General features: G+C 69.3%; 54 protein-coding genes (2 of these 54 cut by a window edge). 35 read left to right on the top strand and 19 right to left on the bottom strand.

Translation table 11 applies throughout. The features are described 5' to 3' along the window. The 3 genes from ACZ5LB_RS17035 to htpG form a co-directional block, all read left to right on the top strand. Positions 1–222, top strand: partial view of a S9 family peptidase gene (locus ACZ5LB_RS17035; protein WP_464603399.1) — the 3' end only. The gene continues 1,827 nt to the left of window position 1, outside the view; 222 of the gene's 2,049 nt are visible here — the last part of the coding sequence; its start codon lies beyond the left edge, outside the window; it ends in the stop codon at positions 220–222. Positions 223–396: 174 nt separating this feature from the next. Beyond that, positions 397–786 (top strand): PilZ domain-containing protein, encoded by a 390-nt coding sequence (locus ACZ5LB_RS17030; RefSeq protein ID WP_464603398.1) that lies wholly within the window; start codon positions 397–399, stop codon positions 784–786. Positions 787–863: 77 nt separating this feature from the next. Beyond that, positions 864–2,729, top strand: a complete 1,866-nt coding sequence (htpG, locus tag ACZ5LB_RS17025; protein WP_464603397.1) for a molecular chaperone HtpG — start codon at positions 864–866, stop codon at positions 2,727–2,729. A gap of 12 nt (positions 2,730–2,741) precedes the next feature. Here htpG and ACZ5LB_RS17020 read toward each other — a convergent pair whose 3' ends face one another. Genes ACZ5LB_RS17020 through ACZ5LB_RS17000 form a run of 5 tightly spaced genes read right to left on the bottom strand, consistent with a single transcriptional unit; the run spans position 2,742 to position 8,075 of the window. Continuing rightward, on the bottom strand, positions 2,742–4,277 hold the full coding sequence (locus ACZ5LB_RS17020; protein ID WP_464603396.1) for a hybrid sensor histidine kinase/response regulator: 1,536 nt from the start codon (positions 4,275–4,277) through the stop codon (positions 2,742–2,744). Next, positions 4,274–4,705, bottom strand: coding sequence for a response regulator (locus ACZ5LB_RS17015; protein ID WP_464603395.1), 432 nt, complete (start codon positions 4,703–4,705; stop codon positions 4,274–4,276). The genes ACZ5LB_RS17020 and ACZ5LB_RS17015 overlap by 4 nt, the downstream gene beginning before the upstream one ends. A 4-nt stretch (positions 4,706–4,709) precedes the next feature. Further along, positions 4,710–6,671, bottom strand: a complete 1,962-nt coding sequence (locus ACZ5LB_RS17010) for a PAS domain S-box protein (RefSeq protein ID WP_464603394.1) — start codon at positions 6,669–6,671, stop codon at positions 4,710–4,712. 30 nt (positions 6,672–6,701) lie between these two features. Continuing rightward, on the bottom strand, positions 6,702–7,334 hold the full coding sequence (locus ACZ5LB_RS17005) for a CAP domain-containing protein (RefSeq protein WP_464603393.1): 633 nt from the start codon (positions 7,332–7,334) through the stop codon (positions 6,702–6,704). Between the two features lie 21 nt (positions 7,335–7,355). Beyond that, entirely contained in the window at positions 7,356–8,075 is a 720-nt protein-coding gene (locus tag ACZ5LB_RS17000) for a response regulator transcription factor (protein ID WP_464603392.1), read from the bottom strand. Positions 8,076–8,134: 59 nt separating this feature from the next. Here ACZ5LB_RS17000 and ACZ5LB_RS16995 point away from each other — a divergent pair, with 59 nt between their 5' ends. Together ACZ5LB_RS16995 and ACZ5LB_RS16990 are read left to right on the top strand one after the other, a co-directional pair. Beyond that, positions 8,135–9,097 (top strand): glycosyltransferase, encoded by a 963-nt coding sequence (locus tag ACZ5LB_RS16995; RefSeq protein ID WP_464603391.1) that lies wholly within the window; start codon positions 8,135–8,137, stop codon positions 9,095–9,097. A 40-nt stretch (positions 9,098–9,137) separates the two neighbouring features. Then, a complete protein-coding gene (locus ACZ5LB_RS16990; protein WP_464603390.1) occupies positions 9,138–10,361 on the top strand; it encodes a response regulator in 1,224 nt (407 codons plus the stop codon). Positions 10,362–10,366: 5 nt separating this feature from the next. On the opposite strand, the gene ACZ5LB_RS16985 is transcribed toward ACZ5LB_RS16990, so the two are convergent. Both ACZ5LB_RS16985 and ppk1 read right to left on the bottom strand, forming a co-directional pair. Continuing rightward, positions 10,367–11,398: an Mrp/NBP35 family ATP-binding protein gene (locus tag ACZ5LB_RS16985; protein ID WP_464603389.1), complete on the bottom strand. Its 1,032-nt coding sequence runs from the start codon at positions 11,396–11,398 to the stop codon at positions 10,367–10,369. Positions 11,399–11,449: 51 nt separating this feature from the next. Beyond that, positions 11,450–13,585: a polyphosphate kinase 1 gene (gene ppk1 / locus ACZ5LB_RS16980; RefSeq protein WP_464603388.1), complete on the bottom strand. Its 2,136-nt coding sequence runs from the start codon at positions 13,583–13,585 to the stop codon at positions 11,450–11,452. 188 nt (positions 13,586–13,773) lie between these two features. Between ppk1 and ACZ5LB_RS16975 the strand changes: the two genes are divergently transcribed. The 8 genes from ACZ5LB_RS16975 to ACZ5LB_RS16940 all read left to right on the top strand — a co-directional run bounded on the left by ACZ5LB_RS16975 (position 13,774) and on the right by ACZ5LB_RS16940 (position 20,041). Further along, positions 13,774–14,412: a 50S ribosomal protein L25 gene (locus tag ACZ5LB_RS16975; protein WP_464603387.1), complete on the top strand. Its 639-nt coding sequence runs from the start codon at positions 13,774–13,776 to the stop codon at positions 14,410–14,412. A 1-nt stretch (position 14,413) separates the two neighbouring features. Beyond that, on the top strand, positions 14,414–14,977 hold the full coding sequence (pth, locus tag ACZ5LB_RS16970) for an aminoacyl-tRNA hydrolase (RefSeq protein WP_464603386.1): 564 nt from the start codon (positions 14,414–14,416) through the stop codon (positions 14,975–14,977). A gap of 96 nt (positions 14,978–15,073) precedes the next feature. Next, positions 15,074–15,466 carry a 30S ribosomal protein S6 gene (gene rpsF / locus ACZ5LB_RS16965; RefSeq protein WP_464603385.1) on the top strand — a complete coding sequence of 131 codons (393 nt, stop codon included), beginning with the start codon at positions 15,074–15,076 and terminating at the stop codon, positions 15,464–15,466. After that, a complete protein-coding gene (rpsR, locus tag ACZ5LB_RS16960) occupies positions 15,463–15,726 on the top strand; it encodes a 30S ribosomal protein S18 (protein WP_243329043.1) in 264 nt (87 codons plus the stop codon). Before rpsF ends, rpsR begins: the two co-directional genes overlap by 4 nt. 83 nt (positions 15,727–15,809) lie before the next feature. Further along, positions 15,810–16,331: a DUF6677 family protein gene (locus ACZ5LB_RS16955; protein ID WP_464603384.1), complete on the top strand. Its 522-nt coding sequence runs from the start codon at positions 15,810–15,812 to the stop codon at positions 16,329–16,331. Then, positions 16,328–17,518, top strand: a complete 1,191-nt coding sequence (locus tag ACZ5LB_RS16950; RefSeq protein ID WP_464603383.1) for an MFS transporter — start codon at positions 16,328–16,330, stop codon at positions 17,516–17,518. Before ACZ5LB_RS16955 ends, ACZ5LB_RS16950 begins: the two co-directional genes overlap by 4 nt. Before the next feature lie 30 nt (positions 17,519–17,548). After that, positions 17,549–19,720 (top strand): LTA synthase family protein, encoded by a 2,172-nt coding sequence (locus tag ACZ5LB_RS16945; protein WP_464603382.1) that lies wholly within the window; start codon positions 17,549–17,551, stop codon positions 19,718–19,720. A gap of 90 nt (positions 19,721–19,810) precedes the next feature. After that, positions 19,811–20,041 carry a hypothetical protein gene (locus tag ACZ5LB_RS16940; RefSeq protein ID WP_464603381.1) on the top strand — a complete coding sequence of 77 codons (231 nt, stop codon included), beginning with the start codon at positions 19,811–19,813 and terminating at the stop codon, positions 20,039–20,041. Positions 20,042–20,047: 6 nt separating this feature from the next. On the opposite strand, the gene ACZ5LB_RS16935 is transcribed toward ACZ5LB_RS16940, so the two are convergent. Together ACZ5LB_RS16935 and ACZ5LB_RS16930 are read right to left on the bottom strand one after the other, a co-directional pair. Further along, on the bottom strand, positions 20,048–20,584 hold the full coding sequence (locus ACZ5LB_RS16935; RefSeq protein ID WP_464603380.1) for a hypothetical protein: 537 nt from the start codon (positions 20,582–20,584) through the stop codon (positions 20,048–20,050). Positions 20,585–20,722: 138 nt separating this feature from the next. Beyond that, positions 20,723–21,496, bottom strand: a complete 774-nt coding sequence (locus ACZ5LB_RS16930; protein WP_464603379.1) for an SDR family NAD(P)-dependent oxidoreductase — start codon at positions 21,494–21,496, stop codon at positions 20,723–20,725. 286 nt (positions 21,497–21,782) lie between these two features. Between ACZ5LB_RS16930 and ACZ5LB_RS16925 the strand changes: the two genes are divergently transcribed. The 6 genes from ACZ5LB_RS16925 (at position 21,783) to ACZ5LB_RS16900 (ending at position 26,176) form a co-directional block, all read left to right on the top strand. Next, the gene (locus tag ACZ5LB_RS16925) at positions 21,783–21,986 is read left to right on the top strand and encodes a cold-shock protein (RefSeq protein ID WP_306598769.1); all 204 of its coding nucleotides are present in this window, start codon (positions 21,783–21,785) and stop codon (positions 21,984–21,986) included. 218 nt (positions 21,987–22,204) lie between these two features. Beyond that, entirely contained in the window at positions 22,205–22,408 is a 204-nt protein-coding gene (locus tag ACZ5LB_RS16920; protein WP_306598768.1) for a cold-shock protein, read from the top strand. A 131-nt stretch (positions 22,409–22,539) separates the two neighbouring features. Continuing rightward, positions 22,540–22,743 carry a cold-shock protein gene (locus ACZ5LB_RS16915; RefSeq protein WP_464603378.1) on the top strand — a complete coding sequence of 68 codons (204 nt, stop codon included), beginning with the start codon at positions 22,540–22,542 and terminating at the stop codon, positions 22,741–22,743. Positions 22,744–22,834: 91 nt separating this feature from the next. Next, positions 22,835–24,424, top strand: coding sequence for an HD-GYP domain-containing protein (locus tag ACZ5LB_RS16910; protein WP_464603377.1), 1,590 nt, complete (start codon positions 22,835–22,837; stop codon positions 24,422–24,424). 67 nt (positions 24,425–24,491) lie between these two features. Beyond that, on the top strand, positions 24,492–25,052 hold the full coding sequence (locus ACZ5LB_RS16905; protein WP_464603376.1) for a type II secretion system protein: 561 nt from the start codon (positions 24,492–24,494) through the stop codon (positions 25,050–25,052). Continuing rightward, complete coding sequence (locus ACZ5LB_RS16900) at positions 25,049–26,176, top strand: D-alanyl-D-alanine carboxypeptidase/D-alanyl-D-alanine-endopeptidase (RefSeq protein WP_464603375.1); 1,128 nt, start codon at positions 25,049–25,051, stop codon at positions 26,174–26,176. Before ACZ5LB_RS16905 ends, ACZ5LB_RS16900 begins: the two co-directional genes overlap by 4 nt. A 3-nt stretch (positions 26,177–26,179) precedes the next feature. On the opposite strand, the gene ACZ5LB_RS16895 is transcribed toward ACZ5LB_RS16900, so the two are convergent. Next, positions 26,180–28,537, bottom strand: a complete 2,358-nt coding sequence (locus ACZ5LB_RS16895; RefSeq protein WP_464603374.1) for a PAS domain S-box protein — start codon at positions 28,535–28,537, stop codon at positions 26,180–26,182. A 251-nt stretch (positions 28,538–28,788) separates the two neighbouring features. Between ACZ5LB_RS16895 and uppS the strand changes: the two genes are divergently transcribed. The 4 genes from uppS to ACZ5LB_RS16875 are packed head-to-tail and all read left to right on the top strand — an operon-like array spanning position 28,789 to position 32,656. Beyond that, complete coding sequence (gene uppS / locus ACZ5LB_RS16890) at positions 28,789–29,445, top strand: polyprenyl diphosphate synthase (protein WP_464603373.1); 657 nt, start codon at positions 28,789–28,791, stop codon at positions 29,443–29,445. An 11-nt stretch (positions 29,446–29,456) separates the two neighbouring features. Beyond that, positions 29,457–30,362 carry a phosphatidate cytidylyltransferase gene (locus ACZ5LB_RS16885; RefSeq protein ID WP_464603372.1) on the top strand — a complete coding sequence of 302 codons (906 nt, stop codon included), beginning with the start codon at positions 29,457–29,459 and terminating at the stop codon, positions 30,360–30,362. Between the two features lie 3 nt (positions 30,363–30,365). After that, positions 30,366–31,535 carry a 1-deoxy-D-xylulose-5-phosphate reductoisomerase gene (gene dxr, locus ACZ5LB_RS16880; protein WP_464603371.1) on the top strand — a complete coding sequence of 390 codons (1,170 nt, stop codon included), beginning with the start codon at positions 30,366–30,368 and terminating at the stop codon, positions 31,533–31,535. Further along, positions 31,532–32,656, top strand: coding sequence for a M50 family metallopeptidase (locus tag ACZ5LB_RS16875; protein ID WP_464603370.1), 1,125 nt, complete (start codon positions 31,532–31,534; stop codon positions 32,654–32,656). Before dxr ends, ACZ5LB_RS16875 begins: the two co-directional genes overlap by 4 nt. A 25-nt stretch (positions 32,657–32,681) precedes the next feature. Here ACZ5LB_RS16875 and ACZ5LB_RS16870 read toward each other — a convergent pair whose 3' ends face one another. Continuing rightward, complete coding sequence (locus ACZ5LB_RS16870) at positions 32,682–32,999, bottom strand: putative signal transducing protein (RefSeq protein WP_464603369.1); 318 nt, start codon at positions 32,997–32,999, stop codon at positions 32,682–32,684. Beyond that, complete coding sequence (gene smpB, locus ACZ5LB_RS16865) at positions 32,996–33,451, bottom strand: SsrA-binding protein SmpB (RefSeq protein WP_464603368.1); 456 nt, start codon at positions 33,449–33,451, stop codon at positions 32,996–32,998. Before smpB ends, ACZ5LB_RS16870 begins: the two co-directional genes overlap by 4 nt. 45 nt (positions 33,452–33,496) lie before the next feature. Between smpB and ACZ5LB_RS16860 the strand changes: the two genes are divergently transcribed. From ACZ5LB_RS16860 to ACZ5LB_RS16820, 9 genes are all read left to right on the top strand, one after another. After that, the gene (locus tag ACZ5LB_RS16860) at positions 33,497–34,144 is read left to right on the top strand and encodes a DedA family protein (protein ID WP_464603367.1); all 648 of its coding nucleotides are present in this window, start codon (positions 33,497–33,499) and stop codon (positions 34,142–34,144) included. Positions 34,145–34,154: 10 nt separating this feature from the next. Then, positions 34,155–35,570 carry a cyclic nucleotide-binding domain-containing protein gene (locus ACZ5LB_RS16855; protein WP_464603366.1) on the top strand — a complete coding sequence of 472 codons (1,416 nt, stop codon included), beginning with the start codon at positions 34,155–34,157 and terminating at the stop codon, positions 35,568–35,570. A 43-nt stretch (positions 35,571–35,613) separates the two neighbouring features. Then, positions 35,614–35,901: a hypothetical protein gene (locus tag ACZ5LB_RS16850; RefSeq protein ID WP_464603365.1), complete on the top strand. Its 288-nt coding sequence runs from the start codon at positions 35,614–35,616 to the stop codon at positions 35,899–35,901. Then, positions 35,898–36,986, top strand: a complete 1,089-nt coding sequence (gene rlmN / locus ACZ5LB_RS16845; protein WP_464603364.1) for a dual-specificity RNA methyltransferase RlmN — start codon at positions 35,898–35,900, stop codon at positions 36,984–36,986. The genes ACZ5LB_RS16850 and rlmN overlap by 4 nt, the downstream gene beginning before the upstream one ends. A gap of 203 nt (positions 36,987–37,189) precedes the next feature. Continuing rightward, positions 37,190–37,945, top strand: a complete 756-nt coding sequence (locus ACZ5LB_RS16840; RefSeq protein WP_464603363.1) for a class I SAM-dependent methyltransferase — start codon at positions 37,190–37,192, stop codon at positions 37,943–37,945. A gap of 55 nt (positions 37,946–38,000) precedes the next feature. After that, positions 38,001–40,424: a leucine--tRNA ligase gene (gene leuS / locus ACZ5LB_RS16835; RefSeq protein ID WP_464603362.1), complete on the top strand. Its 2,424-nt coding sequence runs from the start codon at positions 38,001–38,003 to the stop codon at positions 40,422–40,424. 9 nt (positions 40,425–40,433) lie between these two features. Continuing rightward, a complete protein-coding gene (gene pyrE, locus ACZ5LB_RS16830) occupies positions 40,434–41,057 on the top strand; it encodes an orotate phosphoribosyltransferase (RefSeq protein ID WP_464603361.1) in 624 nt (207 codons plus the stop codon). 7 nt (positions 41,058–41,064) lie between these two features. After that, entirely contained in the window at positions 41,065–41,622 is a 558-nt protein-coding gene (locus ACZ5LB_RS16825) for a cob(I)yrinic acid a,c-diamide adenosyltransferase (RefSeq protein ID WP_464603360.1), read from the top strand. Between the two features lie 24 nt (positions 41,623–41,646). Next, on the top strand, positions 41,647–42,471 hold the full coding sequence (locus tag ACZ5LB_RS16820) for a transglycosylase SLT domain-containing protein (RefSeq protein ID WP_464603359.1): 825 nt from the start codon (positions 41,647–41,649) through the stop codon (positions 42,469–42,471). Here the strand turns inward: ACZ5LB_RS16820 and ACZ5LB_RS16815 are convergent. Further along, on the bottom strand, positions 42,468–43,313 hold the full coding sequence (locus tag ACZ5LB_RS16815; RefSeq protein ID WP_464603358.1) for a DinB family protein: 846 nt from the start codon (positions 43,311–43,313) through the stop codon (positions 42,468–42,470). The genes ACZ5LB_RS16820 and ACZ5LB_RS16815 overlap by 4 nt on opposite strands. Positions 43,314–43,330: 17 nt before the next feature. Continuing rightward, positions 43,331–43,738 (bottom strand): Hpt domain-containing protein, encoded by a 408-nt coding sequence (locus tag ACZ5LB_RS16810; protein WP_464603357.1) that lies wholly within the window; start codon positions 43,736–43,738, stop codon positions 43,331–43,333. 85 nt (positions 43,739–43,823) lie between these two features. Between ACZ5LB_RS16810 and gmhA the strand changes: the two genes are divergently transcribed. Further along, positions 43,824–44,390, top strand: coding sequence for a D-sedoheptulose 7-phosphate isomerase (gmhA, locus tag ACZ5LB_RS16805; protein ID WP_464603356.1), 567 nt, complete (start codon positions 43,824–43,826; stop codon positions 44,388–44,390). Beyond that, the gene (gene hemW / locus ACZ5LB_RS16800; RefSeq protein ID WP_464603355.1) at positions 44,371–45,537 is read left to right on the top strand and encodes a radical SAM family heme chaperone HemW; all 1,167 of its coding nucleotides are present in this window, start codon (positions 44,371–44,373) and stop codon (positions 45,535–45,537) included. The genes gmhA and hemW overlap by 20 nt, the downstream gene beginning before the upstream one ends. Positions 45,538–45,962: 425 nt before the next feature. Here hemW and ACZ5LB_RS16795 read toward each other — a convergent pair whose 3' ends face one another. Both ACZ5LB_RS16795 and ACZ5LB_RS16790 read right to left on the bottom strand, forming a co-directional pair. Continuing rightward, positions 45,963–47,843, bottom strand: coding sequence for a DUF3999 family protein (locus tag ACZ5LB_RS16795; RefSeq protein WP_464603354.1), 1,881 nt, complete (start codon positions 47,841–47,843; stop codon positions 45,963–45,965). Next, positions 47,840–51,442 carry a DUF2339 domain-containing protein gene (locus ACZ5LB_RS16790; RefSeq protein ID WP_464603353.1) on the bottom strand — a complete coding sequence of 1,201 codons (3,603 nt, stop codon included), beginning with the start codon at positions 51,440–51,442 and terminating at the stop codon, positions 47,840–47,842. The genes ACZ5LB_RS16795 and ACZ5LB_RS16790 overlap by 4 nt, the downstream gene beginning before the upstream one ends. A gap of 112 nt (positions 51,443–51,554) precedes the next feature. On the opposite strand from ACZ5LB_RS16790, the gene pip reads away from it, so the two are divergent. Next, positions 51,555–52,529 (top strand): prolyl aminopeptidase, encoded by a 975-nt coding sequence (pip, locus tag ACZ5LB_RS16785; protein ID WP_464603352.1) that lies wholly within the window; start codon positions 51,555–51,557, stop codon positions 52,527–52,529. Positions 52,530–52,703: 174 nt separating this feature from the next. Here the strand turns inward: pip and ACZ5LB_RS16780 are convergent, their stop codons facing one another. The 3 genes in view from ACZ5LB_RS16780 to ACZ5LB_RS16770 are tightly spaced (at most 37 nt apart) and all read right to left on the bottom strand, a layout consistent with a single transcriptional unit that may run on beyond the window. Further along, the gene (locus tag ACZ5LB_RS16780; protein ID WP_464603351.1) at positions 52,704–53,267 is read right to left on the bottom strand and encodes a thiamine phosphate synthase; all 564 of its coding nucleotides are present in this window, start codon (positions 53,265–53,267) and stop codon (positions 52,704–52,706) included. Between the two features lie 7 nt (positions 53,268–53,274). Beyond that, the gene (locus tag ACZ5LB_RS16775) at positions 53,275–54,252 is read right to left on the bottom strand and encodes an aldo/keto reductase (protein ID WP_464603350.1); all 978 of its coding nucleotides are present in this window, start codon (positions 54,250–54,252) and stop codon (positions 53,275–53,277) included. A 37-nt stretch (positions 54,253–54,289) separates the two neighbouring features. Further along, positions 54,290–54,694: the 3' end of a bifunctional metallophosphatase/5'-nucleotidase gene (locus ACZ5LB_RS16770; protein WP_464603349.1), read on the bottom strand. It continues 1,206 nt past the right edge of the window; only the last 405 of its 1,611 coding nucleotides appear in the window; its start codon lies off the right edge, out of view — the gene reads right to left on this strand; its stop codon occupies positions 54,290–54,292.

Genomic DNA, 54,694 nt, shown 5'->3' with positions numbered 1-54,694 from the left:
TTCGTGAAGAACTGGAAGACGCCCATGCTCGTCATCCACGGCATGAAGGACTACCGCATCCCCTACGCCCAGGGGCTGGCCACCTTCACCGCCCTGCAGCGCAAGGGGATCCCCTCCAAGCTGCTCATCTTCCCCGACGAGAACCACTGGGTGCTCAAGCCGGCCAACTCCCTGCAGTGGCACGAGAACGTGCTGGGGTGGCTGGACCGCTGGCTCAAGTAGGCGGATCCGGATCTCTACGGAAAGAGGGGGCCGCGGCCCCCTCTTTTTGTGTGCCCATGGGCCATTTATGGACGTTTCATCCCCAGGAACTATATTGATCCCGCAAGGATCCGCCCGCGCCGGGTACGGAGAACCGCCAGCGGGCCGGTGGCCCTGCGGCTCGCGGAGGCGACGATGGAAAAGAGGCTGCATCCCCGCATTTCCACTGAGAAAACGTGCACGGCCAAGTTCAGGGTGGGGGATCGGACCTGGACCGGCGAGGAGGTGCGGGACCTGGGCGCCCGGGGCTGCGGCATCCGGATCCCCCTGGCCGACCTGGGGTTCCTGACGCCGGGCGTGGTGACTGAATCCCTGCGCCTGAGCCACCCCGGCGTTCCGCAGGAGCCCGTGAAGGGCAAGGTCGTGTGGACCCACCGCACTCGGCACCACGGCAAGGAGTACGTGGACGCGGGCCTGGCGTTCACGGATCTGCCCGGAAGATTCGTCGTGGAACTTGAGGCCTACCTCAATCTCGCGGCCATCAACAGCACGCCGTTCATCGACATGTTCGGAATGCCCACCTGACCGGCTCGCGCGGCACGCCCTCTCGAAGATTTCGCCATACTCTGGTAAAAAGAAATTTTCACCAGGGAGCGCCACGCATGTCCGAAAAGCACGCATTCAAGAGTGAACTGCAGCAGGTCCTCAACCTCATCACCCACAGCCTCTATTCCCACAAGGAGATTTTCCTCCGGGAGCTCATCAGCAACGCCAGCGACGCCATCGACAAGATCCGCTTCAATTCCCTGCAGAACGATCCCCTCCTCGAGGGCGACCGGGACTGGAAGATCCGGCTGTCGGTGGACAAGGAGGCCCGCACCCTCACCGTCTCGGACAACGGCATCGGCATGGACCACGACGCGGTGGTGGAGAACCTGGGCACCATCGCCAAGTCCGGCACCAAGGCCTTCCTGGAAAATCTCCAGCACGCCGACGCCGCCGCCAAGCCGGGGCTCATCGGGCAGTTCGGCGTGGGGTTCTACTCCGCCTTCATGGTGGCCGACAAGGTGACCGTCGTTTCCCGCGCCGCCGGGGCAAGCTCCGCGGTGCGGTGGGAATCCGACGGCCTGGGCGAATTCACGGTGGACCCCGCCGAGCGCGCTGGACGGGGCACCGACGTGGTCCTGCACCTGAAGGAGGACGAGAAGGAGTTCCTGACCGAATACCGCCTGCGGGGCATCGTCAAGCAGTTCTCCGACTTCATCGAGCACCCGGTGGTCATGGACGTGGAGAAGGGCGAGGGGAAGGTGGAGGAGGAGACCCTCAACTCCCGCAAGGCGCTCTGGCTGCGCAGCAAGGTGGACGTGACCCCCGAGGAGCATGAGGCCTTCTACCGGCAGATCTCCGACGACTACGACGCCCCCGCGAAGGTGATCCACTACGCCGCCGAGGGCACCCTGGAGTTCAAGGCCCTGCTCTACATCCCCAAGCGCAAGTCCTGGGATCTGCAGTTCGCCGAACCCAAGGTCGGGCCCCGGCTCTACATCAACCGCGTGCAGATCATGGACCACTGCGAGGCGCTGCTGCCCCCCTACCTGCGCTTCGTGAAGGGCGTGGTGGACTGCTCCGACCTGCCCCTGAACGTGAGCCGCGAGCTCCTCCAGCACAACCCCCTGCTGGAGAAGATCCAGAAGAGCCTGGTGAAGAACGTCTTCCAGGCCCTCAACGACCTCAAGACGAACGAACCCGAGGTCTACGAAGGCGTCTTCAAGGAACTGGGCCCCTTCCTCAAGGAGGGCCTGGCCCGGGATTTCGCCAACCGTGAGCAGATCTGCGACCTGCTCCTGGTGGGCAGCCTGAAGACCGAGGCCGGCAAGACCACCACCCTGGCCCAGTACGTGGAGGCCAAACCCGAGGACCAGAAGGACATCTACTTCCTCACCGGCGAGGACAGGGCGGTGCTCGAGCACGCGCCGGCCCTGGAGGCCTACCGGCACCGCGGCTGGGACGTGCTGCTGCTCACCGACCCCATCGACGCCTTCGTGTTCCCCACCCTGCCCGACTACAAGGGCCTGGCCTTCAAGGCCGCGGACCGCCACCAGCCCGAGCTGGAGCCCGAGGAGAAGAAGAAGGAGGAGGAGGCCACGGAGGCCTTCAAGCCCCTGCTGGGCCTGCTCAAGGGCCTCATCGGCGGCCTGCGCGACGTGCGCCTCACCCGGCGCCTCAAGGAGAGCGCCTCCTGCCTCACTTCCGACGAGGACGCCATGGACCCCCACATGGAGCGCCTGCTCCAGAAGCTGGGCCAGGGCGCCGGCACCCAGGAGCGGATCCTGGAGCTCAACCCGGATCATCCGGTGGTCAAGGGCCTCCTGGAGATCCACGCCAAGGACATGACCGACCCCCGCATCGAGGCCTACGGCCGCCTCCTCCACGACCAGGCCCTGCTGGCCGAGGGTTCCCGCCTGGCGGACCCCACCGGCTTCGTGAAGCGGCTCAACGACCTGATGATGAAGGACGCCCTGCGGTAGCCAGGACTGCCCCTACCCCACCACCCGGGCGATGTGGTCCTGGAGCACCTTCAGGGAGAAGGGCTTCTTGAGGAACTCCAGGAACCCGAATTCCCGCGCGACCTTGGTCCCGGCCTCCTCCGAGAACCCGCTGCAGAGGATGGCCTGGGCCCCGGGGTCCTCCCCGCGGATGGCCCTGAAGGCGTCGGGACCGCTCATGCGGGGCATGGTCGCGTCCATGAGGATGAGTCCCACGGCATCCCGTTCCCGGCGGTGGAGTTCCACGGCCTCGATGCCGTCGCGGGCCTGGAAGACGGTGTAGCCCAGGGTGTCCCGCAGGTACTCGGCCAGGGTCTCCTGCAGGTCCTCGTCGTCGTCCACGAGGAGGATGGCCCGCCGGCCCCTGGGGACCGGGACGGGTTCGGGTGCGGGCTCCACGGCCCCGGCGGGGGGGAACAGGAGGCGGATGGTGGTGCCGCTGCCGGGGGCCGAACGCACCCAGAGGCCTGCGCCGTGGCCCTTGAGGATGCCCAGGGCGGTGGCGAGGCCCAGGCCGCGGCCGGGCCGGTACGTGGAGAAGAAGGGGTCGAAGGCGCGATCCAGGACCTCCCGGGTCATGCCGGAGCCGGCGTCCTCCACGGCCAGGCACACCAGGGGGCCCGCGCTGGCGGGGGGATGGATCCAGTGTCCGGAGGCGGGGTCGCCCTCGCCCAGGTGCTGGACCCGGGTCGTGATCCGGATGAGGCCCCCCGCCTCGCCCAGGGCTTCCCGGGCGTTGGCCACGAGGCCGTCGAGCACCTCGCACAGCTGGGCCGGGTCCCCTTCCACCCCGGGGAGGTCCTCGCCCGGATCGAAGCGGATGCCGGCGCCGCGGCGGCCTTCCAGGCATTCCTGGACCATGCGGTTGAGGTCCAGGGCCTCGGACCGGCGGAAGCCCTTGCCGGAAACGTCCAGCATGCGGTGGGCGAGGGCCGAGGCCTTGGCCAGCACCTTGAGGGCCCGGACCACGGCGACGCGGGCCGCCACGGGGGGGGTGGTCTCCAGCGAGGCCACCTCCAGGTTGCCCTGGATGGCCTGGAACAGGTTGTTGAAGTCGTGGGCGATGCCCCCGGCCATGCGGCCCAGGCTTTCCATCTTCTGGGTGTTGCGCAGGACGGCCTCCGCGGCCTTGAGCTGCTCCTGGGCCTCCCGCAGCCTGCGTTCCACCGCCACCGCGTGCAGGGCCCGCTCCACGGCGCCGGGCAATGCCCCCAGGAAATGGGCGTCCTTCACCAGGTAGTCCAGGGCGCCCTTCTTCATCATCTCCACGGCAATGCGCTCGTCGCCGCTGCCGGTGGTGACGATGAAGGGGGGCATCTCCACCCGTTCGATGATCTGGACCGCCGTCATGTCCGGCAGGGAGAAGTCCAGGATGGCCAGATCGGGGCGCCGTCCGGCCAGGATCTCCAGGGCCTCCCGGCCCGTGGCGGCATGGAGGAAGCCCCACTCCCGCTGGCCGATCTCCTCCCGCACCAGTTCCGCCAGGCCCAGGTCGTCTTCCACCAGCAGAATGAGCATCGGCTCGGTCATGGGTCAGCCACCTGGATCATTGGAAGGAACCGCCCCAGGAGCGTGAGGGCCGCCGAGAAGGCCTCGAAATTCCTGGGCTTGGTGATGTAGAAATTGCACCCGGCATCATAACAGACCGCCACCTCCCTGGGATCGTCCGTGGTGGTCAGCATGATGACCGGCGTCCGCCGGGTGCCAGGGTCGCCCTTCAGGCGGCGCAGGACCTCCACGCCCCCCACCCGCGGCATGTTGATGTCCAGGAGGAGCAAGTTCCGGCCCTCCCGCCCGGGGCCCTGGAAGTAGTCCAGGACCTCCTGCCCGTCCCGGAAGCGCAGGATGGGACCCGCCAGCCCCGCTTCCTGGAGGTGCTCCCGGATCAGGACGGCATGGCCCTCGTCGTCCTCGGCGATGAGGATGGTCACGGTCTCGAAGGGCTGGAGGAGCGGCATGGGATCACCCGCGGGGAAGTTCGAGGAAGAAACGGGAACCCAGGCCGGGCGTGGAGGCCACCCGCACCCGGCCGCCGTTGCGCTCGGCCATGCGGCGCACCAGGGTGAGGCCCAGGCCTTCGCCCGGGACGGGGCCCTGGGGGTCCAGGCGCTGGAAGATCTCCCAGATGCGGTCCTGGTGCTCGGTGCTGATGCCCACGCCGTTGTCCTCCACGCAGTATTCGCTCACGTCCCCCGCCACCCGGCCGTAGACGCGCACCCGCAGCGGGCGGTCCCCGTGGCGGTACTTGACGGCGTTGTCCAGGAGGTTGGCCACGATCTGGGTGGCCTGGGCCGCGTCGGCGACGCAGGGCGGAAGGTCCTCCACCTGGAGGGTTCCCTCCACGCTCTCGAACTGGTAGGCCAGGGTCTTGGAGCAGGAGGCCAGCACGGCGTTCATGTCCAGGGGCCCGGTGCGCAGCACCATGCGCCCGGCCCGCGAGAGGGTGAGAAGGCCGTTGATGATGGCGTCCATGCGGATGCCCGAGGCGCGGATGAACTCCAGGGAGGAGGGCATCCGCTCCTGCAGGTGCGGGGCGGCGGCGGCCGCGAAACCCTCCAGGGACCCGGCCCCCTCCAGGGTCCTGCGCAGTTCCTCCAGGGACCTGCCCAGGCGCTGGCTGAAGCCCTGGATGTTCACCAGCGGGCTGCGCAGGTCGTGGGATGCCACGTAGAGCAGCGTCTCCAGTTCCTTGTTCTTCTGCTCCAGCTCGTCCAGGAGGCGTTCCCGTTCCCGCTCCACCCGTTTCGCGGCGGAGATGTCTGTCACCAGGATGGCCAGCGCGGTGATCGCCCCCTGGGCGTCGTGCACCGAGGCCAGGGAGATCCGCGATTCCAGGACGGACCCGTCCCGGCGCCGCAGGCCCGCGTCGAAGGACTCCGAGGCCGCGGGGCGCCGGAGGATGGCCATGGACTCCAAGTAGGGGAGGGAGGCCTCGGAGACGAAGGCCGAGTAGTGCTTCCCCAGCATCTCGCCGGGCTGGTACCCCCCCATTTCCGCCAGGCGCTGGTTGCAGAAGGTGAGGGCGCCCGTGGCATCCATCAGGGCCAGGCCCTCGTTGAGCGTCTCCACCACCACCCGGTACTTCTCCTCGCTGGCCCGCAACGCCCGGGTGGCCTCCACCTTGCCGGACACGTCGTCGCCCAGCAGCAGGAGGAGACGCTCGCCCCGGCTCGTGAAGGGGACGAGGTGGACCACCGCCCACACCTCCTTGCCGAAGGTGGAGGTGAAATGGACTTCCAGGGTCTGGTCGGCGCCCGTGGCCAGGGCCCGGTCCGCGGCCTCCCTCAGGCCGGTCTCCTTCCAGGAATCCAGCCGCCGGAAGTTCTGCTGGAGGAGGTCGGCGGTGCTTCCCTGGAGGATCCGGCCGGCGGCCTCGTTGGCCATGACGCAGGCCCCGTCCGCCTCCCGGTAGAGCAGGATGGCCGTGGGCGATGCGGCGATGAGCTTCTGGTTCAGGGACAGGACCTCGGCCAGGTCCATCTGGGCCTCCACCCGGTCCGACACGTCCTCCATGAACCAGAGCACGCCCTCCTCGGGCCGGCCCGGCACGAAGGGCCCTCCCACCAGGTAGGCCCAGAAGGGGCTCCCGTCCACCCGGCGCATGCGCACCTCGCCCCGGAAGGCCGAGCCCGGCTCCGCGAGACCGGCGACGATCCCGCCGAAGGCCGCGTAGGCGGCCTCGTCCTGGTGCCAGCCCTGGGTCCCCACCCCGGCCAGGGACTCGGCGTCCGCGCCCAGGAGGGCGGCACACCGGGCGTTGGCCCAGACCACCTTGCGGTCCCGGAGGAGCACGACCCCCATGGCCGAGTCCTCCAGCGCGGCGAGGGTTCCCCCGCGTCCGGCCCGGCGCGACCCGCGGGCCCGGGCCAGGCCCGCGATGGCCGCGCCCAGCAGGAGACCGATGGCGAGCGTGAGGTAGGGCATGGGGGATCCGGAGAGACCTTTACCCTATCACTAGGGCTCGCGCAGGGGCGTCACGGCGTCGGCGAGGTCGACCACCACCATGGTGCCGTAGGCCTTGTGCTCCCCGATGGCGGCCCCGGCCACCCGGAACCTGGGGTCGAAGAGGTTGCGCCGGTGGCCGCGGTCCTTCACCCCGTCGTCGATCACCAGCATGATCACGGTCATGCGGGGCGTCTCCAGGCCGTAGTTGATCACCTCGCCCACCAGGGAGCCGGGGTCGGCGTACCGCCGGACCCGCGCGCCGGGGCGGGACCCGTCGGTGCCGGCGTGGCCCGTTTCACCCGTGGGCCCCTGGTCGCGCACGTGGTCCCTGGCGGCCAGGTGGAGCTCCTCGCTGTAGGCGACGAAGGCCGTCACCGGCTCCACCCGTTCGAGGAATTCCGCGGCCTCGATCACCGCGGGCCGGCCCTCGTTGGTGCGGATGGGCACGTGGTCCGCCAGGCGCCAGAGGGTGCCCTCGAAGCGCAGGCCCAGGGCCCGCAGATACTTGGCGTATTCCCGGGGGAACCTGCGGATCTTGTTGATCTCGCGGACCACGGCGAGCTCGTCCGGAGTGGAGCGCGGAGCCGGCTGGGCCCCGAGGCAGAGCACCGACAGCATCGCGGCCGCCAGGACACGGAACATGGTCACCCCCGTGGGGGGATTCTACTCCTCCCCGCGCCGGGGCGTGCCCTCGGGATCGAAGACGTACCCCACGCTGCGCACGGTGTGGACCCACCGGGGAACGTGGGCGTCCTTCTCCATGGCCCGGCGGATGCGGACGATGAAGTTGTCGACGGTGCGCGTCGTGGGATAGGTCTCCTCACCCCAGACCTTGTCCAGGATGTCGGTGCGGCTCACCACCTGGCCGGCCTGCTCCATGAGGAGCTTGAGGATCATGCATTCCTTGACGCCCAGCACGAAGGCGCCGTGGGGACCTTCCCCGCAGAAGTTCTCGAAGTCCACCCAGAACTCCCCGAACCGCTGGCGGCCGCTGAGGCTGCGGTTGCGGTACCAGTCCTCCCGGCGCAGGATAGCCCGGATCCGCAGGAGCAGTTCGGTCACCTGGAAGGGCTTGCCCAGATAGTCGTCGCCCCCCGTCTCGAACCCCCGGACCCGGTCGTCCTCGGTGTTCTTGGCGGTGAGGAAGAGGATGGGCGTGTAGTTCTTGGCCTCGCGCACCTGCCGGCAGACCGTGAACCCGTCCATGCCCGGAAGCATCACGTCCAGGATCACCAGCTCGTAGTGCCCGGCCAGGATGCGCTTGAGGGCGTCGTCCCCGCGGGTGACCCAGGTGCAGGGCAGGCCTTCCAGTTCGAGGTTGAGCTTGATCCCCTCGGCCAGGCTGAGCTCGTCTTCTACCAGGAGGATCTTGGGTTCATTCATGGCGGGCTCCTGCAGGTCCCCGTGTGTTGAGGTTAGAATGGTGCCAATCGGAGTCCCGGATGGTTCCCTATCTCAGTATCGTAATTCCCATCTATAACGAAGAGGCAAATATTACCAACCTTTGGGCGCGCCTGTCCAAGGTCCTGGGGGAGAACTGGCCGGGCCCGGAAAAAAACTGGGAGGTGGTGTTCACGGACGACGGCAGCCGGGACCGGTCCCTGGAGATGCTCCTGGACATCGCCGCCGGGGAGCCCCGGGTGACCGTGGTGGAGTTCAACCGGAACTACGGCCAGCATTCGGCCATCTTCGGGGCCTTCGCCGTGGTGGCGGGGCAGGTGATCGTGACCATGGACGCCGACCTGCAGAACCCGCCCGAGGAGATCCCCCGGCTCGTGGCCAAGATCGAGGAGGGCTTCGACGTGGTGGGCGGCTGGCGCCAGGGCCGCACGGAAAACGACAGCTTCTTCCGCACCATGCCCAGCAAGATCGTCAACGCCGTCACCCGCAAGACCACCGGCGTCCGGCTCCACGACTACGGCTGCATGCTCCGGGCCTACCGGCGGGAGATCGTGGACGCCATGCTCCTCTGCAAGGAGCGCTCCAGCTTCATCCCCGCCCTGGCCAACAGCTTCGCCAAGCGCATCGCCGAAGTCCCCGTGGGCCATGCCGAAAGGGCCGCGGGCGAATCGAAATACGGCTTCTGGAAGCTCATCAACCTCCAGTTCGACCTCCTCACCAGCTTCTCCCTGCTGCCCCTCCAGATGCTGAGCGTCCTGGGGGTGTTCATCTCCCTCCTGGGCATCGGGTTCGGCATCGCGCTCATGGTCTACCGGATCCTCCACCCCGAGGGATCCGTGGGCGGGGTCTTCACCCTGTTCGCCGTCCTCTTCTTCTTCGTGGGCGCCCAGTTCCTGGCCTTCGGTCTCCTGGGCGAATACATCGGGCGGATCTACCAGGAAGTGCGGGACCGCCCCCGCTACGTCGTCAAGAAGCAGCACCGCACGGAACCCGGCCAGGACTGACCCCCAAGGCTTCCAGCACCGTCCACCCGGAGACGAAGGCATGGCCGAACGCAAGCGGATCCTCTTCGTGGAGGACGACCCCGCCCTCCTGGGCCGGCTCCGGGAGGCCATGGCGGACATGGCCCCGGTGTGGGCGATGGTCTTCGTGGACAGCGGCGAGGCCGCCCTGGAGGCCTTCGAACAGTCCCCCTTCCACGCGGTGGTGTCCGACCTCGGGATGCCTGGCATGAGCGGCGCCCAGCTCCTCCAGAAGGTCATGGTCCGCCACCCCGCCACCCTTCGTTTCGTCCTGTCCGGCTCCGACGACCGCGCGCTGGCCACGGGCGTCATGGACCTGGCCCACCAGGTGCTTGCCAAGCCCTGCGACCCCGCCTTCCTCAAGTCCGTCCTGCGCCGCAGCCTCCACCTGGGCTCCCAGGTGCACAGCGACCACGCCCGGGAGCTGGTGGCGCGCATCGGCCAGCTTCCCAGCGTCCCCGAGCTCTACCAGGAGATCACGCGCCTCCTGGGCTCGGAGCGGGCCACCCTGGAGGACCTGGGCGCGGCCATCGGCAGGGACATGGCCATGACCGCCATGGTCCTCAAGCTGTCCAATTCCGCCTTCTTCAGCCTTCGCCAGACGGTGTCCACCCCGGAGGAGGCCATCTCGATCCTGGGCATCGACCTCCTGCGCTCCCTGGTGCTGGCCCACGGCCTCTTCAGCCAGGCCGGAGGCTTCCGGTATCCCGCCTTCGGGCTCGCCCACCTGTGGCGCCACAGCGTCGCCGTGGCCTCGGCCGCCAAGCAGGTGGCGGAGGCGCAGGGGCTGGGCCGGTCCGCCTCCGCGGAACACTTCACCGCCGGGCTCCTCCACGACGTGGGCGTGCTGGTGCTGGCATCCCGGTTCCCGGAAGCCTATGCCCGGGTCCTGGACCTGGGGCGCAGCGGCGGATCGGACCTGGAGAGCGCCGAGTTCCACGTGCTGGGGGTCACCCACGGCGAGGCTGGGGCCTACCTCCTGGGCCTGTGGGGCCTCCCCCACGCCGTGGTCCAGGCCGCGGCCTGGCACCACCAGCCCGCCTTCCAGGACACCCCCGGCTTCACGCCCGCCCTGGGCGTCCACATCGCCGACAGCCTCCTGAGCCGCGACGCGGAGCACGAGATCTTCTCCACCGCGCGGCTGGACGGGGCCTACCTGACGCGCCTGGGGCTCCTGGACCGCGTGCCGGCCTGGGACAAGGCCATCGAGCCGGATCCGGCCGGCCTGCGCGACCTCATCACCTGATCCCGCTACCCCTGCTTCGCCAGGGTCCGGGCCATGGCCAGGAAGGCCTTGGTCTGGGGGCTGTCGGGGTGGCCCGCCACCAGGGGGACGCCGGAGTCCCCGCCCTCGCGGATGGCCAGGTCGATGGGGACCTCGCCCAGGAAGGGCAGCCCCAGGCGCACCGCCGCCGCCTTCACGCCGCCGTGGCCGAAGATCTGCGTCTCCACGTGGCAGGAGGGGCAGTGGAAGCTGGACATGTTCTCCACGACCCCCGTGATGGGCACCTTGACGGTCTGGAAGAGGCCGATGGCCTTGCGGGCGTCCAGGAAGGCCACGTCCTGGGGCGTGCTCACGATGACCGCGCCGTCCACCTTGGCGTTCTGGATCAGCGAGATCTGGGTGTCGCCGGTGCCGGGGGGCAGATCGATGAAGAGGAAGTCCAGGTCGCCCCACAGCACGTCGCCCAGGAACTGGGTGAGGGCCTTGTTGAGCATGGGGCCGCGCCAGATGACGGGGCGGTCCTCGTCGATGAGGAAGGCGATGGACATGAGCTTGAGGCCGAACTTCTCCACGGGGATGATCTTGCCTTCGGGGGTGGCCTCGGGGCCCTCCTTGATGCCGAACATCATGCCCATGCTCGGGCCGTGGATGTCGGCGTCCAGGAGCCCCACCTTGTGGCCCAGGGTGGCCATGGCCACGGCCAGGTTGGAGGCGACGGTGCTCTTGCCCACCCCGCCCTTGCCGGAGGCGATCACGTAGCACTTCTTCACGGTGGGCAGCAGGTTCTTGAATTCGGCCTGGGGGGTGCGCTCCCACTCGATGGAGATGGTCACCTTCTCCACCCCCTCGATGGCGCCCACGGCTCCGCCCAGCGCCTCGCGCACCACCTGCTCCCGGTCCTGGTAGGCGTCCAGGAGCTGCAGGCGCAGGATCACCTCGGCATCCTCCACGTCGATGGCCTTGACGGCCTTCAGGGCCACCAGGTTGGCGTTGGCCCCGGGGATCTGGTAGGCATTCAGGACATCATAGATGGCGGCGCGACTGATTCTCGTTCCCATGGCGGTCTCCAGCCTTATAGACTGCCATGAAGGCCGCTCCAGGCCCAGCATTCAGATGTCGGTGTCCCTCAGGTCCGGCAGCTTCTGGGTGAGCGCCTTGACGCCGCTGGTCAGCAGGCCGTGCTCGTAGCTGCGGTACTGGCTCCGGAGCGGCGGCCAGGAGGGGTCCAGCCCCCGGCGGGCCACGCTGCCGTCCTGGGCGAGGACCCGGCCCTTGACGGTGTCGTGCAGCTGGAGCTCCAGCATCTCGACCACCTGGGCGGCCACGAGGGGGTCCACCAGGGGGAAGGCCACCTCCACCCGGTTGTCCAGGTTGCGCTGCATCAGGTCCCCCGAGGCCAGGAGGGTCTCCGGGTTCCCGTCGTTGTGGAAGTGGTAGACCCGGGCGTGCTCCAGGAACCGGTCGATGATGGAGACCGCCCGGATGTTCTCGGAAAGGCCGGGCACCCCGGGCCGCAGGCAGCAGGTTCCGCGCACCAGGAGGTCGATCTGCACCCCGTCCTGGCTGGCCTCGTAGAGGCGCTGGATCATGGGCGGATCCACCAGCGCGTTCATCTTCAGCACCATGCGCGCGGGGCGGCCGGCGCGGGCGTGGTCCCGCTCCCGGTCGATGCGGGCGTAGAGGGCGTTGCGGAAATACTGGGGGGCCATGATGAGCTTGTGCAGCGCGGGCGGGCGCGTGTAGCCCGTGAGCACGTTGAAGAGGTTGGAGAGGTCCTCCCCGAACTCCCTGCGCGCCGTGAAGATCCCGATGTCGCTGTACAGGCGCGACGTGCGCTCGTTGTAGTTCCCCGTGGACAGGTGGCAGTAGCGGCGGATGCCCTCGGGCTCCTGGCGGATCACGAGACAGGCCTTGCCGTGGGTCTTGTAGGCGATCATCCCGTAGACCACGTGGACCCCGGCCTTCTCCAGGCGCCTGGCCCAGGCGATGTTGCCCTCCTCGTCGAAGCGGGCCCGCAGCTCCACGATGGCCGCCACCTGCTTGCCCCGCTCCGCGGCGCGCTCCAGGGCGGCGGCGATGGGGCTGGTGGTGCTGATGCGGTAGAGGGTCATCTTGATGGCCAGCACCTTGGGATCGTCGGCGGCCTCCCGGACGAAACGCACCACGCTGTCGTCGAAGCTCTGGTAGGGGTGCATGAGGAGGATGTCGTGCCTGCCGATGGCGTCGAAGACGCTGGGGGCCGTCTCCAGCGGCGGCACCGGCAGGGGCGGCATGGGCGCGTCCTTGAGGTGGGGCAGGTCCAGCTGCGCGTAGAGCTGCGTCAGGTCGGAGAAGGCCGCGAAGCCCGCGCTGGGATAGAGGTCCTCGGGGCTCAGCTCCAGCTCCTCGATGAGCATCTCCAGGAGGGTGGGGCTCAGGGCCTCCTCGTACTGCAGGCGCACCACGGCCCCGCGCCGGCGGCTGCGCAGGTGCTCCTCCACGGTCTTCATGAGGTCCTCGCTGGGATCCTCCTCCACCGGAAGGTCGGAATCCCGGGTCACCCGGAGGGCGTGGCAGTTGCGGATGGCGTAGCCGTGGAAGATCTGCGCGATGTGCATGCGCACCACGTCCTCCAGCATGATGAACGCGTGGGTCCCGGGGGCCGAGGGCACCCGCAGGAAGCGCGCGGAAACCGGCGTGGGGATGGGGATGATCGCCAGCTCCGACACCGGGAAGGCCTCGTCCTCCTGGTAGGCCTCCGCCTCCAGCTCGGCCATGAGCACCAGGGCGCGGTTGCCCAGCCGGGGGAAGGGATGGCCGGTGTCCACGGCCAGCGGCGTGATCAGCGGCAGCAGGTTGTTCTCGAAGTAGTCCTGGGCGAAGCGGCGCTGTCCGGGGTCCAGTTCCCCGGCCTGGAGGATGAAGATGCCCTCGCTGACCATCCGGGGCTTGATGACGTACTGGAAGAGCTCGTGCTGGCGGTGGGCCAGGTCGTGGATGCGCCGGGAGACCTCCTCCAGCATCTGCCGGGGGGTGCGCCCATCGGCCCCGGGCTGGGTGATGCCCGCGTCGATCTGCCGCCAGATGCCCGCCACTCGGACCATGAAAAATTCGTCCCAGTTGCTGGAGGTGATCGCCAAGAACTTCACTCTTTCCAGGAGGGGAACCGTCGGGTCCTCGGCCTCTTCCAGGACTCTTTCATTGAAGGCCAACCAGCTCAACTCCCGGTTGAGGATGTTTTCCGGTCGGGGCGCATGGCGGCTCATGGGTCAAATTATGCCCGGTATCCCATCCGGCGGCTTGTAAATTCCACGGAACGGAAGGGGCCTTCCGGCACTTGGGGCTGGCCCCGGGGGTCGATCCGGGGTAACCTGATCTTTCGTCTTAATCCGGGGTCCCGCGGGTCCCCGCCATCCCAACGAGAGGGCCTTCGAACGGCCAGGTAGGAGGAACCATGACCCAGGAAATCATTCAAGTCGCGCTCCGTGAGAGCATCGGCAAGTCCGCCAGCAAGGGCCTGCGCAAGCAGGGCATGATCCCCGCGGTCATCTACGGCCTCAACGAGCCCCCCGTGGCCATCGCCATCAGCCCCAAGACCGTGGCCCGCATCATCGCCAGCGAGACCGGCATGAACTCCCTCATCCACCTCCAGCGCGAGGGCACGGAGATCAAGCGCCACGTCATCATCAAGGACGTGCAGCGCGACCCCGTCACCCGCCGCCTGGTCCACGTGGACCTCATGCGCGTCGACCCCGACCACAAGGTCCGCGTGAAGGTCCGCATCGTCCTCAAGGGCACCCCCGTGGGCGTCAAGGAAGGCGGCCTGCTGGACTTCACCCACCGCGAGATCGAGGTGGAGTGCCTGCCCAGCTTCATCCCCGCGCACATCGACGTGAACGTCGACCACCTCAAGGTGGGCGACGCCCTGCGCCTGGACCAGCTGAACCTGGATTCCCACCTCACCGTCCACGGCGACGCGCACAACGTGATCTGCTGCGTGGTCGGCAAGAAGGCCGAGGATGAGGCCGAGCCCGAGGCCGCCGCTGCCGCTCCCGCCGCTCCCGCCGCCCCCGCCGCCAAGGCCAAGAAGTAGGGTGTTCGTCCTCGTCCCCTTGGGCAACCCCGGGGAGGCCTACACGGCCACCCGGCACAACCTGGGACGCCTCATGCTCCAGCGCTGGATGGAAGCGCACTGCCCGCACCCCGCGGTCGTGCACACCTTCGGCACTGGAGCATTGTATCGTCTGGGCCACCCCTTCCTGGCCCTGGTGCCCGGCACCTACATGAACCTGAGCGGCCAGGCCTGCGCGGAGGCCGCCAAGGCCGGCTTCGAGCCCGCGCGCATGGTCCTCCTGCACGACGACAAGGACCTGCCCCTGGGCGAGGGCCGCTACCGCCTCACCGGCAGCGACGGCGGCCACAACGGCCTGAAATCGGTCTTCAGCCACCTGGGCACCCAGGACATCCCGCGCCTGCGCCTGGGCATCGGCCCCTTCCCGCGCCCCCTGGTGGACTTCGTCCTGGGGGAATGGACCGACGAGGAATGGGAGGTCATCGACCGCATGGACGAACCCTTCGCGGCGTTCATGAAGCTGCTTGCGGAAGCCGAGGACGCCGGGGCCCTGGCCGGACGCGCGGGATTCAACGTTTCAGCTTGAAAAACATGCCCTTTCCTGGGATGCTGATCCTTCGCGTCCCCACCGGGGGACCTCCTTGCTCCGGATCCGTCCGGGGCTTCACATCCACGAGGAGGAATGATGCGTCGCTATGAGACCATCTTCATCGCCTCCCCTACGTTGACTGACGAACAGGCTGAAGAGCTTGTGAAGCACTTCGAGGGGATCATTGCCGAGCAGGGTGGCGAGCTGCTCAAGACCGAAAAGTGGGGCCGCAAGAAGCTGGCCTACGAAGTGCAGAAGTTCAGCGAGGGCTACTACACCCTGTTCGACATGAACGCGGGTCCCACCCTCATCGCCGAGCTCGAGCGGCGCTTCCGCAACCACGATTCCGTTATCAAGTATCTGTCGGTCCGCATGGACGAGCAGACCAAGGCCGCGGAGCGCCAGAAGGTGCGCTACGAGCGCGAAGGCCGCCGCAAGGCCCAGGCCGGTATCAAGGAACGCACCCTTGAAGAGGTGATGGGATGAAGCGTCGCACGGACGGAAAAGGCAAGCCCAAGAAGAAGAAGGTATTTGGCGGTCGGCGCAGCAAGTTCTGCAAGTTCTGCGTCGAGAAGTCCACCTTCATCGATTACAAGGACGTGAAGACCCTCGGCGGCTTCACCCCCGAGCGCGGCAAGGTCCTGCCCCGCCGCACCAGCGGCGTGTGCGCCCTCCACCAGCGCATGCTGGTCGAGGCCATCAAGCGGGCCCGCAACATCGCCCTGCTGCCCTTCGCCACGGACTAGAGAAGTTCAAGCAAGGCTCCGGGAGCCCCCGGGCGGATCCTTCCGCCCTGGGGCTCCTGGCCGTTTTCCGCTAGAATGGCCGGATGAGCGAAACCAAGCCCTTGCCCAAGCTGCCGGCTCCCCTGCGGGGCGCCAAAGCCTTCAACGCCTGCTGGAAGCCGGTGCTCCTCAACTGGCTCGTGCCGGGCCTGGGCTACTGGCTCATCGGCGAGAAGGGGCGGGCCAAGGCGCTCTTCTCCGTCTCCGTCGTCTTCCTCTTCCTGGGCTTCCTGCAGCTGCAGTACGGCGCGGTGGACGGCATCAAGGGCGGCATCTACGTGCCGCAGCTGGTTCCCCTCCAGTGGATGCCGACGCTGGGCGCCGCGGCCACGGCCGGGGCGGGCCCCGTCTACGCCGTCTTCGGGTTCCTCTTCGGCGGCGTGGGCACCGAACCCGTGCGCAACCTGGTGCAGGAGTACGGCGCCTCGTACGTCATGGTCACCGGCCTGCTGAACTGGCTGGCCTGCTTCGACATCTTCGACCGCACCACGGGGCGCTGGGTGTGGCGCCTCCCCCAGGACGAGCAGGATGCCCTGGCCGGGAAGGACGCACCGGACGCCAAGTGACGTCCAGCCTCTTCACCCGCCACTTCATCCTGGTCTCCGCGATCACGTTCATCACGTTCTTCGCCGCGTTCCAGCTCTTTCCCACCGTGCCGCTGCGCCTCCTGGAACTGGGCGCGACCATCGCGGAATCCGGCCGCTTCATGACCGCCTTCACCGCGGGTTCCGCCCTGGGGGCGCTGTTCACCGGCCCCTTCGGGGACCGCGTGGGGCAGCGGCGCATGGTGGTGTCCTGCGCCGCCGGGTTCGGGCTGTTCCTGGGCGCCTACGGGCTGCTGCACGTGCGGTGGGCTTTCTACGTCCTGGCCTTTCCCCACGGGGTGGTGTGGTCGGGGCTGCTCACGGCCACCATGGCCACCCTGGGGCACGTGCTGCCCGCGGACCGCAGGGCCGACGGCATGTCGCTCTACGGGCTGGCCAGCCCCGGCGGGGTGATCTTCGGCCCCGTGGTGGGACTGGCGGTCTACGCGCGGCTGGGCTTTCCCGCCATGACGGCCATCCTGGCCGTCCTCTTCGGGGTGCTGGGCGTGCTGTCCCTCAGCCTGCCCCCGGACCGGACGAACCTCGAGCGCCGGCCGGCCTTCTCCTGGCCGGACCGGACCCTCCTGGCGCCCTGCCTGGTCTTTTTCGCCACGGCCCTGGGCTACGGCGCCCTGGGCACCTACACGGCCCAGGAGGCCATCAAGCAGGGCTTCCCCCCCCTGTTCGGCGTGCTCCCCACGGACGCGGCCTTCCTGTCGTGCATGGCCATCGGGATGGTCCTGATGCGCATCTTCATGACCCGCGCGGGATTCGGCGTGAGGCCCACGCGCCTGCTGCCCGGCATGCTCCTGGCCGCGGGGGCGGGGCTCGCCCTTCTCGCCCTGATGCCCGGCGGGGCCAGCCGGCACGCCCTGTCCGCCCTCCTCTACGGCGGCGGCTACAGCATGGTCCACACCCTCCTCAACGCCCACGTCCTGGAGGTCACCCACCCCGACCGCCGGGGCGCGGCCTTCGGCACCACCCTCTTCTCCTTCGATTCGGGCATCGGCATCGGCTCGCTGCTCATCGGCGGCGTCATCGGCTGGGGCTGCCGGCACCTGGGGGCCCACGGCTACCGCCTGGGATGGGCCGTGGCGGCCCTCTTCGCCCTCGCGGCCCTGCCGCTTTCACGGCGCCTGTTGCGCGAATCCGCCGACCTGGCGGGTTAGAACCTCCTGACTTCCTGAGGAAGGCCGTCCATGCCCCGAACCAAGCTCCGGCTCCTGGCCGTCCTCCTCGTGCTGCTGGCGGCCCTGTTCGGACTCCTGCGCCTGGCCTTCCTGCTGCGCTTCGGGGGCGCGGAAGGCTTCTCCCCGCACGCGCTCTACATCGGCCTGAAGTTCGACGCGCGCCTGGCGGCGATCCTCCTGCTGCCGGTCCTGCTGCTCCTCAAGGGCGGCGACCCCGGGCGCCCGGCCCGCCCCACCCTGGGGGCCCTGACCCTGGCCGCGGCGCTGTGCGTCTACGCGGGCCTGATCCTGGTGGCCATGGTCGACACCGTGGAGGCCCGGAGGTGGCTCTACGGGTTCCTGGTCCTCGCGGGGCTCCACCACGGCTTATGCCGCGGCTACGGCTTCGGCGCGAAGTCCGCGCGGCGCATCTGGGGCGCCTACGCCCTGGCCGCCCTGTTCCTCGTGCTCATGGCCTACGTGGTCGACTTCGTGGCGTACGCCTACATTCACACGCGGCTCAACGGCACCCTGGTGATGTTCCTGGAGAACGCGGGCACCAGCCTCCAGATGGTCTGGCAGAGCTATCCCGTGGTCCGCATCGCCCTGGCCCTTTGCGCCTTCATGGCGCTGGCGGCCTGGGGCCTGCGGACCCTTTCGCGCCGGCTGGACCTGGCGGCCCCCGTCCCCCGCGGCCGCAAGGCCCTCCATGCCCTGGCCGGCCTGGGTCTCCTGGCGCTCATGTGGGGCCGCTGGTCGGCGTATCCGCTGCGCTGGGCCGAAGCCTTCGAGATCCCAGGCACCTTCCAGGCCCACCTGGCCCTCAACCCCGTGCTCTTCTTCCTGGAGACGAGGCGGGACATGGACGGGGGCTACGACCTGGAGAAGGTGCGGGAGACCGCGCCCGCCATGGCGGCGTACTTCGGCATCCCCCCCGCCGTGGACGCCGCGGGCCTGCCCACCCTGCGCCGCGAAGGCGTCCCGCGGCCCCTGATCGACCCGGCCCTCCGCCCCAACGTCGTCTTCATCCAGCTGGAGAGCTTCGCCTCCTTCAAGACCGGTATCCAGGGCAATCCCCTGGATCCCACCCCTTACTTCGACCGGCTCTGCCGCGATGGCATCTTCTTCGACCGGTTCTACGTGGCCATGGAGAACACCAGCCGCAGCATGTTCGCCACGCTCTTCGGGGTGCCCGACGTGAGCGCGGTGGAGAACGCCACGCGCAATCCGCTCCTCCTCGACCAGGGCACCGTCCTCTCCCACCTGGACGCCTACTCCAAGACCTTCTTCCTGGGCGGCAGCGCCAACTGGGCGCAGATCCGCGGCGTGCTCAAGAAGAACTTCCCGGGGCTCAGGATCCGCGAGGAAGGCTCGTTCCGCAGCCCCGTGGTGGACGTGTGGGGCATCAGCGACGCCGACCTCCTGCGGGAGGCCGGGGAGCACCTGGGGACCCAGCCCGCGCCCTTCTGGAGCTACATCCAGACCTCGGGAAACCATCCGCCCTTCACCATTCCCAAGCACCTCAAGGACTTCCGCAAGGCCGCGCTGGACCCCACGAGCCTGGCCCGGGGCGGCTTCACCGGCAACGACGAGTTCAACGCCGTGCGCCTCATGGACCACAGCCTGGAGACGTTCTTCGAGGCGGCGCGCCGGGAGCCCTGGTTCGCCAACACCGTCTTCGTCCTGTGGGGCGACCACGGCCTGCCCCGGGGCACCGAGGACCCGCGCTTCGACGACGCCTTCCGCAACGACGTGGACACGCGCTTCGGCGACCTCAAGCTGGCCATCCACAACGTGCCCCTGCTCATCTACGCCCCCGGCCTCCTCAAGCCGCGGCGCGTGCACGCCGTGGCCACGCAGATGGACCTGCTTCCCACCCTCTCCAGCCTCATGGGCATCCCCTGGCGCACCGCCACCCTGGGCAAGGACGCGCTCGATCCGGAATTCCAGGAGCGCTCCGCGGCGTTCACCTTCACCACCTTCCGCAGGCCGCCCCGCATCGGGCTCCTGCAGGGCGACTGGTACCTCACCGTGGACCCCGGGGGCCGCGCCCAGCTGTTCCGCACGGACACCCGGGACCCGCGGGACCATGCGGCCGCGGAGCCCGCGCGGGTCGAGCGCATGCGCACCCTGGCCGAAGGCTTCCACCAGTGGTCGAAGTTCCTCCTGTCCCACAACAAACCCCTGGAGAACAGGCCCTGAGGCCCCGGCAATTCATTGCATTCCAGGCCGATCGGCGCGAAAATAAACAGAAAGAGGTTTGACATGGATGGAATCCGACCTGGCGCCTGCATGACCTGGAAACCCACGGGAGGAGGCCTTTCGGCGCTGGTGACCGTCGTCGCCCTGGACCTGGACCGGGACCGCGTCCAGGTGCATGTGCGGAAGGCCTCCACCGGCACCTGCGCGGCGCACTGGGTGGACATGGCAGCCCTGTCGGAAGCGGGGGCGGACGCGCATCCCTGCGCCTGCGTGGAAAAGCCCCACGAGCCCCACGAGCCCAACGAGAACCACGCCGCCTAGGCGAACTTATTTGCTGACCTGGAAGGCATCCCAGCTGGCGTAGATCCAGTCCACGATCCGGGGCATCCAGGCGTCGAAGTCGTGGGTGCCCTTGGGGTCAAGGGTCAGGGGGATGGAGTCGGGCAGCAGCTGCAGGTTCTGGGAGGGCGGCACCAGGGTGTCCTCCTGCCCGTGGAGCACGCGCCATTCGGGGCGGGAGGCCGCGCGCTGGATGGCGTCGGGGGTCAGCTGCGACCAGGGGGCGCACACCGAGAGGCGCAGGGGGGACGGCGCGAAGGCCGACAGGAGGCCGCCGAAGCTGAAGCCCACGGTCAGGTGGGGCACCCGCGTGCCCAGGAATGCGTTCATCTCATCCCAGGCCTGCACGAAGACGCGGTCCATGGGCTTGCCCTCGGGGGGCAGGTGAACGGCCTGGAGGGTGGGGCGGAGGAAGACGGCCTGCTCCCATCCCCCCTCCTGAAGGCGTTCTTCAAGGAGCTTGACGGTCCCAAGACCGCTTCCTCCCAGGCCATGGAGAAGGAGTATGGAGGAAGGTGCCGGCATAGACGTTCATCATGCCACAGTCCCGGGGCAGGTAGCCAGCTTTGCCCCGCCAGGCCTCGCGGCCCATGGCGGCTGCTTGTCAAAAAAAGTGAAAAGGGAGCCGCTCGGCTCCCTTTTTGCCCAGGCCTCCCTTCGGAATCAGGCGCGGCGGTGGACCTTGGTGCCGTTGTGGCTGGCCTGGTCGCGGCACTTGACGATGATCTGGTCGATGTTCACGTGGTCCGGGAGCGCCAGGGACCAGCGGATGCACTCGGCCACGTCGTTGGCGTCCAGCGGCTCCACGCCCTTGTAGACCTCGTCGGCCTTGCCGGCGTCGCGCAGGCGCACCAGGGAGAACTCGGTCACCGCCATGCCGGGGTCCACTTCCGTGATGCGGATGGGCTCCCCGCAGAGCTCCAGGCGAAGGGTGCGGGTGAGGGCCTTGAGGGCGTGCTTGGAGGCGCAGTAGGCGCCGCCGCCCTCGTAGACCCAGTGGCCGGCGGTGGAGCCGATGGTGAAGTAGTGGCCCCAGCCGCTCTTTCGCACATGGGGGAGGGTCGCCTTGAGGGTGCGGATGACGCCTTCCACGTTGGTGTGGAGCATGGCCTGCCAGTCCTCCTCGAGGACGGAGTCCATGCGGTCCGTGCCCCGGGCCAGGCCGGCATTGGCCACCACCACGTGCATCCCGCCCAGGGCCTCGGCGGCCCCGGCCACGAAACGCTCCACGCTGGCGGTTTCCCGGGTGTCCAGGGCGCCGGAGAAGGTCCGGACGCCATGCTTGGCGGCCAACTCCTCGGCCAGGGCGCGCACCTTCTCCACGCGCCGGGCGCCCAGGGCCAGGTGGCAGCCCTGGGCCGCGAGCAGGCGCGCGGTGGCCTCTCCGAATCCGGAGGAGGCGCCGGTGATGAGGGCGATGGGATGGTCAGGACGCATGGGGGATCTCCGGGTCTGCAGGGGTAGGAATTCAGGATATCCCCGCCGGACAGCAATTTGGGAGGGTCTGCCCGGGGGGCCGGGGCGGGCTCGAAAAAAAACTTTAAATTCCCGTGGATTCTTCGGGAACTTTTCAGATTCCTATATTATTCTCATGGCCGAATCTATTTCTCATCTCCCAACCAGACCCCCCGTTTCCGAACGGGCCTGTTCTGGTGCCATGACGCCTCACCTGGGAGGCGCCTGGCGATACCCCTCCCCAGGATCATTTTTCTAGGAAGTTGCAATGGCTCAGGGCACCGTCAAGTGGTTCAACGCTGAAAAGGGCTTCGGCTTCATCACCCCCGATGAGGGTGGCGCCGATCTGTTCGTCCACCACACCGCCATCCAGGACCGGGGTTTCCGCACCCTCCAGGAGAACCAGCGCGTGAGCTTCGATGTCGCACAGGGCCAGAAGGGACCCCAGGCCACCAACGTCGTCAAGCTGTAGGATGTGCGGCCCCCTCCCCGGGGGCCGTTCCATGTACGTTTCCCGCCACCGTTGAACCGGGTTTCACGCTGGGGTATCATCCCAGGGGTGATCCGCTCTCCGGGCGGGCCATTTCATGTATCCCCGGGAGTTCCGCTCCCCCTGGCGCCTTGGCCTGGCAAGGACCCTGAACTGAAAACCCCAGGCGAGAAGGGGCAGGCCCCCGCAGGAAAGACACCATGTCCGAAGGCACCGTCAAGTGGTTCAACGCTGAAAAGGGTTTCGGCTTCATCACCCCCGATGGGGGTGGCGCCGATCTGTTCGTCCACCATTCCGCGATCCAGGATCGCGGCTTCCGCACCCTCACCGAGAACCAGCGGGTGAGCTTCGAGGTTGCCCAGGGCCAGAAGGGCCCCCAGGCCACCAACGTCGTCAAGCTGTAGAAGGAACCGGAACAACGGGAGGGCGGCTGTGACGGCCGCCCTCTTTTTTTGGCATGAAAGTAACCTTGTTGATTCCGGCAAATCCCGCCGGTAGTCTTTGCCCAGCGGAAAACCCGCCGGGGAAGGCGAACATGTCGTCTGGCATCGTCAAGAGCTTCAGCGCGCAGAAGGGTTTCGGTTTCATCACGCCTGACGAGGGAGGGCCGGACATCTTCGTCCACCACACGTCAGTGCAGGCGGGCGGGTTCAGGACCCTCGACGTCAACGCGCGCGTCCAGTTCGAGATCGCCCAGGGCGCCCGCGGCCCCCAGGCCATCATGGTGAGCAGGGCCTAGGAAGGCCCTTATGGACGCGGCCACCCCCAGCGCGTAGGATACCGGATAACGAATCCAATGGCCTCCGGCCCAGAACCCACGGTCCGCATCCATGCTGCCAAGCCAACGCAGTCTCAGCGATCCGCTCATCCAGCGGCTCTCCCAACTGATCTACCGGTGCCTGGAGGATCTGGGCAGCACGAAGGCGGCGCTCTACCTGAAGGATCCTGACACCGGAGCCTTCGAGCGGGTCTGCCATTACGGCTGGCCCCGCACCCTGCCGCCCCCGGCGCGCATCGCCCCCCAGGACCCGGTGCTGGTCCTCATGGCCCGGGAGCGCCGGAGCCTGGTGGTGAACGATCCCACGAACTACCCGGAGCTCAAGCCCTTCGGCCAGGGCGCGGCCAACGTGCCGAGGTTCCACCTTTCCCCCATCTACGACCGGGGCGAATGGACAGCCCTGCTCCTCCAGCGGGACCCCTCCAAGGGCGGAACCTACGCCCCCGGGCGGCAGGACGCCGCCGCGCAGGCCATCTGCGAGGAGATCGTCCTGGCCCTCAACGCCTTTCCCATCGCCTCCATCCAGCCCCTGCCGGAGGCCACCCCGGTGGAGGAGGCGCCCGCCCTGCGCGTGCCCGCGCCCCCTTCCGCGGCCATGGTCCAGGTGGAAATGCCGGAGGCCGCGGCGCTCCCCCAGGAGGAGGCCGAGGCCGCCATCCCCGAGCAGCAGACCTTCTTCTGGGAAGCCGCCAGCCTGCTCTGCCTGATGGTCCCCGCCGAAGCCGTGGCCCTGCGCCTGCGCGACGCCGCGGAGGCGAGGCCCCTGCTCATCTACAGCCGCATGCCGCTTTCCGGGGACCTGACCCGGCAGGTGGTCCGCCATGCCCTGGGCCAGGCGCCCCCCGCGGGGGAAACGGAACTTCCCCGGGTGACCCGGTGCGAATGGACGGACCGGGAGCCCCTCACCGGCCACTTCGCCACCCTGCTGCCGGTGCTGCTGGAAGAGGAGGGCGGAGAGAACCTCCTCATGCTGTTCCGCCAGGAGGACCGTCCCTTTTCCATGCACGAGCAGGAACTGGTGCGCCAGGTGTCCCGGATGCTGGGGTTCTACCTGCAGGAGGCGGACCTCCACGAGCGCTACCACCAGGCCTTCCTGTCCGTAAGCCACCGCATCCTCGCCTCCGCCGAAGGCCGGATACCCTCCCTGAAGACCCACAGCATCAACACCGCCGAGCTTTCCAGGGACCTGGCCCGGAAGGTGGACCTGCCCACCTCCGCGGTGGAGGCGGTGAGCATTTCGGCCATCCTCCACGACGTGGGCACCCTCCTCCTGGACTACCGGGTGCTGGACAAGCCCCGGCTCACGGCCGAGGAACTGGAGAAGGTGCGCCAGCATCCCCTCCTGGCCTCCACGTTCCTGAAGGACCTCTACTTCCCGTTTGATGTTCTGCACATCATCCGGCACCACCACGAGCACTGGGACGGGGGCGGGTATCCGGACGGGCTGAAGGGCGACGCCATCCCCATGGGCAGCCGCATCATCCACCTGGTGGAGGCCTACGAGATGATGATTTCCGAAACCCCCTACCGGCCCGCCAAGACCCCGGCCCAGGCGGAGGCGGAACTGGAACGGCTGGCGGGAATCCAGTTCGATCCGCAGCTGGTGGCCCATTTCATACAGATCCTCAAGATGCGCCGGTGACGCCCGCCTTCGGAGTCCGACGGGCGCCTTGGCGGATCCTGAGTTAAGCTGGGGGCCGGAGGTCCGGATGGCTCGCACAACCACCAGGGAACGGGGGTTCATCCTGGCCATGCTGCTTGCGATCATCGTGGCCATGGGGATCCTCCTCACCGCCGCCCTGCCCTCCATCAAGACCGAGGTCCAGCGGGACCAGGAGGCCGAACTCATCTTCCGGGGCGAGGCCATGGCCGCGGGCATCCGCGCCTACCGCGCCAAGACCGGCGGGTACCCGCTCAGCCTCGAGGACCTGGGCAAGATGCGGCCCCCGGTGGTGCGCCGGATCTACAAGGACCCCATGAGCCAGGAAGGGGACTGGGACCTCATCACCGCGGTGCAGCCCGGGGCCTCCGGGGACACCACGGGCCTGCCCATCGTCGGGGTGAAGACGAAGGTGCAGGAAAACAGCTTCCGGGTCTACAACGGCAAGACCCTCACCAGCGACTGGGCCTTCTCGGCGGCCGGGAACCTCCTCGGGGTGCCCGGAGCCCAGGGGGCCGCCGCCATCCTGGGCGCCGCGACGGACGAAACGAAGAAGACCACCGCCCAGGGTGGCACCGGGTCGGCCACGCCGGGAACCACCCCGAAATGATCCGGACCCTCATCGCCTTCCTCGTCCTGGCCCTGCCCGCCGCGGCGGACCTTCCGGCCTGGGGCCGCCGCCTGGAGGCGCGCTCCGTGCGGGCCTCGGCCGGCATCTGGGACCTGCAGACCGGAAAGCTCCTGGAGGGCTACGAGACCGACCGCGCCCTGGTGCCGGCCTCCACCACCAAGGTCCTCTCCACCTATGCCCTGCTCAAGACCTGGAAGCCGGACTACGAGATCGAGACGGAGGTGTGGGGGGAGCTGCGCGGCTCCACGGTGACCGGGGACCTCGTCTTCAAGGGGGCCGGGGACCCGCTCCTCACCTCCGAGCGCATCTGGCTGCTGGCCGAGGAACTCAAGGCCCGGGGCGTCACGGCCGTGAAGGGCCGGGTGCGGCTGGACCAGTCGGCCTTCGACGACCAGCATTTCGGCAACGGCTGGGAGAACACCTCGGCCAACACCACCCCGCCGGTCCTGCCCCTTTCGGTGAACCACAACCGGGACCGGGGGCGCCTGGTCTCCGAACCCGAACGGTACGCCGTGGACACCCTCACGCGGATCCTGCGCCAGGACGGCATCGCCGTGGAGGGCGCGGCGGTGGAGGCCGGGGAGCCCCGCAAGCTCCTGGGCTTCCGTTCCCCGCCCCTGCGGGAACTGGTGGGCGACATCAACAAGTTCTCGAACAACTTCATGATCGAGATGCTGGTCAAGCGCTTTGGCGGCGGCACCTGGCCCCAGGGCATCCGGCAGATCCAGACCTTCTATTCGACCATGCTGGGCCTGGGCCCGGACAAGGTGGCCATCACCGACGGCTCGGGGCTGAGCAAGGAGAACCGCCTCTCCGCGCGCACCTTGGCCATCGTCCTGCGGGCGGCGTGGCACGACTTCGAGGTGGGCCCCGAGATGGTGGGTTCCCTCAAGATCATCGGGGGCGAGCCCTTCCGCCTCCACATCAAGGACCCCGCCCTGGCCCGCAGGATCCGGGTCAAGACCGGGCACCTCAACGGCGTGTGGAGCGCCTGCGGCTACCTGCAGACCCGGGACGGCAAGGGCCACGTCTTCGCCATCATCCTCAACGGCGAGTGTTCGGAATCGGACGTCTGGGACCAGATCCGGGCCTGGGCCGACTGAGGCTCAGGCGTTGGAGGCCCGCAGGTCCAGGATGGCCTGCCGGAGCTTCTTCAGGTCGAAGGGCTTGCCCAGGTGCGGGAGGCGGGCCCGCTCCAGGAAGGCCCGGGTCTCGGGCTCGAAGGAGTCGCCGGTGGTGAACAGGACCCGGCTGGCCATGGCGGGCTGGTGCTCCTGGATCCACTCGTAGAGCTGGATGCCGCTGAGGCCCGGCATGCGGATATCGGAAACCACCAGGTCGTAGGCGCCGCCCTGGAGCTTCTGGATGGCCTCGGCGGCCAGGGAGCAGGGCGTGACCTCGCAACCCCAGGACCCGATGGCGTCCACGAGGCATTCCAGGAGGAACTGCTCGTCGTCCACCACGAGGATGCGGACCCCTTCGAGGTTCGCGGGCGCTGACGGGGACGGTGCTTGGGCCATGGGCAACTCCACCAGATATGCGTTCCCGAGTCCTTCCTGGCTGCGGACGGTGACCTTCCCGCCGTGGGCCTTGGCCACCGAGGCGACCACGCACATGCCCAGGGAGTCCACGTCGGTGGCCTGATCGATTTCGAAGATGCCGCGCGACTCGGCCTCGGAAAGCGCGGGCCCGGTGTCCTGCGCCACCAGCTGCTGGCCCGCGGCGGTCTGCCGGGTACCCACGCGCAGGCGCCTGGCGGCGGACCTGGCCGAGGCCCGGATCCCCGCCCGCAGCAGGCAAAGGACGGCCTCCCGGACCATCGCCACGTCCAGGGACGTGGGCTCGAGGACCGGGTCGAGGGAGAGTTCCAGGGAGACGCCCGCGGCGGCGGCTTCGCCTTCCACGCGCCGGGCGCATTCCTGCACCAGGTCGTTGAGGCTGGCGGCCTCCATGCGGGGGGAGGAGGGCGAGAACAGCATGAAGAGCGGCTTCAGGAGCAGCTGCGCGTGGTCCACCCCGGCCAGGGCCTTGGTCAGGCGCGGCGCCAGGGCGGGATCGGCCCCCTCCAGGAGCAGGTCCCGCTGGAGGACCATCGGGCTGAGGCGGTTGGCCACCTCGTTGAGCATCGGCGGCAGGATGCGGGCCAGGGCGGAGGCGCCCTGGGCCTGGGTGAGGCGGGCCTCCAGGGCCTGGCGCTCCCCTTCGTCCCGGATCAGCGCGGAGTAGGCCAGGACCCGGTCGTCGCTGCCGCGGATGGGGGCGTAGGTGATCCGGGCCGGAAACTCCGTGCCGTCCTTGCGCAGGCGCACCGTGGGCATGTCGCGGATGAGCTGGCCCTTGGCCACCTGGGCGATGGCCTGTTCCAGCTCGCCGGCCCGGGAGGCCGGCGCCAGCTGCTGCAGGGTGCGGCCGACGATTTCCGCCCGGGCGTACCCGAAGATCCGCTCGGCGGCCGAATTCCACGTGAGGATCCGCCCATCGGCGCTGAAGGAGACGATGGCCTCCCCGACGCTCTGGATCAGGCCTTCCAGGTACCTTCGGGTCTTGAGGTTGTCCTGGTTGGCGCGCTCGAGCTGGCCGTAGATCTGGCGCAGCTCCTCGTTCTTCTTTTCCAGGGAGTCCTTGACGGTGCGCAGCTCGGAGTAGAGCCGGGCGGTCTCCATGTTGGAGGTGATGGCGTCTTCCAGGAGATCCTGGGCGTCGGCCACCTTGCCCGGGGCCAGATCCGTGATGGAGACGCCGCTGTGGCGGAGCACGGTGGATTCCTGGGGGGGCGCCACCGGCTCGGCGGCCTTCGGGAGCTCGCGCATGCTGGACTTGATGTTGGAATCGATGAGATTGAGCATCTCGTCGAAGTCCTTGATCTTCTTGTCGAGGTGGTATTTCCGGAAGGTGGTGCCCACCGTCTCCCGGGCGATGGCCAGGAAGGTGTCCAGCACCCCTTCCCCGCGGCTGGCCACGGACTCGAAGTAGGGCACGGACCTGAAGTTCAGGCGCCGGTTCATGACCCCCACGGGCATGGCGTCGTCCAGGTCCCGCTTGTTGTACTGGAGGACGAAGGGTATCTGCTTGATGTTGAGCCGGTTGGCGTTGAGGTTGTGGTAGAGGTTGGAGAGCGAGTCGACGTTCTCCTGCATCTTGGCTTCGCTGGAATCGGCCACGAAGACCACCCCGTCCGAGCCGCCCAGCACCACCCGCCGGCTGGCGTCGTACTGCACCTGCCCGGGCACCGTGTAGATCTGGAGGTGGATGGCGTTCCCGTAGATGTAGCCCAGGTTGATGGGCAGCAGGTCGAAGAAGAGCGTCCGGTCCTCCTGGGTGTTCACGGAGAACATCTCGCCCCGGTTGGACTCGGAGCACATGGCGTGGAGCGCCTGCAGGTTGGTCGTCTTGCCGGAAAGCCCCGGCCCGTAATAGACCAGCTTCAGCAGGATCTCATTGGCTCGCGTGTTGAATTGGACCATCAGGGGGTTCCCGATTCTAAGGAATGAATTAGATTACCGTATCCCTGCAATTCCGACCTAACTACCGCAGCGAAATTGTCTCACGCGGGAGGAAGGCCCGGGACCGCCCATGCTAGAATCCGCGTTATCCGTCCACCCCGTCCCGCCCCGGGACGCCCTTGTGCCAACCGCCTGGAGATGACTGGCTTGAAGAACCACACACCTGTTGCCGGGATGGGCTTGTGAGCGTACCTCGCCACGTCGCATTAATAATGGACGGCAACGGCCGCTGGGCCGCACAGCGCGGCTGGCCACGCATCAAGGGCCACAAGGAAGGTGTGCGGGCGGTCCAGGACATCCTGGACGCCGCGTCCGACGCGGGCATCGGCCACCTCACCCTCTACGCCTTCTCCACGGAGAACTGGAAGCGCCCCGCCCAGGAAGTGGCCGTCCTGATGGCCCTGCTGCGCATGTATCTGCGGATGTTCCTTCCCAAGCTGAGGAAGCGGGGCATCCGCTTCCACCACCTGGGGGCCCCGGAAGGGCTTCCGGAGGGGATCCTCAAGGACCTGCGGACCCTGGAGGAACAAACGGCCGCACACACCGGGATGGTCTTCCACCTGGCCGTGAACTACGGCTCCCGGCTCGAACTGGCCACGGCGGCCCGGAAGTGCATCGAAGACGGCGTTCCGGCCGCGGACCTGGACGAGGCCGCCCTGGCGAGCCGTCTCTGGACCGCCGGTGCCCCGGACGTGGACCTGCTCATCCGCACCTCCGGTGAACTTCGCATTTCCAACTTCCTGCTCTGGCAGGCGGCCTACGCCGAGTTCTACATGACCGAGTGCCTCTGGCCCGACTTCCGGGGCCCCCAGCTCCGGGAAGCCCTCGAAGCCTATTCCCAGCGCGAGCGCCGCTTCGGCGGAATCTGAGCGGAGTCCCCATGACCCCTGCCCCTCCCCCCAAGCGCACCGGCATCGACAAGGGCAACCTCGCCGTGCGGGTGGGCACCGCCCTGGTGTTCGCGGTCTTCTTCTTCACCCTGCTCTACCTGGGTGCCCAGGCCTGGGCCAAGGCCGTCTTCCTGGGCCTCCTGGCCGGGGCGCTGCTCATGGCCCAGCACGAATTCACCCTCATGGGACGGAAGATGGGCTTCAATCCCTCCTTCCTGGCCGGGACGCTGGCGGGCTGGGCCTTCCTGCTCCACTTCTACCTGCTGGGCCGGGACGCCACGGACCCCCTGCCCCTGTGGCTGGTGCTCACGGGCTCGGCCCTGGTCATCCACTTCGGCGCCCTGTTCTTCGACCGGGACCTGGAAAAGGCCCTCCCCAGCCAGGCCATCACCTGGATGGGGGCCATCTACCTGGGCCTGGGCACCGGCTTCATGATGCGGCTGTTCATGTTCGAGGACCCGGCCCAATCCAACGCCGGCGGGCGCCTGGTGCTGGCCCTGTTCCTCATCACCTGGCTCGGGGACACCTGCGCGTACTTCGTGGGCAGCCTCCTGGGCCGGCACAAGCTGGCGCCCCGGGTGAGCCCCAAGAAGACCTGGGAAGGCGTGGGGGGCAACCTCGCGGGCAACGTCCTGGCGTCCTTCCTCATCAAGGCCTTCTTCTGCACCCACTGGTCGGCGGTGGACGCCCTGGCCATCGGCCTCCTGCTGGGCCTGGCCGGCCTCATGGGCGACCTGGTGGAGAGCATGTGGAAGCGCAGCGCGGGAGCCAAGGATTCCAACATGGGGGGGATCTCCATCCCCGGCCACGGCGGCATGCTGGACCGCCTGGACAGCCTGGCCTTCGCCGCCCCGGTGTTCTATGCCTACATCCACTTCGTCCACGGACTGAACTGATCCATGCGCAAGATCGCCCTCCTGGGATCCACCGGCTCCATCGGCACCTCCACCCTGGACGTGGTGACGGCGCACCCGCACCGCCTGGAGGTCACCGCCCTGGCCGCTGGGCGCAACCGGGACCTTCTCCTGGCCCAGTGCGAGCGCTTCAGGCCCCGGCTGGTGTCCATCGCCGGGCCCGAGGACGCCCAGTGGCTGGCCGGCCAGCTCTCCTACCGGCCCGACATCCTCCACGGAATGGACGGCCTCCGGGCCTGCGCCCTGGAATCCGGGGCCGACACGGTCCTGGCGGCCGTGGTGGGGGCCACGGGCCTGGCCAGCGCCGAGGCCGCCCTGCGGGCCGGCCTGCGGGTCTGCGTGGCCAACAAGGAAAGCCTCGTGGTGGGCGGCGCCCTCATGCGCCAGGCCCTGGAGGCGGGCGGCGGCGAGCTGCTCCCCGTGGATTCCGAGCACGCGGCCCTGCACCAGCTCCTGGCCGGCCACGCCCCCGGCGACGTGCGCGAGGTGCGCATCACCGCCAGCGGCGGCCCCTTCCGGGACTGGGATCCCGGCGCCGTGCGGGCCGCCACCATCCAGCAGGCCCTCAACCACCCCACCTGGAAGATGGGACCCAAGATCACCATCGATTCCGCCACCCTGATGAACAAGGGCCTGGAGGTAATCGAGGCGGCCTTCCTCTTCGGCCTCGGCGCCGACCGGATCTCCGTGACCATCCACCCCCAGAGCCAGGTCCACGCCATGGTGGGGTTCCATGACGGCACCTACCAGCTGCAGGTGTGCGCCAACGACATGAAGCTGCCCATCCAGTACGCCCTGCTGTATCCCGATCGCCTGCCCGGCCCGGTGCGGCCGTACGACTGGGACGCCGCCCGCACCTGGACCTTCGAGCCCCCGGACCTCGCCAAATTCCCCTGCCTCGCCCTGGCCTACCAGGCCCTGGCGGCCGGGGGCACCGCGCCGGCCATCCTCAATGCCGCCAATGAGGAAGCTGTGGCCGCCTTCCTGGACGGCAGGATCGGCTTCTGGTCCATCCAGGCCTGCTGCGGGGCCATCCTCTCCGCCATCCCGGCCGAACAGGCCCATACTTTGGATCAGGTGATGGATACCGACCGCCGGTCCCGGGCCGCCGCCCGCACCTGGATAGCTCAACACACCCGTCAAGGAAACCCATGAAGCGATTGATCACCACGGTTCCTGCCCTCATCCTGGTCTCCTTCATCCCCGGCGCCGGCTTCTGGGGACCGGTGGTGCTCCTGGTGGGCCTCATCTTCTTCCATGAACTGGGCCACTTCCTCGTCGCCAAGTGGATGGGCCTGCCGGTGGAGGTGTTCTCCCTGGGCTTCGGACCCCGGCTGGCGGGGTTCGCCTGGAAGGAAACGGACGTCCGGTTGTCCCTTCTTCCCCTGGGCGGCTACGTTCGCCTGGCCGGCTACAACCCCGAGGAACCCGAGGCCGAGGACCCCCACGGCTTCCTGGCCCAGCCCGCCTGGAAGCGCCTGGCCTTCTATTCCGGCGGCATCCTCGCCAACATCCTCATCACCGTCGTGATCTTCTTCTTCCTGGGCGTCAACAACGCCCGCACCACGGCCATTCGCCCGCTTCCCTCCCCCCTCATGGTGGTGGACGTGGCCTCCGGGATGCCCGGCGCCGAAGGCGGCCTGAGGACCGGGGACCAGATCACCCGCTTCGGGGACCTGCAGTTCCCCGGCAGCAGCAACGAGGAGGCCATCGCCTACATCCGGGCCCGCCCGGGCAAGGCCATTCCCGTGACCGTGGACCGGGAGGGCATCAGCCGCACGCTCACGCTGACCCCCAAGGACGTGGGCGGCACGGGCAAGATCGGCGTGGGCTTCGAACCGTCCAACTGGATCTTCGACCGGCGCCCCCTGCAGGTCCGGGACCTGGGTTCGGGCGCCGCGTTCGCGGTGGTGGGCAGCGCCCGCCTCGGCTGGGACATCCTGGAGAGCTTCGGCAAGCTCGCCACCCGCAAGGTCAGCTTCAAGGAGGTGGGCGGACCCATCACCATCGTCCGTGCGGGCAGCCGTGCGGCGAAGGCCGGCCTCATGCAGTTCATGGGCCTCATCGCCCTGATCTCCATGAACCTGGCCGTCCTCAACGCCCTGCCCATCCCCTTCCTGGACGGCGGCCACGCGGCGCTGCTGATCTTCGAGAAGATCCGGGGCAAGGACCTGTCGAACCTGGTGAAGGAACGGATCCTCACCGGCGGGTTCCTCTTCTTCGTCTGCCTGTTCGCCCTCATCATCTTCCAGGACATCTGGAAGCTCAGGCACTGAGCCGCCGGGCGCTGCGCGTTCCGGATCAGGGCCGGGCGGCCTGGCACTTCCAGCAGGACTGGAACTGCGGTTCCAGGGTCTCTCCGCAGGCGCAGACCCACGGTTCGCCCGCCGGTGCGTCCCGCAGGGACGCCACGAAGGCCGCCACCAGCTGCTTCGCCCGCTCCGCCTCCCCGTCGTCCAGGACCCACACCCGGGGCAGCGTGCCGCGGATGTTGATGAGTTCCCCCACCACGGCCTGGTAGGCCCCGCCGCGCACATCCGCGAGGATGCCCTGGTCCTCCAGGTAGGTGGCCACCATGTTGGCTTCCCGAAGATTTAATGCTTCATGAACATCAATCATTCACGATCCCCTTTGCGAACCCGGTCCATTTCCCGCTTCTGTTCCCGTTCCTTCAGGGCCTCCCGCTTGTCGCCCAGGGTCTTGCCTTCCGCCAGGGCGATGCGCACCTTGATGCGGCCCCTGGGGTTGAGGTAGATGGCCAGCGGGATCACCGTGTAGCCCTTGCGGGTGGCCTTGGCGACGATCTTGTCGATCTCGGCGCGGTTCAGCAGGAGCTTTCGGGGCCGCAGGGGGTCATGGTTGGCGTAGGTGCCAAATTCATAGGGACTTATGTTGGCCTGCTTGAGCCAGAGCTCGCCCCCGGCGGTGTCCACGTAGGCGTCCTGCAGCTGGCCGTGGCCGCCGCGCAGGGCCTTCACTTCCGTGCCCAGCAGGGCCACGCCGGCCTCCCAGGTGTCGACGATGTGGAAGGTGTGCAGGGCCTTTCGGTTGCGGACAAGGTCTTCAGTCATGTTTCCAGTCTATCCAGGTTAGGCTAGAGGGTTCAGGAGACCCCTTTGCTTCATAAAATCCTCGCCCCGATCATCGTCTGGATGACCACCGTGATGGCAGCCATGGGCCCCATGGGCGTCTCCCTCCTCATGGGCATCGAGAGCGCCTGCATCCCCCTTCCCAGTGAAGTGATCATGCCCTTCGCCGGGTTCCTCGCCTTCAAGGGGCAGATGACCTTCCTGGGGCTGGGGGCGGGCAGCCCCATGACCCAGGTGTGGATCGCCGGGGTCTTCGGCGCCCTGGGGTGCAACCTCGGCTCCATCCCCGCCTACGAGCTGGGGGCCTGGGGCGGCCGCAGGGCGGTGGAGAAGTACGGCAAGTACATCCTCCTGAACCTGGACCACCTGGACCAGGCCCACCGGTTCTTCGAACGTTTCGGGCACTGGGCCATCCTCATCGGCCGCATGCTTCCGGTGGTGCGCACCTTCATCGCCCTGCCCGCCGGTATCGCCAAGATGGACCGCACGAAGTTCCACGTGTACACCTTCGCCGGCAGCCTGCCCTGGTGCCTGGGCCTGGCCTGGGTGGGCTACAAGCTGGGCGAGAAGTGGGACACCCTGGGCGTCTGGTTCCACCGCCTGGACCTGGTCATCGGCCTGGTCATCCTGGCGGGGATCGCCTGGTTCCTTTGGAGCCACCTCCGGAAGCGGTAGGATCAGGGGCATGTTCCGAGACCTCCGCAGGGCCGTGAGTTCCACCCGCCGGATCGCCGCCTTCGGCCTGCTGCTCCTGGCCCTGGGCCTGGGCGCCTACGTGCTGGGCACCCAGCATGCGCATCCCCGGTTCATCCAGGCGGCGGGCACCCTGTTCTGGATCGTGGGCGCCTACCTGGGGATCCGCATCTTCACCTACGTCCTCCTGGACCCCCTGCTGAGCAACCGGGAGACCGCCGTGCCCGGGTTCGCCCGGGACCTGGTGGTCTTCGCGCTGTACGTGGGCGCCGGGGTGCTGCTGCTGCACAAGGCGGGCGGGGTGAACCTGGGCGCCATCCTGGGCACCGGCGCCATCGCGGCGGCCGTGGTGGGCCTCTCGCTCCAGGAGACCCTGGGCAACCTCTTCGCGGGCATCTCCCTGAACCTGGACGAGGCCTTCCGGCCCGGCGACTGGATCGAGGTCACCGGCAACCTGCGCAACGCCGCGGGGCAGGAGACGTTCGTCGGGCAGGTGGAGACCATGACCTGGCGGTCCGTTCAGATCATTACGGAGAACGGCGACACCACCGTGTTCCCCAACCGCGTCCTGGCCCAGGCGGTGGTCACCAACCTCTACGCCCCCTCCGGCCTCCACCGGCGCACCCTGAAGGTGACGGTGGAGCCCCACGGGCCCATGGTGGCCACGCTGGCCGCCCTGGAGCAGGCCCTGGGCGGCATCCCCCACTACCCGCACCGCAAGCCCGAGGTGGTCACCCACAGCTTCGACATGGGCGGGGTGGTGCTGGAACTGCGCTGGTGGGCCCTGGGCTGGCGCCACGGGCGGGCCGCCACCTACCAGGCGGTGCGCCTGTGCCAGACGGTGCTGAACCGCCTGGGCGTGCCCCTCCTGGGACCCCACGGCGCCACCACCCCCCGCTCCACCCCCATCGTCCTTCCCGAGGGGGCCATCCCCGGGATCCTGGAACGCATCGGGCTTCCGGAGGAATGGGCCGACGAACTCCGGGAAGGCATGATCCTGCGCCGGGCCGCCCCGGGCGAAGGGGTGATCCGGGCCGGCGACCTGGGCGAATCCCTGTTCATGGTCATGCAGGGCGACCTCCAGGTGGTGCGGGTGGCCGAACGGACCGAACCCTACACCGGCCTCTACTGGGAGGTGCTGGCCGACCTCAAGCCCGGGGACTGGTTCGGGGAAGGCTCCCTCCTCACCGGCGCGGTGCGCAGCGCCACGGTGGTCGCCACCACCCCCTGCGAGCTGGTGGAGCTGCCCAAGGCCGCCTTCGAGACCTGCGTCCAGCGCAATCCCCAGGTGGTGGAGCGCCTGGTGGATCTCATGGAATCCCGGTCCAGGCGCATGAACGAGGCCCCCAAGGCCGATTCCCGGCGCGATGAATGGCTCGCCCAGATCAAGAACTGGTTCCGGCTGTGACATCGGCCTTCCAGCTGGCATTACTATGGGAGCGGAGGCGGCCATGAAGATCCCCGAGAACCTCAAAGAGATCGTGGACAGGCTCGGCTCCGCCATGGTCCAGGCCCTGGCCAAGGACGAGGAGACCCGGGCCCTGGCCCGGGCGATCCAGGACAAGGGCTTCGACATCGCCCTGGTGCTGGAGGCCACCGTGGCCCTCCACCGCCGGGAGGACGAGGACGAGGACACCGCCCCCGGCTTCACCCTGGCCAGCGATGAGGCCGGAGACGGGGACGGCCAGTGGAGCGAGGCCGACAAGGCCTTCCTGCGCACCTTCCGGATCTCGATGTGACGTTCCACGAGCCCGCCCCCGAACTCGCCGCGGGCCCCCGCCCCAACGCCGCCGGCATGGGCCTCCCGCACCTGCGGGCCCTGGTGGCCGCCCTGGGCGAGCGGTCCTTCCGCGCCGCCCAGCTGTACCACGGCCTCTACCGCATGCGGTGGACCGCCTGGGAGCAGTTCACCAATCTCTCCAGGGACCTGCGCGCCAGGCTGGAACGCGAGGTGCGCCTGGAGTGGCCCGGCATCAGCGAGAGCGTGCCCAGCGAGGACGGCTCCACCAAGCACGCCTTCCTCCTGGAGGACGGCGCCCAGGTGGAGGGCGTCCACATGCCCTACGGAAAGCGCACCACCCTGTGCCTCTCCAGCCAGGTGGGCTGCGCCATGGGCTGCACCTTCTGCGCCACGGGGCTCATGGGCATCAAGCGCAACCTCACCCCCGGCGAGATCGCGGGCCAGGTGGTGGCCATGCTCAACGCCCACGGCCACGGCCCGGACGAGGCGGTGAACCTGGTCTTCATGGGCATGGGCGAGCCGCTCCACAACCTGGACAACCTCATGGCCGCCTTCGCCCTCCTCACGGACCCCGAAGGCCTGGGCATCGCCCCCAGGCGCATCACCCTGTCCACCTCGGGCCTGGTCACCGGCATCCAGCGCCTGGCCGCGTTCAAGCCCAGGCCCCGGTTGGCGCTCAGCCTCAACGCCACCACCGACGCGTACCGCTCGAGCATCATGCCGGTGAACCGCGCCTGGAACCTGGAGGCCCTGGCCGAGGCCCTCAAGGCCTTCCCCCTGGAGCACGGGGAGCGGATCACGCTGGAGTACGTCCTGCTCAAGGGCGTCACCGACACCCTGGAGGACGGTGAGCGCCTCGCCGCCTTCGCGGCGCGGTTCCCGTCCAAGGTGAACCTCATCCCCTTCAACCCCCACGAGGGCTCGGGCTTCGAGCCGCCCGGGGAGGAACGGATCGTGGAGCTGTGCGGGATCCTGGCGGGCCGGGGCATCACTGTGAGCGTCCGGCGGAGCCGGGGGCAGGACGTGGCCGGGGCCTGCGGGCAACTGGTTCGTCGGGCGTCCCCGGATTACGAGGATATTTGATTTATTTATCCTTTTTGATCCCCGTCCATCCCCGTTTATCCTCGGCAATTTAAAGATTAAATTTGCCGGGGATAAACGGGGATGGACGGGGATAAAAGAGATAAAAGAAAAATCTGTATCCCCGCTACAAAAAGGCCGGTTGACAGAAACGTTTGGGGGACCATTTTTGATTCGATTATATATTTATCGAATCGGGATCCCTGATGATCAAACACTCCTTTCTCCTGGCTCCCTTCCTGGTGCTTGCCTTCGTCGGCTGCAAGGCGCCGCGGGTCGCGGGGCCGGGGCCGGTCTTGTCCTGGCGGGTGGCCGCGGCTCATCTGGAGGACGTCTTCGAGCAGATCCCCAACAGCTCCATCGACGACTTCCGCAAGGAGACCCCGGACGAGGAGCGCAAGCGGGTGAACGCCACCCACGGCGAGGCCGGGCTCAAGGAGGACAAGGCCCACATCTATGGCGAGCCGGCGCCGGCCACCACGGACCTCATGCTCAGGCGGCTGGGGGTGGGCGGGGACGACGTGCTCTACGACCTGGGCAGCGGGCGGGGGTTCTTCCTCATGCAGGCCCTCCTCACCACGCCGCTGCGCAAGGCGGTGGGGGTGGAGCTGGCCTCCTCCCGCATCGCCATCGGGAAGGCCGCGCAAAGGCTCCTGGAGGAGCGGGGGCTGCTCGCGGGGAAGGCCCTGGAGCAGCGCGAGCAGGACATGGCCCAGGCCGACTACGCCGACGCCACGGTGGTCTACATGGATTCGGTCTTCTACTCCGACGAGCTCCTGATGGCCGTGGCCCAGCGCCTTTCCCGGGCGAAGAACCTGCGCGGGATCGCGATGATCATGAAGGGCCTGCCGCCCAATCCCTGGTTCGAGGTGGAGGGCCGGGAGCGCTGGAAGATGAGCTGGAGCCCGCGGTTCGGGTCGGAGGTGATCTTCTACCGGCGGACGGCGGCGCCCGCGGGCTGACCTTGGCCCTTCCATCCCCGTCCGGTAAACTAATCGTTTACCGCGAGGCTGCCCCATGCCCTTCGAACCCCTGCACCAGGAATCCCTGATCCAGCAGCGCTGGATGGAGGCGCAGGCCTTCCGCGCGCCCCGCGCGTCCGAGCTCAAGCCCGGCGACCGCACCTTCTACATGCTGGTGATGCTGCCCTACCCCAGCGGGCGCATCCACATGGGGCACGTGCGCAACTACACCCTGGGCGACGTGGTGGCGCGGTTCCGGCGCATGCGGGGCGACAAGGTCATGAACCCCCTGGGCTGGGACTCCTTCGGCCTTCCGGCGGAGAACGCGGCCATCAAGAACGGCATCCACCCCGCCCTCTGGACCCGGGCCAACATCCAGGAGATGAAGGGCCAGATCCAGAAGATGGGCATCAGCTACGACTGGGACCGGGAGATCGCCACGTTCCTGCCCGAGTACTACCGGTGGAACCAGTGGTTCTTCCTCAAGATGTGGGAGCGCGGCGACGTGTTCCGGGCCCTGCGCAACGTGAACTGGTGCGAGGCCCTGGGCACGGTGCTGGCCAACGAGCAGGTGGTGGACGGCAAGGACGAGCGCACGGGGCACCCGGTGGTGCAGAAGGCGCTGGAGCAGTATTTCTTCGCCATCACCAAGTACGCCGACGAGCTCCTGGCCGGCCACGCCCAGCTGGACTGGCCCGAGAACGTCAAGGCCATGCAGCGGCATTGGATCGGCAAGTCCGAGGGCGCGCGCCTGACCTTCGACCTCGCCGACGGGGAGACGGTGCAGGTGTTCACCACCCGCCTGGACACCCTGTACGGCGTGACCTTCATGGCCCTGTCCACCGAGCACCCCTTCATCGTCAAGGCGGCGGAATCCGACCCCGGCCTCAAGGCCTTCTGCGACCAGGTGGCCGCCATGAGCCGCGAGGACCGCCTCATGAGCGACATCAAGCTGGGCTTCCGCTCCCGGCTGGAGGCCATCCACCCCTTCACGGGGGAGAAGATCCCCATCTTCGCCGCCAACTACGTCCTCATGGACTACGGCACGGGCGCGGTCATGGGCGTGCCCGCCCACGACGAACGCGATCACGCCTTCGCCGAGAAGTACGGCCTGCCCATCCCCAAGGTCATCGAGAGCGAGAACCCCTGGGAGCCCGGCATCCTCGTGAACTCCGGCGAATTCGACGGCATGACCTCCGAGGCGGCGGTGGACGCCATGGTCGCCCGGCTCGACGGGCGCGCCGAGAAGGCCATCACCTTCAAACTCAAGGACTGGGGCCTGTCCCGCCAGCGGTACTGGGGCACGCCCATTCCCACCGTGCACTGCCCGCACTGCGGCGTGGTGCCCGAGAAGGCCGAGAACCTGCCCATCCGCCTTCCCGAGGACGTGGCCTTCGCGGGCGCCGGCGCCTCGCCGCTGCTCACCTCGCCCACCTTCCTGGACTGCGCCTGCCCCGCCTGCGGACGGCCCGCGCGGCGCGAGACGGACACCATGGACACCTTCGTGGACTCCAGCTGGTACTGGATGCGCTACCTGGACCCGAAGAACGCGGAGCTCCCCTTCGCCAAGGCCGAGGCCGACGCCTGGAGCCCTGTGGACCTCTACATCGGCGGCATCGAGCACGCCACCATGCACCTCATCTACGCCCGGTACTTCCACAAGATCATGCGCGACCTGGGCCTGGCCTCGGGGGACGAACCCTTCAAGAAGCTCATCTGCCAGGGCATGGTGCTCAAGGACGGCTTCAAGATGTCCAAGTCCAAGGGCAACATCGTCGATCCCGACGAGGTCATCGCGAAGTACGGCGCGGACGCCCTGCGCCTGTTCATGATCTTCGCGGCGCCCATCGAGAAGGAGATCGACTGGACCGGCTTCGAGGGCATCGACGGAGCCACCCGCTTCCTGCGCCGCGCCACCCGCATGGTGGAGGAGCACGTGCCCACCCGGGAGCCCCTCCCCGCCAAGGACCAGCTCACCGCCGAGGAGAAGACCCTCCTGGTCAAGCTCAACCAGACCCTCCACAAGGTCACCGACGACCTGGACCACCGTTACCAGTTCAACACCCTGGTGTCGAGCCTCATGGAGACCTCCAACGCCCTGGCCGACCTGCCCGCGGACGCCCCGCACCGGGGCGCGGTCATGCAGCACGCGCTCGAGGTCTTCACCCTCATGCTGAGCCCCGCCGCGCCCCACCTGGCCGAGCAGCTGTGGCAGACCCTCGGCCACGAGGGCTTCTGCATGCACGCCGCCTGGCCCGTGGCCGACCCCGCGTGGCTTTCGGCCGACGAGGTGACGGTGGTGGTGCAGGTGAACGGCAAGGTCCGCGGCCGCATCCTGGTGCCGGCCTCGGCCACCGAGGCCGAACGCCGCGCCGCAGCCCTGGCCTGCCCCGAAGCGTTCCACCACCTGGAGGGCAAGGAGGTCGTCAAGGTCGTGGTGCCCCCCGGCGGCAAGCTGGTGAGCATCGTCGTCAAATAAGGAGCCCCCATGCTCGATCTCGCCGCAGGCCTGCTGGACGCGGGGGCCGTGCGCCTCTCGCCCCGGAGCCCCTTCACCTGGGCTTCGGGCCTGCGGTCGCCCATCTACTGCGACAACCGCCAGCTCCTGGGCTTCCCGGACCTGCGCGGACAGATCCGCAAGGCCCTGGCCGAGGCCGCGGCCCGGGCCAATCCCACCCTCATCGCCGGCACCAGCACCGCCGGCATCGCCTGGGCCGCCCTGGTGGCCGACGAACTGGGCCTGCCCATGGCCTACGTGCGCCCCGAGCCCAAGAAGCACGGCATGGGCCGCCAGGTGGAAGGGCCCCACACCGACGGCCACCGGGTGGTGCTCATCGAGGACCTCATCTCCACCGGCGGCTCCAGCATCAAGTGCGTGGAGGCCCTCCGCCACGAGGACGCCCAGGTGGCGGAGGTCCTCGCGCTGTTCAGCTACGGCCTGCCCCAGGCCGAGGCCGCCTTCCGGGAGGCCGCCGTGGAGCTGAAGGTGCTGGCCACCTTCCCCGAGCTGGCCGCCAGAGCCCAGGACAAGGGCATCCTGGACGCGCGCGATATGGAGTCGCTCCGGGAGTGGCGTGCTGATACCGTGGCCTGGAGCAAACGGCACGAGTGAGGTTGCGATGAAGATCTATACGCGCACCGGGGACGAAGGGGTCTCCGGGCTCTTCGGGGGGGAGCGGGTGCCCAAGGACCACCTGCGCCTGGCGGCCTACGGCGCCGTGGACGAGCTGAACAGCCTGCTGGGCGTGCTGGACCTCCACCTGCCCCCGGGCCTCAGCGACCGCATCCAGACCGTGCAGCACGACCTCTTCGGCCTGGGCGCCATGCTCGCCACGCCGGCGCAGTGCTCGGGGCTGCTGGACCAGCGCATGACCCGCCGCAGCTGGCCCATCGAGGACATGGAGGCGGACATCGACCGGCTCACCGCGCTGGCGCCGCCCATGACCGCCTTCGTCCTGCCGGGCGGCTGCCAGGGTTCCGCCTACGCCCACTGGGCCCGAACGGTCTGCCGAAGGGCCGAACGCGACGTGGTTTCCCTGGGCGCCCAGGAGAGCGTCCCCCCGGACGTCCTCATCTATCTGAACCGGCTCAGCGACTGGCTCTTCTCCCTGGCCCGGGCCGCCAACGCGGTGTCGGGGGTGGCGGATGTGAAGTGGATCCCTAGGCAACAGGGTTAAACTGGCTACTGGGATTAATAGCAAATGAAGCGCGCCGTCCTCGCCATCCTCTCGCTCACCGGCGCCGCCCAGGCGGCCGGTCCCGCCCGGCGCGGCCAGACCTACCTCTACACCTACTTCGACCGCAACGGGAACACCGTCATCAACAACCTGCCCCCGTCCTACATGAAGGGGCAGGGGCTCACCCTCAAGCACGTGGGCGTGGGCCACATCCGCCTGGCCATCACCAGCTCGCAGATGGCCAAGGTGCTCAAGAGCCCCGAACTGCTGGCCATGGTGGACAGCATCGCCACCGCGGAGGGCGTGGACCCCTACCTGGCCCGGGCCGTCATCCAGGCCGAGAGCGCGTTCTACACCAAGGCCCGCAGCCGGGCCGGGGCCCTGGGCCTCATGCAGCTCATGCCCCAGACCGCCGAGCGCTTCGGCGTCCTGGACCCCTTCGACCCCCAGCAGAACATCACCGGAGGCGTGAAGTACCTGCGGTGGCTCATGAACGCCTTCCAGGGCGACCTGACCCGCGTGGTGGCCGCCTACAACTCGGGCGAGAACAACGTCATCAAGTACAAGGGCATCCCCCCCTTCGCCGAGACGCGGGCCTACGTGCCCCGGGTCCTGAACCTCTACGCCAAGCGCCTGGTGCAGCCGGACCCCGGCGCCGCGGGGTCCATGGCCCTGCTGAAGAAGGGCCGGGGCGGCTTCGACGTGAGCGAGAAGGCCGTGGCCCCCGCCGCCGCACCCGAGCCCCAGCCCCGCACCAGCAGGCTCTTCCAGTGGGTGGACGCCGCGGGGCGCACCCAGATCAGCGACCAGCCGCCTCCCAAGGGCACGGCAGGCGTCAAGGTCTTCTAGACGAGACGCGAGCCGGGCAGGTTCTCGTCGAGCCAGTCCTGGGCCAGCCTTCGCATGCCGGCCTCGTGGAACGCGTGCCACTGCTTTTCCAGCTCCGGGAAGTCCCGCAGGGTGTCCCGGAAGGCGCGGAAGGGCTTGGGCAGGCGCAGGGCCCGCTCCAGGGCCCGGGCGGCTTCGCCTTCGGGTAGGGCCGCCGCGAAGTCCTCCATGATGGTGAAACGGTCCCGGGGCGGCAGCGGCTCGATGGGGAGCTTGTCTCCGCCCAGGCCCTCCTCCGGGGCCATTTGGCCGGTTTCCAGATCCAGGAACCAGGTCACGTCGAGGCTGTTGCCCTCCAGGGCCTCCTCCAGATCAGCCGCCTCCAACTCCAGGTAGGCGTACCGCCCCGGGTCCTCCTCCTCCCGGGCGAAGGTGATGAACCCCACGTCCACCGGATCCCGCCCCGACTGCCGGAGCAGCAGGGCGATCTGGCCCCGGTGGTGGACGCCATGGGTGGCCACGTGGAAGAGGATGTCCCGCAAGGGCGTCCAGAATTCCTCGCCCTTGAGGTTCTCGTAGTGCACCGGCGCGGCCAGGCGGCTGGCGGTGGCGGCCTTCAGCACCGCACGGTAGCCCTCGGCGTTGGCCTCGGACAGGGAGGCGCATTCCGCCGGGGACAGGGCGGGCCAGGGGTTCGCCTTGGCCTTGGGGCCGTTCTGGATGCGGCTCAGCCAGGTGGCCTCGGCGCCCAGCACGTGGCTGAAGAGGCGCAGCGCCTCCCCCGGCGCCTCCCCCAGGGCGTCGGCCAGTCTGCCGTCAGCCCATTCCAGGTGGTTGAAGAGACGATCCAGGTGCGCGTCCACGGGTCCCTCCGCTCGGTTCAGCCTGCCTTCCGCTTGGCCACGAACGCTTCCAGCGCCGTGACCGAGTCCGCATAGGTGTCCCTCAGCTGGGCCAGCAGTTCGGCGGCGGGGGCTTCCCACCGGCCGGTGCGGCCTCCCCCCTCCAGGTGGGCGGCGACGGCACGGACCTTGGGCGCGCCCATGGTGCCCGCCGAGCCCTTCACCGCGTGGGCCACGTCCGCCATGTCCGCCATGTCGCCCGCGGCGAGGGCGACGCCGATGGCCTCGATGCGGCCCGGGGTGTCCTCCTTGTAGAGGACCAGCATCTCCTCCAGGAGCCCCACCTCGCCGTCGTCCAGGCCCAGCAGCTGGTCCATCACGTCCAGGTCGATGCACGCGGATAGGGGATCGTCGCCGGGGAAGCCGGGAACGGTGTCGGGGGCCATGGGATCCTCCAGGGGGCCATTATTGCATGGCGGTTTGAATCGGAGCCCCCGAGGGGGCAAACTTGGGGGACGCGAAGGGAACCCGATGAAGAGCCTGCTCCTCCAGCACGTGGAAGAATCCATCACCCTCAAGAGGGCCTTCTTCGAAAGGGAGGCCGACCACATCCTCGCCCAGGCCGCCGACATGGCCGAGCGCCTCAAGAGGGGCTGCCGGATCCTCGTGTGCGGCAACGGCGGCAGCGCCGCCGACGCCCAGCACTTCGCCGCCGAGCTCAGCGGGCGCTACGTGAAGGAGCGGAGGGCCCTGGCGGGCATCGCCCTCACCGTTGACACCTCCGCCCTCACCGCCATCGGCAACGACTACGGGTTCGACCAGGTCTTCAGCCGCCAGGTGGAGGCCCTGGGCCGCCCCGGGGACCTCCTGGTGGGCATCTCCACCAGCGGCAACAGCCCCAACGTCATCCTGGCCGTGGAGGCGGCGAAGGGCCTGGGCATGCGCACCCTCGTCCTCACGGGCCGGGACGGCGGCAAGCTCAAGGACCTGGCCGACGACATCCTGGTGGTGCCCAGCCGGGTGACGGCCCGGATCCAGGAGATCCACCTCATGACCTACCACTTCTGGTGCGAGGCCCTTGATACCCATTTCGACTAGCCGCCTGAGGGAGGCCGCGGCGCGGGAGCCCCTGGGGCTCTATCTGCATGTGCCCTTCTGCAGGGACCGCTGCACCTACTGCTCTTTTGTCACGACCCGGGACGAGTCCCTCAAGGAGGCCGTGCTGGCCCGCCTGGAGCGGGACGTGCGGGACTGGGGCGGCCGCCTGGGCCGGCCCACGGTGGACACCCTGTACCTTGGCGGCGGAACCCCTTCCCTCCTGACGGCTTCCGAACTCGCGCGGCTCACCGGCGCGGCGCGTGAGGCCTTCGACCTGCGGCTGGCCGAGGCCACCCTGGAGGCCAACCCTGGAACCCTCGACCTGCCCTGGCTGGAAGCCGCCCGGGCCCTGGGCTGGGACCGGGTCAGCTTCGGCGTCCAGGCGCTGGACGACGTGCTCCTGGAGCGCCTGGGGCGCATCCACGACGCCGCCGCCGCCCTGGAGGCCCTGGAGTGGGCACGGCGCGCGGGGTTCGCGCGGGTGAGCGCCGACCTCATGGTGGGCATCCCCGGCCAGCGCCTGGACCGGGTGCTGGAGGACGCCCGCACCCTGGTGGAGGCGGGCGCCTCCCACCTCTCCATCTACCTCCTGGACCTGGACAAGGCCTGCCCCCTGCGGGGCCAGGTGGAATCGGGAAAGCTCACCCTGCCCACCGACGACGAGGTGGCCGACGTGTTCGAGGCCCTGCAGGCCGCGCTGCCCCCCCTGGGCCTCGAGGCCTACGAGGTGAGCAACTACGCCCGGCCCGGCCAGGCCTCCATCCACAACACCCGCTACTGGGAGCGCCGGCCCTACCTGGGCCTGGGCCCCAGCGCCGCCTCCCAGATGGGCGACTGGCGCTGGACCGAAACCGGCGTCATCACCGCCTGGGCCGAGGACCGGGGCGAGCCCCAGGTCCAGGAACTGGACGCCGCCGAAGCCCTGGCCGAGATCCCGCTCCTGGGCCTGCGCATGCACCGGGGCGTCCACTGGGGCGACCTGCGCGCCCGCGCCGCGGCCCTGAACCTGACCCCCCTGGCCGAGGCCTGGGAAGCGCAGCTGGAACCCTTCGTGAAGGGCGGGATCCTCCTGCGGGAAGGGGAGATCCTGCGCTTCAGCACGAGGGGGATGCTGGTTTCCAACGGGGTCCTGGAAATTTTTGTATAGGGTCAGTTGGCACGATCTGAATTCGGAGGCTTGTACCCGACTGGCTCGGCGCATGGGGAATTAAGGAATAGTCTCCTGTCCGCGATCGAACCCGTCGCGCCGCAAAATCCAAGAAAAAAACAAACGCTGGGGCGCTGGGGTCTCGCTGGGGCGCTGGGAGATCTACCCCTGTTGGGAACGACGCACCGGATCCTGGCCATCCCCGACCGGATTCCCATTAGCCCCCAAGGTTCTCTTTCTTCTTTTCCCCAGCGCCCCAGCGAGCCCTCTGCGCCCCAGCGTTTGATCTTTTCTATGGTCTTCCCGAGCCGCCCTGGACAATCCGTCCAGGGACTCACCTTGCGGTGCAAAAATCCCGGTTCTCGAACTCAAAGCAGGGGTACGATCCCCTTTTTTCTTTCCACCCCATTCATTTCCAACACCCCTTAGCGCCCCGTTTCCTGCCCCTCCCTGCCCAGGAGCCTTGCCAGCAGGTACAGCAGCCCCGCCACGACGACAATGAGGGCCCCCCAGAACACCGCCTTCATTCTCCCCTCCGTCGCCGCGGCAGATCCGGTGTCGGCGGCCAGTTCGAGTTCCCGGGCCGGCGTATCCCGAAGGCGCCCGGCCAAGAGGGCCAGGTCGTAGTCCGGCGCCTCCAGGTCGCGGCCGTAGCAGAGGAGCACCGGGCCTTCGGGGCGGAAGAAGCGCAGGCGCCAGGACGGGAGCAGGAGGCGGGCCGATTCCATGGCCAAGGGCTGGTTGTCGCCCTCCTCCACCTCCACGGCGAGGCCGCGTCCCGCCTGTGGCAGCGGGATCACCAGGGCCTGGGCCCGGGCGCCGGGGTCCGCGTGGCTCCAGTCGGCCACGGCGAGCACGGCCCGGGATTCACCGTCCAGGACCCGCACCCGGCGCCGGAACACGCGGGCTCCCGTCTCCAGCACCAGGCGCGAGGCGGGGAGCCCGGGCTGGGGCAGCCCGATCCGGTAGGTGGTGACGCGATCCTTCGTGTCGCCCCGGGGCCAGGGCACCGGCAGGGAGAGGGGCTCGTCGCGGGATTCGAGAAGGTAGGGGATCTGCCGGCCTCCGGCGTCCAGGAGGCGCAGGTCCTGGAGCCGGGGGCTGGTGGCCAGGACGTGGGCGTCCAGGGCCAGGGCGCACAGACCCGGAGGTCCCGCGGGCACCGGACGGCGGAAGCGGAAGCCGGCGGCGTCCAGGCTCGCGCCCGCGCCTCCGTCCAGCATGCCCGCGGGGGGCGGGGGCGCGGCCGTTTCGGGCCCCCAGGAGGCCCGGGCCGTCCCGGCGCGGGAGAGCTGGTCCCTTCGCGCCTCCAGGTCGTACCTGGGCGCGCCCAGGCGGGGGTCGCCGCAGGTGGCGGTGAGGGCGCCCCCGTCCTTGGCCTCGAAGTAGATCCACGGCTGGGGTTCCGGCTCCGCGCGCACCCCGGCGAGGTCCAGGCCCGGGTTGTCGCCGTCCTGCACGCGCAGGTCGATCTCGGAGCCTTCGGGGGTCTCCACGGGGATCCGCAGGTCGTAGGCGGCGCCGCCCTGGGCGCGCCGGAGCCGCGCGGCGCCCAGGTTCCGGGGAGCGAGGCTGGATGCGGACAGGCGAGGTTCGGTGACCTGGGCCTCCCTCAGGAGGGGGCCGTCCCCCGCCACGGTGAGCACCAGGGCCCGCAGCGGAATGCGCGGCCCCGGGAGCCGCAGGGTGAAGCGGCTGACGCCGGGCTCGGAAGGGCGCCGCAGGAAGGGCAGGTCCGCCTGGGGCAGCACCGGGGCGGAACGGGACTTGAGCAGGAAGGCCGCCCGGGGCGCCGGGGCCGGCGCGCTGGAAGCGTCGTTCCACACGATGCGCAGGTAGCGGTAGTCCCCCTCCGGGAATTCCACCTCCAGCAGGCGCAGGCCGTCGCTGGGCAGGTCGAAGAGGCTGCCGGCCTTCACCAGTTCGGTCCAGCGCTGGCGGTCCCCGCTTCCCTCCAGGCGGAACCGCTTAAGGAAGGGCGGCCGCAGGCCTTCCAGGCGCAGGCGGGAGGTGGCCAGGGGCGCGCCCAGGTCCAGTTCCAGGCCGCTGGTGGTCTTGGTGGCGGGCAGCGGCAGCATGCGCGCGGGAACCCACACCGCGGCGCGGGGATCGGGGGGCACCAGCACGTAGGGCACCTCCCGCCCCGCGGCGTCCCGGATGCGCAGGTCGGCCAGTCCGTTCCGCGTGGCGCCCAGGAGGACCAGGTCCACGTCCAGGCGCTGGGGCCCGGGGCCCGCGGGCTGGATGCGCCGGGTCTGGGCGGCCAGGCCCAGGCAGAGGAGGCCTGCAGCAAGGAGGCGGATCATTCGGAGGCCTCCGTCCGGCGCAGCACGAACTTCTGGAGGATCACCGCCACCCCCGCCAGGCACATGGCGAGCCCCACGAAGGACGCCACCCGGTAGAGCCCGGTGAGGCTGGAGAGGTCGTGCAGGAAGGCCTTGAGGACGGTGACGGTCAGCAGCAGGATGGCCGCCACCCGGGCCAGGCGGCTCCGGGACGTGACCCCCGCCACCAGCATCAGGATGGCGAACACGGCCCAGCCGATGGTGTAGCTCAGGTCCTGGGCGAGGCTTCCGTGCGCCAGGTTGAACGTGAGCACGGGTCCGGTGCTGAAGGCGTCGGCGATCTCGATGTTTAGCAGCAGGAACAGCAGCACCGCGCCCCCGCCGGGCAGGATGCGGGAGAGCCCGGGCAGCGCGGGCAGGACGCGGTCGTCCCGGTCCTTCAGGAGGCGCGCCGCGACGAAGAAGCACGCCGCGGGCACCAGGTAGGCGTAGAGGTACCAGTTGAGGATCACCACATCGCCCCGGGGGTGGTAGGAGAACACGGCCTCGTTGAAGACCAGCCGCACGAAGACCGCCGCGAAGAGCCCCGCGCACCAGACCACCAGCCCCCGGTGGGGCACCCGCGTGTGGAGCCACGCCAGGGCCGCGCCCAGGAGGGCCCAGCCCAGGGTGATCCATTCGTTGTCCAGCTGGAGGGGGATGGCCACGGTGATGAACGCCAGCGCCGCCCCCGCCACCAGGGCGAGGTTGGCCAGGGCCGCGGGCCCCTCCCGGCGGCGCATGCGCGCCACGTGCGGGACCAGGAGCAGGGCCTGGACCACGGGCAGGGCGCCGATGGCGCCCCCGTATCCCAGCACCCCCAGGGCCGGCCGCGCCCCCAGGAAGAACACGGCGCTGGCGAGCACCGCCCCCACCCAGGGCAGGCGGGATTCCGCGCGTGCCTCGTCCAGGAGGAGCGGGTTGACCAGCTGCATGGCGTAGAGGGGCGCGGCCACCGCCAGCAGGTGCGCGGCCTGGACGGGCGTGCGCAGGGGATCGGCCAGGGCCAGGACCACCAGTCCATTGGCGCAGGCCAGCACCACGGCCCAGGCCTGGGACCCGGAGCGCCGCGACAGGGCCAGGAGCCCCAGCCCCAGGGCCGCGTACACGGACACCTGGGTCGCCAGGGAGGGATGCGGGGCGTTCCCCCCGTGCAGGGCCAGCACCAGCGTCGCCGACACCAGGCCCAGGCCCGCGGCCAGGGCGAAAAGCCCGTCCCCGCGCCCGCGGGAAAGCTCGAACCAGAGGTAGCCCAGGGCCGCGAAGGCCAGGACGGCCCAGGGGGCCAGGACCATGGCGGGTCCGGTGCGCCCGCCGCCCATGATCCACACCGCCAGCACCAGCTGGGTGATCACGGCGCACCCCGCGAGCAGGGCCCCCCGGCGCAGGCGCAGGGCCGCCACGCCCATGGCCAGGCCCAGCACGGCCAGCACCGCGAGGAAGGGCCATGGGGGATCGGCCAGACGGTGGTCGCCGGCCACCGGAACCAGGAAGAGGAGGCCCGTGAGGCCCATGAGGGTCTCGGGGCTGCCCTGGGCGCCCAGGGGCGAGGCCGGGCCGCGCTCACGCAGGAACACGGTGCCCCCCAGCACCAGCAGGCTGAAGGCCAGCACCACCGCCAGGGCCGGCAGCAGTTGCCCGCGAACCGGGGCGCAGGCCCACCACGCCATCAGGACCAGGAAGCTGAAGGCCAGGCCCAGGACGCAGAGCCATGGGCGCCGCCCCTGCCCCGCCTCGAAGAGCAGGCCCAGGTTCAGGAGGCCCAGCAGGGCCGCCAGCACGCCCAGGCTGTGCTCCGCCACGCCGGGCGCCGCCAGGAAGAACAGCAGCCCCACGCTGAGAAACGCCAGGATGGCGCCGCTCCCTTCGGGTTCCAGGGTCCGGCCCCGCCGCGCCGCCAGGAGGGGCACCGCCAGGAACACCAGGCTGAAGCCGCCGTACGCGAGCAGCGCGGGCAGGAGGCGGGTGGCGTCCAGGTGGCGCGCGGACCAGGCGGTCTCCGCGGCCAGGGCGAACAGGGCGGCCAGGAACCACACGGTCCCCTCCCCGAAGCGGATGGCGTAGGCCCCGGCCAGGGCCAGCACCAGGAGCACGGCTCCGAACAGCGCCAGGGGCGAGGCCGTGGCGGGCTCCAGGAACACCAGGGCGGTGAACGCGCCCATGAGGACCGGGGCGGCGCTCACCGCGAGCAGGCCCGTCCCCAGGAAGGGACGCTTGATCGTGAGCCGCGCCTGGAGCCAGGGGACGCCCAGGTACAGGGCCGCGAAGAGCGCCGTGAACCCGAGGATGGCGGGCCAGGCATCCGAGGTGTAGCTGAAGCCCAGCCAGGTGGCGAAGACGAGGAGCACCGCCGCGGCGCCCAGGGCGTGTAGCCACTCCGGCCCTTTCAGGAGCGCCACGGCCGCAAGCCCCGCGGCCACCAGGAACAGGAACCCGAACATGAGGCCGAAGTGCTGCCCGTACACCGGGTTCATGGCCATGTGCATGGCGAAGAGCAGCGGCGGAAGCGCGGAGAGGGAGGCGGTGTGCCGGAAGAGCGCCGGCGCCTCCCGGTCCCGGGACAGGAACAGGGCGCCCAGCCCCAGCAGCGGGAACAGGAGAAAGACGCCCAGGCCGATGCCCAGCTTGGACGCGTCCAGGAACCTGACCACCCAGCCCAGCTGGTACAGCGCCGTGAAGGCCAGCGTGAGGGCGGTGAGCAGCGGCCAGCGCTTGCGGTAGGCCACCCACCCCAGCCCGATGTTCAGGAGCGCGAGGTAGCCGAACAGACCGATGGGATGGTCCTCCCCCGTGGAAAGCAGGAGCGGCGTTGCGAAGCCCCCGAGGAGGCCCAGGAGGGCGATGAACACCGAATCCCTGCGGATGGAGAGCCCCACCGCGACGGCCGTGACCAGGGCCATGAGCACGAAGGAGGCCGCCCCGGGCAGGAGATGCCAAAGGGCCGAGGCCGCGTAGAAGGTGGAGAAGAGCGTGGCCACGCCCGCGGCCGTCAGGGCCTGGGCGGTGACGGCGTAGGCCCGGGCGCGCCGGGTCTCGCACCCGGCCAGGAGGCCCAGGCCCACCAGGAGGCCGATGGCCATGCGCACGGGAGCCCCGAGCCAGCCGTGCTCCACCCCGTATCTCAGGAAGGCGATCGCCGCCACCAGGAGGGCGATGCCGGCGATGTAGGAGAAGAGTTTGACGCCCACCAGGGACTCCCAGTCGAAGGGCGCCCGGGGTTCGGCGGGGGGCGGAGGCGGCAGGGGCGGAGCGGAGACCACCGTGGGCGGAAGGGGCGGAGCCGGGGCGGCCGCGGGCGGGAGGGGCGGCGGCGCCGCCAGGGGCGTGGGCGCGGGCGGCGCGGCCGGGGTGGGCAGGGGGGGAGGCAGCTCCCGGATCCACTGGGGAACCACCACCGGTGCGGTGTCATCCAGCCGCGCAGGAGGCGCGGCGGGTGCTTCGGGGGGCCGGGGGCCCCGCAACCGCGCCAGTTCGCCCTTCACCTGGTCGAGGTCGGATTCCAGCTGTGAAAACCGGGACCTCCGCTGGAGGGTCTCCAGAAGGAGCCACAGGAACGCGACGAAGATGAAGAAGTCTTCCACGCACCACCTCTCGCTGATCGACAGAAAACCCACTATAACCGCCGAGCCGTGTCGCCGGAAATTGCCTATAGTTGTTCAACCCGGTCTCCGGGTTCCCCTCCTTGGAGATTCCATGAACGCCCATCCCGTGAAGGACCCCCTCACCTGGCTGTATCCGCCCATCGAGCCTTACGCCACGGGCCGGCTCAAGGTTTCCGCCACGCACGACCTCTACTACGAGGAGAGCGGCAACCCCGCGGGCAAGCCCGTGGTGTTCCTCCACGGCGGTCCCGGCGGCGGCAGCGACCCCAAGCAGCGGCGCTTCTTCCACCCGGAGAAGTACCGCATCATCCTCTTCGACCAGCGGGGCTGCGGCAAGAGCACGCCCTACGCCAGCCTGGAGGACAACACCACGTGGGACCTGGTGGCCGACACCGAGAAGCTGCGCGTCCACCTGGGCATCGCGAAGTGGCAGGTGTTCGGCGGGTCCTGGGGCTCCACCCTGGCCCTGGCCTATGCGGAAAAGCATCCCGAGGCCTGCACCGAGCTGGTGCTCCGGGGCATCTTCCTGCTGCGCAAGCAGGAGATCGACTGGTTCTACCAGCGCGGCGCCTCCATCCTCTACCCCGACGCCTGGGAGCCCTACCTGGCCCACATCCCCGAAGCCGAGCGGGGCGACCTGCTCACCGCCTACCACAAGCGCCTCACCAGCCCCGACCCCGCCGTGCGCCTCGCGGCCGCCAAGACCTGGAGCGGATGGGAGGGCGGCACCAGCAAGCTCGTGCCCGACGCCGACTTCACCGGCCACTACGAGGAGGACGAGTTCGCCCTGGCCTTCGCCCGCATCGAGTGCCACTACTTCATGAACAAGGGCTGGTTCGACCCCGAGGATCAGCTCCTGCGCGACGCCTCGAAGATCCGCCACATCCCGGGCGTCATCGTCCAGGGCCGCTACGACGTGGTGTGCCCCATGGAAAGCGCCTGGGCCCTGCACCGCGCCTGGCCCGAGGCCGACCTGGTGATCACCCCCGATTGCGGCCACAGCGCCTTCGACGCCCCCAACTGCAGGGCCCTGGTGGCCGCGACGGACCGTTTCGCCGGGCTCTAGGAAAAGTCCTTAAAATTCTTTTCTCAGCGACCCTCCGCGAGTCCTCAGCGCCTCCGCGTTCGTCATTTTCAAGGTCCTGCCGGCGCCTGGTTCCAATGCGCGAAAGCACCCAGGAAAAGGATTGAACGCAGAGGCGCTGAGGGCTCGCAGAGGATCGCGGAGGGAAAAGGGAATTCAGGCCCATGCCTTCCGCAGTTCCTGGATGGCCCCCTTGGGGTCTCCGGCCATCCACAGTCCCCGGATCAGGGCCACGCCCGCGAGCCTGGGATGCCGGAGGGCCGCCGCGTTCCCGGGGGTGATCCCCCCCAGGGCCAAGGCCCGGAACGCCCCTTCCGGCATCCCGTCCAGCACCTCCTTGAGTCGAGGGGCGCCCCAGGCGGGTCCCTTCCCGGGCACCCCGAAGATGGGCGAGAGGATCAGCTGCGCCGCCCCGGCCCGGCCGGGAATCTGGGCGGGGTCGTGGATGGGCCGCGACAGGGGCAGGAGGCCATCCGGCACCGCCGGATGGGCCTCGCCGGCGTGGAGGCCGCAGCCCGCGGCCAGGGCCACGTCCAGGCGCCCGTTGACCCACAGCTCGAGGCCGGTGGCGCGCTCCCGCACCCAGCGCGCGGCGCCCAGAAGCGGCCCGGCCTCCATGCCAGGCTCGCGGATCATGAAGGCGTCCACCCCCGAGGCCAGCACCCGCTCCCAGCGGGACGGGTCGAAGCCTTCACCGGGGGAGATGGCGAGCACGAACATGGGGACATCATCCCACGAGGGCGCGCAGATCCTCCTCCCTCGCCCTGGGCAGGGCCAGGACGGGCAGGTTCTCGGCCACGTGGGCGGTGCGGCCCATGCCGCACAGCGCCGTGGTCACGCCGGGGCAGGAGCTGGCGAACTGCAGGGCCCCCTGGGAGGCGGTGGCGCAGCCGGGGAAGAGGGTCGCCGGCAGCCGGGGCAGGATCCGGGCCTGCATGAGGCTGGCGGACACCTGAACCCGGAGCCCCGCGGCCCGGGCGGCCTCCAGGGGCGTTAGCAGCCTGCCCCCGAAGGGCTGGGTGGCGGCGGTGAAGGCTTCGGGCATGGCCAGGTTGAGGGGCAGCTGGATCCAGCGGAACCGGTGGCCGGGGCCGCCCACGGCCTCGGCGTCCTCCAGGAGCTCCTCCAGGCTGAGATGGTCCGGCGCGCCGGGGGCGGCGCGGAAGCCGTTCCAGGTGGCGCAGCCGTACTCGGCCAGGAGCCCCCGGGCCGCCAAGTCCTCGCAGGCGCCGAAGGCCTTCCGGATGTTCTCCCGGAAGGCGGGGCGGCCCAGGGCCGGCAGCTGCTGCTCGGGGTTGTGCAGGTGGAACAGGTCCACCCGGGCCACGCCCAGGGCCTCCAGGGAGACCCCCAGCTGGTGGGCGAGGTACCGGGGCGTCAGGGCGTGGCAGCCGTCGACCACCTCATCCGGGGCCAGGATGCCGGGGCCCGCCAGCACCCGCTGGAACCAGTCCCGGGGGGACTCGCCGCCGTCCCCCATGGGAAGGTAGCCGGCCTTGGTGCTCACGAAGAAGCCCTCCCGGGCCCGGCCCGCGAAGGCCCGGCCCAGGGCCCGTTCCGAACGGCCCCCCCGGTAGTTGGCGGCGGTGTCGAAGACGTTGCCGCCGCCTTCCGCGAAAGCACGGGCCGAGGCTTCGTAGCCCGCGTCCGTGGCCGCGTCGGGCGCGCCCAGATAGGTGCCGAGGCCGATCCTGGTCAGTTCCACGTTTCCCCCCTTTGGGGGTTGGATGCCGCGAATCCCGTCAGGGTTGCTGGGCGAGAACCCGTTCCCGGTCCAGGGCGGGGATGATCCGCCAGTTGTCCGAGGTGCCCGGGGCCAGGGAGGGCTGGCTCAGCACGTGGGCCAGGAGGAGGTTGCGCAGGGAGGAGGGGGTGACGAGATCCGGGGCGCCCTTCCAGCCCATGGCCTCCAGGTAGCCGCCCTCCCCCGCCAGACGCCGCGCGGGAAGGCCCAGGGTGAAGACCTGGTCGTCCGTGACGGGCTGACCCTGGAAGGCGAGCTTGACCACCCGGGAGCCCGGGGCCCGGGAGATGTCCAGGGCGTAGGCGCACCCGTCCAGGGTGTCGAAGGCGTCCGGCGCCACGCCCCGCATGAACAGGTCGGGCTGGTGGCTGAAGTTGAAGGTGCGCGCGGCCTGTTCCAGGTA

The sequence above is a fragment of the Mesoterricola sp. MK458 genome (assembly GCF_055384935.1).
Note: the sequence above shows the minus strand (reverse complement) of the source record. Positions and strands in the feature narration are given on the sequence as shown.

What these genes read in the sequence shown, in the direction of transcription:
- ACZ5LB_RS17030 (WP_464603398.1), top strand. Translation starts at nt 397, where the DNA reads ATGGAAAAGAGGCTGCATCCCCGCATTTCCACTGAGAAAACGTGCACG.
- htpG (WP_464603397.1), top strand. Translation starts at nt 864, where the DNA reads ATGTCCGAAAAGCACGCATTCAAGAGTGAACTGCAGCAGGTCCTCAAC.
- ACZ5LB_RS17020 (WP_464603396.1), bottom strand. Translation starts at nt 4,277, where the DNA reads ATGACCGAGCCGATGCTCATTCTGCTGGTGGAAGACGACCTGGGCCTG.
- ACZ5LB_RS17015 (WP_464603395.1), bottom strand. Translation starts at nt 4,705, where the DNA reads ATGCCGCTCCTCCAGCCCTTCGAGACCGTGACCATCCTCATCGCCGAG.
- ACZ5LB_RS17010 (WP_464603394.1), bottom strand. Translation starts at nt 6,671, where the DNA reads ATGCCCTACCTCACGCTCGCCATCGGTCTCCTGCTGGGCGCGGCCATC.
- ACZ5LB_RS17005 (WP_464603393.1), bottom strand. Translation starts at nt 7,334, where the DNA reads ATGTTCCGTGTCCTGGCGGCCGCGATGCTGTCGGTGCTCTGCCTCGGG.
- ACZ5LB_RS17000 (WP_464603392.1), bottom strand. Translation starts at nt 8,075, where the DNA reads ATGAATGAACCCAAGATCCTCCTGGTAGAAGACGAGCTCAGCCTGGCC.
- ACZ5LB_RS16995 (WP_464603391.1), top strand. Translation starts at nt 8,135, where the DNA reads ATGGTTCCCTATCTCAGTATCGTAATTCCCATCTATAACGAAGAGGCA.
- ACZ5LB_RS16990 (WP_464603390.1), top strand. Translation starts at nt 9,138, where the DNA reads ATGGCCGAACGCAAGCGGATCCTCTTCGTGGAGGACGACCCCGCCCTC.
- ACZ5LB_RS16985 (WP_464603389.1), bottom strand. Translation starts at nt 11,398, where the DNA reads ATGGGAACGAGAATCAGTCGCGCCGCCATCTATGATGTCCTGAATGCC.
- ppk1 (WP_464603388.1), bottom strand. Translation starts at nt 13,585, where the DNA reads ATGAGCCGCCATGCGCCCCGACCGGAAAACATCCTCAACCGGGAGTTG.
- ACZ5LB_RS16975 (WP_464603387.1), top strand. Translation starts at nt 13,774, where the DNA reads ATGACCCAGGAAATCATTCAAGTCGCGCTCCGTGAGAGCATCGGCAAG.
- rpsF (WP_464603385.1), top strand. Translation starts at nt 15,074, where the DNA reads ATGATGCGTCGCTATGAGACCATCTTCATCGCCTCCCCTACGTTGACT.
- rpsR (WP_243329043.1), top strand. Translation starts at nt 15,463, where the DNA reads ATGAAGCGTCGCACGGACGGAAAAGGCAAGCCCAAGAAGAAGAAGGTA.
- ACZ5LB_RS16955 (WP_464603384.1), top strand. Translation starts at nt 15,810, where the DNA reads ATGAGCGAAACCAAGCCCTTGCCCAAGCTGCCGGCTCCCCTGCGGGGC.
- ACZ5LB_RS16945 (WP_464603382.1), top strand. Translation starts at nt 17,549, where the DNA reads ATGCCCCGAACCAAGCTCCGGCTCCTGGCCGTCCTCCTCGTGCTGCTG.
- ACZ5LB_RS16940 (WP_464603381.1), top strand. Translation starts at nt 19,811, where the DNA reads ATGACCTGGAAACCCACGGGAGGAGGCCTTTCGGCGCTGGTGACCGTC.
- ACZ5LB_RS16935 (WP_464603380.1), bottom strand. Translation starts at nt 20,584, where the DNA reads ATGCCGGCACCTTCCTCCATACTCCTTCTCCATGGCCTGGGAGGAAGC.
- ACZ5LB_RS16930 (WP_464603379.1), bottom strand. Translation starts at nt 21,496, where the DNA reads ATGCGTCCTGACCATCCCATCGCCCTCATCACCGGCGCCTCCTCCGGA.
- ACZ5LB_RS16925 (WP_306598769.1), top strand. Translation starts at nt 21,783, where the DNA reads ATGGCTCAGGGCACCGTCAAGTGGTTCAACGCTGAAAAGGGCTTCGGC.
- ACZ5LB_RS16920 (WP_306598768.1), top strand. Translation starts at nt 22,205, where the DNA reads ATGTCCGAAGGCACCGTCAAGTGGTTCAACGCTGAAAAGGGTTTCGGC.
- ACZ5LB_RS16915 (WP_464603378.1), top strand. Translation starts at nt 22,540, where the DNA reads ATGTCGTCTGGCATCGTCAAGAGCTTCAGCGCGCAGAAGGGTTTCGGT.
- ACZ5LB_RS16910 (WP_464603377.1), top strand. Translation starts at nt 22,835, where the DNA reads ATGCTGCCAAGCCAACGCAGTCTCAGCGATCCGCTCATCCAGCGGCTC.
- ACZ5LB_RS16905 (WP_464603376.1), top strand. Translation starts at nt 24,492, where the DNA reads ATGGCTCGCACAACCACCAGGGAACGGGGGTTCATCCTGGCCATGCTG.
- ACZ5LB_RS16900 (WP_464603375.1), top strand. Translation starts at nt 25,049, where the DNA reads ATGATCCGGACCCTCATCGCCTTCCTCGTCCTGGCCCTGCCCGCCGCG.
- ACZ5LB_RS16895 (WP_464603374.1), bottom strand. Translation starts at nt 28,537, where the DNA reads ATGGTCCAATTCAACACGCGAGCCAATGAGATCCTGCTGAAGCTGGTC.
- uppS (WP_464603373.1), top strand. Translation starts at nt 28,789, where the DNA reads ATGGACGGCAACGGCCGCTGGGCCGCACAGCGCGGCTGGCCACGCATC.
- ACZ5LB_RS16885 (WP_464603372.1), top strand. Translation starts at nt 29,457, where the DNA reads ATGACCCCTGCCCCTCCCCCCAAGCGCACCGGCATCGACAAGGGCAAC.
- dxr (WP_464603371.1), top strand. Translation starts at nt 30,366, where the DNA reads ATGCGCAAGATCGCCCTCCTGGGATCCACCGGCTCCATCGGCACCTCC.
- ACZ5LB_RS16875 (WP_464603370.1), top strand. Translation starts at nt 31,532, where the DNA reads ATGAAGCGATTGATCACCACGGTTCCTGCCCTCATCCTGGTCTCCTTC.
- ACZ5LB_RS16870 (WP_464603369.1), bottom strand. Translation starts at nt 32,999, where the DNA reads ATGATTGATGTTCATGAAGCATTAAATCTTCGGGAAGCCAACATGGTG.
- smpB (WP_464603368.1), bottom strand. Translation starts at nt 33,451, where the DNA reads ATGACTGAAGACCTTGTCCGCAACCGAAAGGCCCTGCACACCTTCCAC.
- ACZ5LB_RS16855 (WP_464603366.1), top strand. Translation starts at nt 34,155, where the DNA reads ATGTTCCGAGACCTCCGCAGGGCCGTGAGTTCCACCCGCCGGATCGCC.
- ACZ5LB_RS16850 (WP_464603365.1), top strand. Translation starts at nt 35,614, where the DNA reads ATGAAGATCCCCGAGAACCTCAAAGAGATCGTGGACAGGCTCGGCTCC.
- ACZ5LB_RS16840 (WP_464603363.1), top strand. Translation starts at nt 37,190, where the DNA reads ATGATCAAACACTCCTTTCTCCTGGCTCCCTTCCTGGTGCTTGCCTTC.
- leuS (WP_464603362.1), top strand. Translation starts at nt 38,001, where the DNA reads ATGCCCTTCGAACCCCTGCACCAGGAATCCCTGATCCAGCAGCGCTGG.
- pyrE (WP_464603361.1), top strand. Translation starts at nt 40,434, where the DNA reads ATGCTCGATCTCGCCGCAGGCCTGCTGGACGCGGGGGCCGTGCGCCTC.
- ACZ5LB_RS16825 (WP_464603360.1), top strand. Translation starts at nt 41,065, where the DNA reads ATGAAGATCTATACGCGCACCGGGGACGAAGGGGTCTCCGGGCTCTTC.
- ACZ5LB_RS16820 (WP_464603359.1), top strand. Translation starts at nt 41,647, where the DNA reads ATGAAGCGCGCCGTCCTCGCCATCCTCTCGCTCACCGGCGCCGCCCAG.
- ACZ5LB_RS16810 (WP_464603357.1), bottom strand. Translation starts at nt 43,738, where the DNA reads ATGGCCCCCGACACCGTTCCCGGCTTCCCCGGCGACGATCCCCTATCC.
- gmhA (WP_464603356.1), top strand. Translation starts at nt 43,824, where the DNA reads ATGAAGAGCCTGCTCCTCCAGCACGTGGAAGAATCCATCACCCTCAAG.
- ACZ5LB_RS16795 (WP_464603354.1), bottom strand. Translation starts at nt 47,843, where the DNA reads ATGATCCGCCTCCTTGCTGCAGGCCTCCTCTGCCTGGGCCTGGCCGCC.
- pip (WP_464603352.1), top strand. Translation starts at nt 51,555, where the DNA reads ATGAACGCCCATCCCGTGAAGGACCCCCTCACCTGGCTGTATCCGCCC.
- ACZ5LB_RS16780 (WP_464603351.1), bottom strand. Translation starts at nt 53,267, where the DNA reads ATGTTCGTGCTCGCCATCTCCCCCGGTGAAGGCTTCGACCCGTCCCGC.